This is a genomic window from Embleya sp. L77, assembly GCF_055557415.1.
The window spans coordinates 6,232,086-6,289,756 of sequence record NZ_CM145709.1 but is presented as its reverse complement, the minus strand read 5'-3'; the positions used below and the strand labels follow the sequence as shown (position 1 = coordinate 6,289,756).

The window sequence follows — 57,671 nt, the reverse complement described above, 5'->3', positions numbered from 1 at the left end:
GCGAGGCGATCTTGCGGGCGAGTTCGTACGGCTCGTTGTAGGTGGCGGTGGCGGTTGCGGCCAGTCCGATCCGGTCGGTGACCGCGGACAGCGCGGCCAGCACGGTGAGAGCGTCCGGGCGGCCGGCGACGTCCAATTCGAAGATGCGGCCGTGGTGTTCGCGCAGGCGCTGTCCCTCCGCGAGGAAGAAGAAGTCGAACCTGCCGCGCTCGGCGGTGCGCGCGAGGTGCTCGAAGGAGTCGAAGTCGATCTGGCTGCCCGAGCGTGGATCGCTCCACACGGTGGTGCTGTTGACGCCGGGGAAGTGCGCGGCGAGGTGGATGCGGGTGCGGTGCTGCCCGGGGGCACGGGATGGGGGGCTGCCGGGGTGCGGGCCGCCGGGGTGCGGGCTGCGGGACGGGTTGCCACGTCGGTGGTTGCGGGGCGGCTGGGGGTTGCCGGGTCGGGGCATCGGTGGCCTCTCCTCAGGTCCGGGCGTAGCGGTTGGCGGGCAGCGACAGGCCGAGGTGTCCGCGCAGGGTGTCGGCGGTGTACGCCTCTCGGGCCAGGCCGCGTTCGCGCAGGATCGGCACCAGGTCCTCGACGATCCGGTCGAGGTCGTAGGGCAGTACGCCCGGGATCAGCGTGAAGCCGTCCACCGCGCCGCCGACGTACCAGCCGGCCAGGCGGTCCGCGAGGGCCTCGGGGGTGCCGGTGAAGCCGAGCCCGCCGGGGACGGGCACGTCGGACTGTGCGTCCAGGAAGCTGCGTTCGCGACGCGCGTCCGAGTCGGTGCCGGCCAGGTACACGGTGATCTCGGCGAGTACCCGCAGTTCACCGGGGTCGCGGTCGTTGCCCTCGGCGATGGCGTGCGCGCGCTCGCGCAGTCGGCGGGCCTCGTCCGGCCCGGACGCGTCGACGAAGAGCACGTCGGCGAAGCGGGCGGCGATCTCCAGCGTGTCGGGGCCGTCCACGGTGATCCCGATCACCGGCCGGCCCTGCGGCGGGCGCGGCGTGATGGAGGGGCCGCGGACGTCGAAGTAGGTGCCCTCGAAGTCCACGTAGTGCAGCTTGTTCCGGTCCAGGAACCGGCTCGTGGCCACGTCGCGGATGACCGCGTCGTCTTCCCAGCTGTCCCACAGCCGGCCGACCACGTCCACGAATTCGGCCTGTTCGTCGGTGAGTTCACCGGCGGGGGCGACCGGTTTGCGGCCGAAGTGACGGGCCTCGGCGGCGGTACGGGAGGGCTGCGGCCACCAGCCGGCGCGGCCTCGGCTGACGTGGTCGAGGGTGGCGATCGAGGTGGATACGTGGAACGGCTCGGTGTGGGTGGTGGTCGCGGCCGGGATCAGGCCGATCGAGCCGGTCGCCGGGGCGAGCCGGGCGGCCACCGAGACCGCGTCGAGGCGGCCCGGTATCCGGGCGGACGGTGGGCCGAGCGAGTCGTCGAGTCGGATGAAGTCGAGCAGGCCGCGTTCGGCGGTGCGGGCCAGCTCGACCCAGTAGCGCGGATCGAACAACTGGGCGGGGCGGGCGTGCGGCGAGCGCCACGCGGCGGGGTGGCGGCCGGCGCCGTCGAGCGCGACACCGAGGTGGAGGTGGCCGGTGGTCATGCGAACTCCCTTGTCGTACGGGTGGGTCGGCCCCCGGCCCGGTCGGCGGGCGGGTGCGCCGACCGGCGCGGGTCAGGCGACGGCGGCGAGGCGACGTAGCCGGGCGGAGAACGCGTCGGCGAGTTCCTCCAGCGGCGCGATGCCTTCGGCTTCGATCCCGCCCAGGGCCTTGATGCCGACCTGGGGGTCGATCCCGCTCTGGGCTTTGATCCCGCTCTGGGCCTTGATCCCGCCCTGCGCTTCGATTCCGACCTGGGCATCGATTCCGGCCTGGGCTTCGATCCCGCCTTCGACGGAGACGAACCGCTCGTGGACGAACCAGCCCTGTGCGACGTGGTCGGCGCCGAGCGAGGTGAGCACCGGGCGCAGCGCGTAGTCGAGGGCCAGGACGTGCGCGGGGGTGCCGCCGGTGAGCACCGGCAGGATCTCCTTGCCGCGCAGCGCGAACTGCGGGAGCACGTCCAGGAATGTCTTGAGCACGCCGCTGTAGGCGGCCTTGTACACCGGGCTGGCGATCACCAGGGCGTCGGCCTCGGCGACCCGGGCCAGTGCGGCGCGCAGGTCGGGATCGGCGAAGTCGGCGTGCAGCAGCGCCTGCGCGGGCAGGTCGCGCACGGCGAGGGTGGATACGTCGTGTCCGTCGGCGGCCAACCGGGCGGCAACGTGGCGGGCGACGACGCCGGTGCGGGAGGTCGCGGAGGGGCTGCCCCATACGGTCAGGACGGTTGCCATGGGTTACCTCGGTTCGGGGGTGGCTCGGGTGGTGGTTCTGCGGGTTCTGCGGGTGGTGCGGGTGGTGCTGCGTTCTGCCGGTTCTGCGGATGCGTCGGGTTCTGCTGGGGTTCTTCGCGGGCTCTTCTGGGGTTTCGGCCGGCTCTACTGGGGTTCGTGCGGGATCTATTGGGGTTTCCGTGGGTTCGATTGGGGGTTTCGGTGAAGTGATCAGGGGTTGTTCAAGGGCTGCCTAGGGGTGGTGCCGTCGGTGACGGTCTGGTAGTGCCGAGTGGGCCGATGGCGCCGGTGGGTGGTGTGGTTTGCGTGTAGCGCGGGGTTGCCGGGGTGATCGGCCGCGAACGGAGGCGACTTCGACGGGAGGTCTCCTCCTCGCCGTCGTCGGCTCTCCTCGATCTCCTCGATCTCCTCGGTCCCGTCGATCCCGTCGATCCTTCGATCCCGTCGGCAACTTCATGCCGATGGAGGGCCGCACACGGCGATCGGGCGGTGGTGATCGGGTCGTTCGAGGGGAGCCCGTTCGACGGGAGATCGCTCCCACCGACTTCGCGGTCGGGTGCGGCAGGCAGTCGGCGAACGGTCGGTCCGGGTGCGGTGACGTACCGGGTACGCGTGGCGTGGCCGGCCGGGCTCGGTGGTTCGGCCCCGATCGAGGGAACGCCGACGGCGCGGCCTGGGCCGCGCGCTTGGGTCAGCTACAACAGGCGGCGCTGGTGACGCGGCCGAGGTCGATGTGGAGGCGGGCGGACAGCAGCCAACCGGCGGCGGACATGGCCGCCCCGTCGCTGTGTCGCGCGTGCTGCGCCACCGGGATCCCCTCGCTGGGCCGTGGCGGAGCGCCACGGCGAGATGTTCCGGAACTTAACCCGCCGGGCGGTGCTCGGTCAATTGCGCGAAGACGATCGTGTCGGTTCGACGTTGACAACTCGTCAGGCGGCTCCGTAGCGTCGTCGTCGTGAGCCCCGACCTCTTCCTCGTGTCGTGCCGCCCCATCGACCTGTGTCGTGTGGCCGGCGGGCTGTGTCGTACCCGCGGCTGACCTCGCCGCCGCGCCCCCTGGTTCCGCACGTCGATCCGGTTTTCCGCGTCGGCCCGCGCACCGGGGAATCCCGGACGTCCGTCCGGATCGCGCACCCGGCCTTGTGGCGTAAGGCCCTTTCCACCCGCTGAACCACCATCTCGGCGTATCCGTATCCGTATCCGTATCGGTATCGGTGTCCGCATGCGTTTCGTATCCGGACGCCGGGTGATCGGTTCGCGTTTTCCGCCGTACCCCCATGAGGGGAGAGCCATGCCCGACCATCCGTCCGGCCGCTTCCGCCCCGTCGCCGTCTGCATCGTCGGCGCGGGACCCGGCGGCGCGTCCGTCCTCGAACGCCTCCTGGCCAACGTGCCCGAGTTGCTCGGTGACCGTCCGCTGCACGTACACGTCGTCGACCCCTACCCGCCGGGTGCGGGTCGGGTGTGGCGGCGGGCCCAGTCGTCGCTGCTGTGGGCGAACTCCTCGGCGGCCGACATCACGCTGTTCACCGACGAGGTGTCCACGATCGAGGGGCCGATCCGGCCGGGGCCCTCGCTGGCCGAGTGGGCCGCGGCGCGCGCCGACGAGTTGCGCGAGGGTCGGGGCGACGCCGAACTGGAGCCGTTTGCGGCGGAGTTGGCTGCGTGTGGGCCGACCTCGTTCCCGTCCCGGCCGTTGCTCAGCACCTATCTGGCCTGGTTCTTCCGCACTGCCGTCGAAGGGGCGCCGGCCAACGTGCGGGTGATCGTGCATCAGACGACGGTCGTGGACATCACCGACGGGCCGCGCCGGCAGCGGGTGCAGTTGGCCGGGCGGCGGCCACCGCTCCAGGTGGACGCGGTGATTCTGGCCCAGGGGCACCTGGACGCCGAGCCGACACCGAAGGAACGCGAGCAGATCAGGTTCGCCCGCCGGCACGGGCTCGCGTACATCCCGACCGGGTACACCGCAGACCTGGATCTGGATGTGCTGCGCCCGGGCGAGCCGGTGTTGGTGCGCGGTATCGGGTTGGCGTTCGTCGACCTGATGGTGCGGTTGAGCCACGGCCGCGGTGGCACGTTCGAGCGGGACGCGGCGGGGGTGCTGCGCTATCGGGCCTCCGGGCGCGAGCCGCTGCTGCTGGCGGCCTCGCGCCGCGGGGTGCCCTACCGCTCCAAGACGGGGTACCCGTGGTCGGGGGAACGGCCGCCGCTGCCAAGGCACTTCACGGTCGAGGCGGCGCGTGCGGCGGCGGATGTCTGGCCGTTGATCGGCAAGGAGTTGGCCGGTGCCCACTATCACCGGCTGTTCACCGCGCACCGCGAGCGCACCACGATGGAATGGGCCGAGTTCGACGCGGAGTTCACGGAGGCGGCCGATCCGAGTGAGTTGGTCGCACGCGCGGTGCCGGATCCGGCCGACCGGTTCGATCGGGCGCTGTTGGACCGGCCGGTGCAGGGGCGGCCGTTCGCCGACCAGGACGCGCTCCAGGAGTGGATGCACGCCCACATCGAGGCCGACCTGACTCGCCGGCACGATCCCGCGTACAGCCAGGATCTGGCGGTGATACACGCGCTGTTGAGCGTGTACGGGGTGGTGCTTCGGCTTCAGGACGCGGGTGATCCGGTTCCGGACCCGGCCCGGCTGTTGGGCTTCTTCAGCTACCTGGCCAGTGGGCCGCCGGGGCCGCGCCTGGAGGAGTTGCTCGCGTTGGCGCGGGCCGGGGTGATCCGTTTCCTCGGTGAGGACGTCGAGATAGTCGGCGACGACGACACGGGCGACTGGCGGGCGAGCAGTCCGAGTCTGCCGGGCGTACGGGTGCGTGCCCGCGCGCTGGTGGAGGCCCGGCTGCCCGATCCGTCGCTGGAGCGCACCCGGGACGCGCTGTTGCGTCGGCTGGCCGCGCGCGGCGAGGCGGGCACGGATTCGGCGGGACGGCTGAACTCGCGTCCGGGCGACCGTCGGGTGCTGGACGTGCACGGCGCAGCGCATCCGAGCCGGTTCGCGGTCGGTCACGGTGTGGCGGGCGGCGCCGGGAGCGCGGGGTTCTCCCGGCCCCGCTTCGACGCGCCCGCGTTCCGGGTCAACGATGCGTTGGTTCGGGGCGTGTTGGATCATCTGCGGGACATGGCGCCCGCTGCCGATCGTGCTCTCGATCGGCTGGAACTTGTGACAGGAGCCACCCGGTGACCACTCAGCTCGGCTACGCGAGCCCCGTCGACGTCGACACGTACGGTCCGTATGCCGTCACCGATCCGCAGTACCCGTTCACCGGTCTGATCGGTGACCCCGAATTCCCGGAGGAGGCCGGGCGATACCACCTGTATCTGTCGCACGGCTGCCCGTGGGCGCACATCACGGCGATCGTGCGACATGCGCGCGGTCTCACCGAAATCGTCGGCGCCTCGTATGTGGACGAGGAACGCGACGCCCGGGGCTGGGCGTTCCGGGAGCGATTCGGCCCGGACCCGGTGAACGGGTTCACCCTGCTGCGGGAGGCGTACGAGGCGACGGAAGCGGGGTACGCGGGGCACATTTCGGTGCCGACCCTGTGGGATCGGTCCGGCGGTCGCATCGTGTCGAACGCGTTCGACGCCATCGCGAACAACCTGGCCACGAGCTTTGCCGAAGCGGTCGGCGAGCACGCACCGGACCTGTATCCCGAGGACCTGCGCGAGGCGATCGACATCACCGACACGGACTTCGCGACCGCCGCGCGCAAGGGCGGCCTGTGGACGTCGGAGGAGGGCGAGACGATCAATACGCTGGAGCGCTCGGATGCGCATCTGGCCGACAAGCGCTACCTGTTCGGGGATCGGCTGACCATCTCGGACATCCGGTTCTGGGTGAAGCTGCTGCGTTTCCCGCAGACCTACCGGGCCGCGATCACCCAGGACGGTCGCACCCTGGTGGACTACCCCAACCTGTGGGCGTACGCGCGAGACCTGTACTCGCGGCCGGAGTTCCGCGAGACCACCGATCTCGCGGTGCAGGCGGAGAACCGGCTGCGTCGGTTCCCCGAGTCGCCGGCCTCCCCGACCGCAGAGCAGTGGGCGGCGCCGCAGGACCGGGCGGCGCTCGGCTGATCCTCGGCCCGCCGATCCGACGCGGGGTCGGGTCGGCGTCGGTCCTGCGGGATGCGCCGCACGTTGGGACGCGTGTGCGCGCCGGGGATCCCGAGGTGCGGGACCGGATCTGGGGGTGCGCCGCCGGGCGGAGGGAGCCCGCGGCGCATCCCCGCGGGGGGCAGGGACGTACCGCCGAACACGAGCGGATGGATGGACCGACCGGGCTTTCCGGCCCGGCTTGGTGGAGTGGCCGAGAGGCGAGGCAGCGGTCCGCAAAACCGTGTACGCGGGTTCGAATCCCGCCTCCACCTCGAGGGGGGAAGTAACGCGGACCGCCGGTCGCGTCGTGCGGGGCAGGCAACGCCTCGCGGAAGCGGCCGGCGGGACGCGGCAGGACAGGGTGGAGTGGCCGAGAGGCGAGGCAACGGCCTGCAAAGCCGTTCACGCGGGTTCGAATCCCGTCTCCACCTCGAAGGGGGAAGTAACGCGGACCGCCGGTCGCGTCGTGCGGGGCAGGCAACGCCTCGCGGAAGCGGCCGGCGGGACGCGGCAGGACAGGGTGGAGTGGCCGAGAGGCGAGGCAACGGCCTGCAAAGCCGTTCACGCGGGTTCGAATCCCGTCTCCACCTCGAAGGGGGATGCGCAGCGCGAACCGTCGCCTGGCGGCTCGGAGTTCCCGACTCCGAGTCGATCGGCGGGCGGGATGCGGATGGTGGGATGCGATGGAGTGGCCGAGAGGCGAGGCAGCGGTCCGCAAAACCGTGTACGCGGGTTCGAATCCCGCCTCCATCTCCGAGTTGGTGCGGGGCGGGGTGGGCGCGTACGGCGATGCCGGCCGTACGCGCCCACCCGCTGGGGCGCTTGCGCGTGGGCGCGGGCGCGGGATACGTGGGCGCGAGATGCGTGGGCGCGGAGATACGTGGGCGCGGGATGCGTGGGCGCCGGGGAAAAGATTCGGGCGCCGGGTGAGCCTTGGCCCCCTTCGGGCCGCCCAAAGGATGGACGCCGTTCACCCGTAGTCCCGAGAATGTCCCGAACCTGTCCCTTTCGCTTTTCGGAGGCCCTGGGTGACATTCCGTCAGCAATCGTCTCGACGACGATCCGTGCCGAGTACGCGGCGGCGACGGATCGGTGTCGTGGCCACGACCGTGGCCGGCGCCCTCGCCGGCGGCGCGCTCGTCATCGCACCCTCCCGCCGTTGCGGCGCCCGCCGTGGACGTGTTGCTCGCCGAGGTGTACGGCGGCGGCGGCAACAGCGGCGCGAGCCTGACCAACGACTTCATCGAGTTGGCGAACAAGGGTTCGGCCGCCGTCGCGGTCGACGGTTGGAGCGTGCAGTACCTCCCGGCCGCACCCAAGCCGACCTCGGCCTGGCAGGTCACCGCGCTGACCGGCGCAGTGGCGCCCGGCGGCCGGTACCTCATCGGCGAGGCCAAGGGCGCCGGCGGCACCCTCGCGCTGCCCGCACCGGACGCGCAGGGTGCGATCAACATGTCCGGCACCGGCGGCACCGTCGCACTGGTCCGCGGCACCACGCCGCTCACGTGCCTGACTGCGGCGGACTGCCTGGCCGACGGCCGAGTCGTGGACGTCGCGGGTTACGGCGACGCGGTGGTCCGCGAGGGCAGCCCGGCGTCCGGCGCGTCGAACTCGGCCTCGGTGGCCCGGCCTTCGTCGCTCGCGGACACCGACGACAACGCAGCGGACTTCGCGGCGGGCGCGCCGACGCCGCTCAACGCGCGTGGACAGGGTCCGACCGACCCGGGTCCGGGCGAGCCGGAGCCGACCAACGCGCGCATCCACGAAATCCAGGGCACCACTCGGATATCACCGAAGAACGGCACCCGGGTGACCGGCGTGCCGGGCGTGGTGACCGGTGTGCGCAGCTTCGGCAGCGCCCGCGGCTTCTGGTTCCAGGACAACCGTCCGGACGATGATCCCCGCACGTCCGAGGGGCTGTTCGTGTTCACCGGCACGGTCACCCCACAGGTCGTGGTCGGCGACGCGGTCAAGGTGACCGGCAAGGTCGAGGAGTTCTACCCGGGCGGCGAGACCATCGGCGGGCAGTCGCTGACCCAGGTCACCGGCGCCACGTGGGTGATCGACGCATCCGGCCAGGCGTTGCCAGCACCGGTGTTGCTCGACGCGGCGACCCTGCCGGACGCGTACGCACCCACCGGGACGCCGTCGATCGAGGCGCTCGCGCTGGAGCCGACGAAGTATGCGCTGGACCTGTACGAGTCGCTCGAAGGCCAGTTGACGCGCGTAGGCGCATCGCGCGTGGTCGGCCCGAGCACCTCGCACGGCGAGTTGTGGGTCACCTTGGAGCCGACGCAGAACCCGACCGCGCAGGGCGGCACGCTGTACAGCGGGTACGACGCGCAAAACGGCGGCCGGCTCAAGGTCGCCTCGCTGATCCCGTTCTCCCAGGAGCCGTTCCCGCAGGCGAACGTCGGCGACACGCTCACCGGCGAGACCGTCGGCCCGCTCACGTACGACCAGTTCGGCGGGTACGCGCTGGCCGCGACCACGCTGGGCAAGGTGGCCAAGGGCTCGCTGACCCCGGAGACGACGCGGGACCAGAAGAACAGCGAACTCGCGGTCGCCACGTACAACGTGGAGAACCTCTCCCCCAAGGACACCCAGGCCAAGTTCGACCGGCTCGCGAAGGGCATCGTCACCAGCCTGTCCACGCCGGACGTGGTGGCCCTGGAGGAGATCCAGGACAACAGCGGACCGACCAACGACGGTGTGGTCGCGGCCGATCAGACGCTGGACAAGCTGGTCGCGGCGATCAAGGCAGCCGGTGGACCGGCCTATTCGTGGCGCTCGATCGAGCCGGTCGACGGCAAGGACGGCGGTCAGCCGGGCGGCAATATCCGTAACGCGTTCCTGTTCGACGCTACGCGCGTCGAGTTCGTGGACCGTCCCGGCGGCGGTTCCACCAGCGCGGTGGGTGTCCGCAAGGACTGGCTGGGGCGTACCCAACTGACCCAGTCCCCGGGCCGGGTCTCCCCCGCGGATCCGGCGTGGGAGAACAGCCGCAAGCCGCTCGCGGCGGAGTTCCGCTTCCGCGGCAAGACGGTGTTCGTGATCGCGAACCACTTCGCCTCCAAGGGCGGCGACCAGGCACTGGACAGCCGATTCCAGCCGCCGACGCGTGGTTCGGAGGTGCAGCGGGTGGCGCAGGCGAAGGTGCTGCGCGCTTTCGTGGACGAACTGCTGAAGTCCGACCCGAGGGCGAACCTGGTGGTGCTCGGCGACCTGAACGACTTCGCGTTCTCGCCGACGCTCAAGACGCTTACCGACGGCGGGGCGCTGCGCACGATGGTCGACACGCTGCCCGCGAACGAGCGTTGGGGGTACGTGTTCAACGGCAACAGCCAGATGCTCGACCACATCCTGACCAGCCCGCGGATCAGCCGTTTCGAGTACGACATCGTGCACGTGAACGCGGCCTTCGCGGACCAGGCGAGCGATCACGATCCGCAGGTGCTGCGCGTGCATCCGAGTACGGGCAACGACTTCCTGGATCTGCTGGAGCGGCTGTGGGAGGAGTTGATCGAGCGGGCCTGAGGGGGAACCTCGATCTTGGCCTTGACTTCGGTCATGGCTTGACTTCGGTCTCGGCTCGGACTCGGTTTTGACGTAGCGTCACTTCGCGCCCGGCATCGGATTCGGTGTCGGGCGCGAAGGTCGTCGGGCAGTTTGGGTGGGGTCGGGCAGGTCGGACGGGCGGGTCAGGGCGGTCGGGTCGGTCGGGGCGGGCAGGTCGGTCGGATCGATCGGGTCGGTCGGGGCGGTCGGGTGCGTCGGGGCGGTCGGGGCGGTCGGGACGGTTCTTCGCTGCGAACTACCCTTTAGTGGTGGGTGGTTCGGCCTGAGCCAGAGCCCGTGCGGCGGCCTCGGCGAGGGCGCAGGCGTCGGCGACGCAGTCGTAGTCGACGTGTTCGGGCAGGTCGGTGTGCAGGTGGTAGTGCGGGATCAGCTTCTGGGCGTCGATCGAGACCAGGGTCGCCGTCGGGTAGCCGTGCCGGTTGGGCACCACGCCGTCGGTGGAGCTGCGTGAGCGCAGTCCGGTCAGTACCGCGATGTCGTTGCGGGTGGCGCATTCGGAGAGCAGGTTGTTGAACGGAACGTCGTAGGGCTCCATGCGCAGCGGTCCCTCTGCCTCCAACAGGACCAAATTGCCGGATCCGACCGTGTCCACGTTGAGGAACCACGTGCGTTCGCGGTCGAGTTCGGGAAAGTGGCGGCGGGCGAAGCCCCGAATGCCCTCCTGGAGCGCCTCCTCGGCGCCGGCCGATACGAGCAACACCCGTACGCCGTCCACGGGTTCGTCGCGCAGGGTGGCGGCGAGCGCGACCAGCACGGCGACCCCGGACAGGTTGTCGTTGGCGCCCGGGACCGCGCGGCTGCGACCGATCTGGGTGAACGCGGCCGTACTCGCCGCGGCGAGGCCGACCCCGGCGCGGCGCACGCCCTTGGACCCGGTGGCCGCGCCGAGTGCGATCAGGGCGGGGCCGGCGACCACCGGCCACCACAGCGGCGGGTTCTCGCTCGCCTTGTCCAGCAGATGCGGGTAGCGGGTGGCCACCCAGCGCGCGGCCCGCTCGTCGAATACCGCTCCCGTGGGCGCCGCGTCGTGATGCGCCGTCACCACGAGGGTGCGCGCCGCGTCCGGGTCGCCGACGGAGGCGACCACGTTGTACGCGCTGCGCCGCCGACCGCCGAGCGCGCGGCGGGCGTACTGGCCGCGATAGGAGATGTCGTCGGCGATGCCGAGGGTGGTGGCGGCGGCAACGAGCGTTGCCGCGACCCGCGAACGCTTGGCGAGCAGGCCGGCCACCGTCGCGATCGCGGTGAGCGTACCGATCGGGCGGGCGTACGAGGCGTACGCCGGCTCCTCCTCGACCACGGCGTCCTTGGCCCCGAGTTCGCGCAACATCTCCGTGATCCGCTGCGCCGCCTCGCGCTCACCGGCCGAGGTGGGCAGCCGCTCGATCCGGGCCAACGGCTCGATCACGGCCCGCAGTTCGGCCTCGGACGGTCGGCGCGACCGCTTCGCACGGCCGCTCCCCCGATGCGCGTCATCGTGTGCGTCGTCGTGTGCGTCGTGTCCCCCGCGACTCGTCATCTCGCCACGATGCCACGCCCACCGGCACTGTGTCCGCCCTGCCGAGCACGTTTGTCACCGGCGAGTCGGGTCGGGGTGTCGGGCTTGAGTGGTGGGCTGGAGTGACGGGCTCGTGGCGGTGGGCCTGGGTGGTGGGGTCGGGGTGCGTTGGGCTCGTGGCGGTGGGCCGGGGGCGCGGTCGGGCTGCGCTGGCTTCGGGGCGCGTTGGGCTTGGCGCGTCGTGGGTTGGAGCCACGGTCGGCCCGGGGCACGGTCTGCTCGGGGCGCGCGGGGTCGGGGCGCGCTGGGCTCGGCGCGTGGCGGGCTGGGGCCGGGCGCAGCCTCTACGCCTGTCTTCAATCCGCGTCGGGCTCCGCGGTGTCCGGTGTCGTGCATCGGCGTACCGGGGGAACACCCGCATCGTGGTTCTATTCGGGTGGTTCACCCGGGACGGCGAGGTGCAGTGCCGGGCGTCGCGGTACTCGGCGCGGGATTGAAGAAATGCCTAGCAGCGCTCGGGCGCGTCGACCGTCCCCGGCAGGTCCGTGGCTTCGTCGATCACCGCGACCGGGGTCGCGTTCCTGCGCGTGGCCAGTACCGCGCCGCCCAGGATCAGCACGAACGAGGCCCCGATCGCGAGCGTGAAGTTCTCGTCCAGGATCAACACCCCCGCCGCCACCGCGACCGCCGGGTTGACGTACGTGATCACCGTCGCCCGCGCCGCACCCACCTCGCGCACCAATTCGAAGAAGATCACCATCGCGATCGCGGTGCACACCAGTGCCAGTACGCCCATCGCGCCGAGCGCCTTCCCGCCCGGCACGTGCGAAGGCCACTGCACGGCGGCCAGCGGTATGTACACCAGCGCGGTGAAGCCCAGGCACACCACCGTCATCGGCAGACTCGGCACGTCCTTGAGCCTGCGCTCCGCCACCAGCGCCGCCCCCGCGTAGCACAGGGCTGTCGCGAGCACCTCGAGCGCCGCCCACGGATCGCCGCCGCCGAGCGTGGGCCCGGCCAGTACCGCAACCCCGCCGAACCCGATCGCGAGCCCGGCCCAGCGCACCGCACCCATGCGCTCGGTACCACCGGTCAGGTACACCAGCACCGCCCCGAAGATCGGCACCGATGCGATCAACAGCCCCGTCGTCGAACTCGACAACCGCCGCTCGGCGTCCGAGAGCATCCACCACGGCCCGACGAACTCGGTCACCGCGAACACCAGCAGCGGCCATTTGTACGGCCCCAGCCCGCGCAGGCCCGCGCCCCGCAACGCGAACGGCAACAGCAGCAGGGCCCCGAGTCCGGTACGCACGAACACCAGCACGCCCGGCGAAACCTCGTCCACCGCGACCTTGATCAGCAGGTACGGGATCCCCCAGATCACACACATGCACGCGAACAACAACGCCCCACGACGACTCACGGCCGTGTCCCCTCAATCTCTTGATCGAAGAGGATGATCAACCACGCGAGGCCGATCGGTCTAGAACGTTGTTGCGCAGCACGCTGCTGCGGTAGCCGGCGGGGGTCACCCCCAGCACCCGGCGAAACCATCGCCCCAGATGCGCCTGATCCGCGAACCCGACCGCGAGCGCCGCCTCGGCCGGCGTCATCCCCGCGGCGAGCAGCACCTTGGCGCGGGCGACCCGGTACTGGGCGAGCCAGGCGTACGGGGGCAGCCCGACCGCGTCGCGGAACGCGCGCAGGGTCTGGTAGCGGGACAGCCCGATCCCGGCCGACAACTCGCTCAGCGAGGGCGGGCTCACGAGTTGGTCGGCGAGCCGTTCGCGCACCGCGCGGGCCACCCGGGCGGCGTCCGGCGAAGCGTGCCGATCGGCCCTGGCCCGTACCGCGTACCGCCCGACGAGCGCCCGCAGCACCTCCACGACCCGGGACTCGCCCTCGAACGCGTCGCCGCCGGCGGTCAGGTGCACGTGTACGGCGACCATCTCGGCGGCAAGCCCCGGGTCGGCCACAAGCAGCGACGGGAAGTGCGGGGCGGGGCCGGGCAGGTCCTCGCCGACCAGGGCGGCGGAGGGGTAGAAGACCCGGTAGGCGTACCCCTCGGGGATACCGGGCCCGCCGGTGTGCGTCTCGCCCGGCTCGGCGACCACGATGGTCCCGGGTCCGGACCGATGCACCGCGCCGCGGTAACCGATCTGCTCGACCCCCTCGACGCACACCCCGATCGCGTACTCCTCGTGCGCGTGCGGCGCATACCGATGCCGCCGAAATCGCGCGGTCATCAGATCGAGGGGCGTGTCCTCGACCCCATACACGCGCGTCCACACAGCGGACTCGCCACGCCCACCATCGGGCCGCGGCCGCACGTCGGCGCGGGGGGCTCGTGTGGCATGCGGGGCGTCGGGGGTGGTTGGTGGGGTTGGTGCGGTTGACGCGATTCGTGGGGTTAGTGGGGTTGGTCGAGTGCGTGTGGTTGACGGGGTGGGCGCACGGAGGCTGCGGGGGGCGGCGGGTCCCGCGGGATCGGCAGGGCCAGCGGGATCGGCAGGGCTGCCGGGGCTGCCGGGGCTGCCGGGGCTGCCGGGGCTGCCGGGGCTGCCGGGGCTGCCGGGGCTGCCGGGGCTGCCGGGGCTGCCGGGGCTGCCGGGGCTGCCGGGGCTGCCGGGGCTGCCGGGGCCATCCAACCCGCCACGCCCACTCGTCCCACTCAACCCACCTGAACCACTTGTGGCAGCTGCGCTACCTGCGCCACCCGTACCACCCGTGCCACCCGCCGCGCCCGTGCCACGCAACGCGCCGGTGCCACCCAACGCACCCACCGCGCCCGCGCCACCCGGCGCTATCTCACCACTCATGTCGATGCGCTCTCAAATAACCATGCACCGGCCGCCCCGGCACGATCGGCTCGAACCACTCCTCCGGCCCGGGGTCCGACAACCGCAACTCCACCGACTCCGGATCGTCCGACGCCGCATCGCTGAACGTCACGAACGCGGCCTCGACATCGTCGTCGTACAACCCGTGCCGCTCCAACAGCGATGCCGCCTGATCCACCAACAACCGCAAGGCCATCTCCTCCGCAAAGCACGCGGGCGGCGCCCACTCGTTCCCACCGAGCCGCCCGGTGACCGTGACGGCAGCCACCACGAACCGCCGGACGAACCCCTCCTCCAGAATCGGCAACGCATCCAACACGAAAAACGAGGCCCCGTCCGCCTCACGAAGATTCACCAGATCCGTGAACAGCAGATCCACGAGCACCCCCACCGAGCTCGCCACGGCCCCCGCCGCCAGCCTCGCCTTCTCCTCGGGTACGTCCGGCTGCGCGGTGTCCGGCTCACACCCGAACGCATCCAGCCCGAACGCCCGCACCCCCGCGGCCTGCCGCTCGATCCGCAACCGCTCCTCGGGCATCGGCCGCCGCGCCCGCAACGCCGGATCCCCCGCCGGAGCGTCCGGCCCGTCCGCCGCCAGCAAACTCTCGTACACCAACTCCTCATGCAACTGCACCTCGCTGCGCACCACCCGCCAATCCGCGAGCAACACGCTGGCCTCCAGCACCGCCAGCACCATCTGCCGCGCCGTCCGCTCGGCCGCCTCCAACGTCGGCGCGTCCACCGACATCAACACCGCAGCCCCATCCGACCGAGGCGTGACCCGATAGTCCACCAGGTCCACCCCGACCCCATCCGCCTCCTCGAACCCCTCCACGGACTCGAGCCCATCACTCAGCAACGCCCCGACCCCGAGCCGCTGGAGTTCATCCAGATCGGGATAGGTCTCGAGCGGCACGACATCGACATTCACCGGATAAGCCACCCCAAGATCTTCCCGGACCCACCCCCCCTCCCCACGCCCGACACCACCGAACAACCACGTGGCGGACCACCCCCCAAAGTGCGATATGGTTTCGGTGTTCGGCCAGCCGAACACCGGGACGTGGCGCAGCTTGGTAGCGCACTTGACTGGGGGTCAAGGGGTCGCAGGTTCAAATCCTGTCGTCCCGACGGTGTTCAAGAGGCGCTGACAGGGGCAAAAGCCCAGGTCAGCGCCTCTTGCTCGTTCAGACCACCTATCGGTTGGACGAGGCGTCCAAGATCGTCTGTGGACCATTTGTGGACCACGCCGGGTTCAAATGCACCTGAAGCGCCTCCGACGCGCTGGTCACCAACCGCAGTTCGGGGTGCAAATACCGCTGCCTCGTCGCGAGCGATCCGCGCCCGGCGATCTTCCGCAGTACGTGTATACGGGGACGCCCGCGTCGGCCATCCATGTCAGTCCGGTGTGCCGCGGCCCGTGCCGGAGCAGGAACTCGTAGCCCTGCGCGGCGACTACCTCGTCCCAGTGAGTCGCGTCCCGCAGGATCGCCGTCGTGATCCGCCCTCCGCGCGGCCCGGTGAACAACCGCGTCATCGGGTCGGGGTCAGGGCCGGCGAGCGCGATGCGGCGGAGCACGATCGGTCGGACCAGTGGAATGATCGGCACCCAGCGGCGACGCTTGCCCTTGGTCCCCTTGTCCACCAGCCCACCGGGCGAGGGAGTGGTCTGCCGGCACAGGTCCCACATCCACGTCGTGGTGTCGATGTCCTTGATCCGCACGCCGGACAACTCACCGATGCGCGCCGCGGTGCACCCGGCGAACCGCACCACGTCGCCCCACCCCGTGCGAGCGGGCGACCAAAGCCTTCGCCGGCCCATCGAGCGCCGCTCACTCGCACAGCGCAACCGCGCGGGGGTTGTCGAACTCGTCCTCGGCCGTGCGGTAGGAATGCTGCCGGCCGGTGACCCGGGCCGGATTCATCTCGATCAGCCCGTCCCGCTGGGCATGTTGCATCACACGCATCGAGGATCGCGATCGTGTTCTTGACGGTCGACAGCCCCGCCCCGTCCTCAGGAAGCGTTGCCTACGGCGCACGACCGGGACAACGTTCTCCGCAAGTCGTGGATAGCCCTCGAGAACAGGCCAACGTCATCCGGACGCTGGGGCGTTGCACTGCCGGCCTCGGTACTCCCCACCATCTCATCCTTCAGGACGGGCCGGTGCGTGGGGCCGAGCCGGGTGGGGGCGAGCCGGGGCGGGCAGGCTACACGTCGTTTCGCGAATGTATGTACCTGCTTCTTCCAGCAGGCCCTCGATCCCGACCATGAGGATCCGGACGTTGTGTATGTGAATCCTCATCACTCCGTCGAAATGACTGCGAATTCTTGCAGAAAGTCCAATTTCATCCCAATCGAAATAAAGGGATTATTTATAGTTTATCGGTCATACTTCCACGACTCTATTCCGAGACGTGGGACTCAACTGGTACCGTCTGGTTGTACTCGCACGATCACACATGGTAATTGCCATGGGGGTCAGACGTCGATATGGACGGACGGCGACGATGCAGATATCACTTCGATGTCGACCGAGAATCCGAAGTGTTCACTGCATACGGCAAAGAACTGCTCTAGGCCGGACCCGCCCGGTACAGCCGAGCGCAGATCTCGTACGAGAGCCGAGGCAGGCGCTTCCATCGGTACGCCGAACATTGGGTCGCATGACAACTCGATCGACCCATTTCTGGCGTAAGTAAACCACTGCATCGAGTCCCAATAGAACCCCAAGGCATCTCCATTGCGGGAAATTTCGGACATGAAAGGCTCCCTGCTCGGCTTCGCCGACAGGGCCGTCATAAAATAGGTCCAATCCCCGATCCGACCTGCCCGCAGCAGTGTCAAACCTTCTTCATAGAGATCTGCATCCATGGCCATGGCCTCACTGCGCGTCGTCATGAACGGTTCTCGCCCGGACATATTCGCAGCGTGGATCACCTCACGTGGCGTGACGCCCCTGGCGTATCCGAAGAAGCCGCATAAATACGAGTAATCGCGAATCCAGGCCCATGCGGACCATTCCATTCCCGTCCTTCCTCGTGAGCATCTCGGCGAGCCAATCCTACCGATCGCTGAACGCGCACGCGATCCCCATCCACGACGTTCGCGCATCCAGCGCCTCGCCGAGATGAAACGGCGAACCGCGTCGTTCCCAGAAAGGAGTACCGCGCGGTGCGAATAAGGAACCGGCCGAGGGCACGTTCCCTGGGCCTGGCTGTTTCGCTGGTCGTACTGATGAGCCCTACCCTCTTCCCGACGACCGCAAGCGCCGAAGGAGTCCGCCCTTCTCCCCCTCCCGCATCATCGGCCGCTGCGACGGATACGCATGCGAACAATCGCGAAGCGCCATCGACCAACACCCGGACCGCGCTGCCCGATTCGATCCGGCCCTGAAGGGTCTCACCCTCAGCATCGAGTCGGCCTGCTCGCCCGCATGTACCGCGAAGGACACGTGGAATTACCAGACGGCATTCCAAGATGCCGTTCTGATCTATGACGGAACGATGACGTGGACCGGCACGGACAGGAATACCATTTTCCCCACCTGGAAAATGCACGCGATCCTGCCCGGCACGCCCACCATCCCAGGAAACAACGGATGGGGCGGAGGCGCGCTCCAGACAGTCAGATGCGACGACACGACCATCAGGAACTCTTCCGGTTGTGTATGTGCCCAATACACCCCCACATTGGATCTGACCGATCCGAAGTTCGGCTCCTCCGCAGCCATGATTCGCTTCTATCAGGGACACACCATCGACCGATGGGGCCTGAAAACGCGCAAACGGCTCTGGAAAGCCTCTGACTCGAAGCCCGGAAAAGCCGTCGAACCTGCGGACAAGGATTGGGACGAAGTCAGTCGCAAGATCGTTTGCGATAGCCGCCCTCCAACATCCCCGCCCCCGCCGTGTCGCGCTCCGCACTCTCCGGCCGAACCCGCGTCCGATGCAGATGATGCACCATCACCACCCCTGTCCCTACGCATCGTTCCTTGCATCGGCCAGTTATCGATGCCTGTTTCCGAAGCGCACGCGCTCCGCTCCCTCGATTCGGTCGATCGCTTACGCCATCGACCGACGCGAGCTTCATGAGCCACATGGGCTCTTCGCGATGTACTCCAGCGAGCCACCTTCGGGGAAGGAGGCATCGCATCACGCCGGCAACTCCCCCGCACGGCGTATCCACCAGGGGCGCAGCCCACCGGCGCGGAGGGTAGCCCGCTCTTCCTCGGGGTGACCGTCGTAACTGCGTTGGCCTGTCGGGCCTTTCACACGCCCGGCGCCTCCGTCGCGACGCCGTCGTCGACATGAGTGAGCCCGGTGGGAAGAACGGGCGGCTCCAGCCCCCGCTCGCGCACCCGCACCCGCACCCGCACCCGCAGATCGCGCAACGCCAACGTGTCCTCGAACGCAAGCCGCTCGTACTGCGCCGCAACGTGCCCCAACCGCTCGTGCTCGGCCGGATCGAGATTGACGGTCGCCAACCGACGCCGATCCTGCGCCAACCGCCCGGACGCCAACGCCGCCTCGACCGCGACTACATGGCGCCGAAAGACCTCGAGCCGCGCACGCGGCGAGTCCCCAACAAGGCGTACTCATCCCGCTGCAACCGCCGCTACCTGCGACGACGCCAGACCAAGCACACCACCCCGAGCCGAAGAGCCGGCTGGCCAACCGCCAACGAAGGGGCAGCAAGGGCGGCCTATCTAGCCGCCGGTCGTGCCGTCGAGCATCTCACGCAGGATGTCCAGGTGGCCGTTGTGGCGGGCCGTCTCCTCGGTGAGGTGGAGGAGGATCCAGCGCAGGTCGACACGGAGACCGTCGCGGACGGCTCCCTCGGCCCGGGTGTCCAGGCTGTTCCCGGCGACCAGTTCGCGGTAGCGGGCGCTCTGTTCGGCGTATTCGTCGAGCAACTGCGTGAGCGGGAAGTCGACGGCGATACGCATCTCGCGGTCGGGGTCCTCGTCGGTCCAGGGGCCCCGGTCCTCCTCGCCGAGGAAGACCACCTGGAACCAGTGGTACTCGACCCAGCGGAGGTGGTTGATCAATCCGTTCACGGTCATCAGCGGTGAGCCCGGCAGGAGCGCCTTGCGGGCGTTCTCCGCGGAGATGCCATCGCACTTGGCGCGGGCGGTGGCACGTGCGTAGTCGAGAAATGTGGTGAGCTGCGTGCGCTCGTCCCACGCGGGCGGCGTGTCGTCGATTCTGGTCATCGCGCGAAGCGTCCCCGATCACCGCGACCGATGTCGAGGTATTTAACGGCGGACCCCACCTGCTCCCGCCGGACAGGCCCCAGCCCAGCCACGCGGGGCATGGACTCCACGGTGTCTGCGAGAAGGGGGCAGCGGAGGGGATCGGCCTCCGCACGGCACAGGTGGATCAGGTGGGCCACCGGGTCGATCTCCCCAGGCGTGGCGGGCAGGAATCGCGGTGGGTGGGCGGGCGGTTGCGGGGTGAGTCCGGTGTCCGAGGCGATGATCGGGCGCCCGATGGAGCGGCTGAGCGCCCGGGAGGCCAGGTTCGGTACCCCCGCCGGGGCGGTCCGGGTGAGGCCTGGCCCGGCGATTTGGCGTCGTGCCGCAAGTTCGCGCCGACCGCCGCGCGCAGTCGCGGTGCGGTGGCCAGGTCCAGCTCGCCGGCCACGGCCACCTCGCACTCGCTTTCGTGCGCCCGCACGTGGACGTGGTGTACATCGACGCCCCCGGAAGGGCTGGGTAAGGTTTCGGCGTCCCCAGCATGACCCTGCGGTGCCCCATCGGCGATCAACGGCCCGGTCGGAACCGGCCCGGGTCCGCTCCTCGCGCGCCGGCATGCGGACTATCGCAGGTGCCGCCGGCAGGGGGCTCCACGCCCCGGACGTCGCCACGCCGTACCGGCTGGGACAACGCCGGGTCTCGCTTGTGCGGGTCCCTGATGGGATCCGCCGGGACGGGCCGTCCCCGCCGGAGTCACCCGTGCCGAGAGCGGGCGTTGTGCCGATGGCACGCCGGTGTTCGGGCGGCGTGGGTCCGTTCGAGACCACGCATCACAGCGTCTCACGGGTGGAGTCCCATCTCATGAGCGGTGTTCTCGCGACGCCGTGTCCTCAGTTCGAGGGACGTCGAGCGTCGTTGCATCTGTCATCCGTGGTCTCGCGTTGGGGCAGGCGCTCCGAAGTACGCGTGTTGCACTCGGGGGTCCGCGGTCAGTTCCGCGGCCGTGCCCGACAGCGCCACCCGGCCACGATCGAGGACCCAGCCGTGGTCGGCGTGTGCGAGGGCTACCCTGGCCTGTTGCTCGACCAGGAGTACGGTCATGCCCTGTTCGCGGTTCAGTCGGGAGAGGTAGTGGAACATCTCCGCGGCGCGAAGCGGGTCGAGTCCAAGGCTTGGCTCGTCGAGCATGAGAAGTCGGGGTCGTCCCATCAACGCCCTTGCAACGGCGAGGGCTTGGGCTTCACCACCGGAGAGGGAGCCCGCAGGCTGGGTGCGTCGTTCCCCGAGCCGCGGAAAGAGACTGTACATCTCGTGGAGTGAGGTGCGCACTGCCGGTTTGTCGCGTCGGTGTCCGAACGCCCCGAGGAGAAGGTTCTCCTCGACGGTGTGTTCCGACAGTATGCGTCGCCCCTCGGGGACGTGCCCGATGCCGCGTTTGGTACGCAGCGCTGCCCCGGTCCTGGTGATGTCGATGCCGTCGAGTTCGATGCGGCCCGACGACGGCCGTACGAGTCCGGAAACGGCCCGCAGGGTCGTGGTCTTTCCCGCGCCGTTGGCACCGAGCAGCACGGCGAACTCGCCTTGGCGCACCGCGATGGACAGGCCCGCACACGCTGTTACGGCGCCGTATCTGACGGTCAGGGATTCGATGAGCAACACGGGGTCGTTCATGCCGGCTTCTCTGTGATTTCGGTCCCGGACGACGAGGTCGGACCTTCGCATTCGGCTTCCTGAGTTGCGGGCCCGGGCCCGCCGGTGGGTGTGTCGCCGAGGTAGGCGCGCAGCACACCCGGGTCCGTGCGGATGCGGTCGGGGTCGCCTTCGGCGATCACTCGGCCCCCGTCGAGGACGGTGATGGTGTCGCAGACGCGCATGACGAATTCGACGTTGTGCTCGATCAGGACCACGGCAAGGCCCCGGTCGCGCAGGGCTCTGACCAGGCGGGCCAGCGCGTCGACTTCGGTGTTCGTCAGACCGGTGGCGGGTTCGTCCAGGATCAGCACCCGGGGTCGGGTGGCGACGGCCCTCGCGACTTCCAGGAGTCGCTTCTGTCCGTGGGAGAGGGAGTCGGCGGGCCAGTCCGCGCGTCCCCCGAGCCCGACGAAGGCGAGCAGTTCGCGTGCCTCGTCTCGCTCGGCGCGGTCCTCGCGTCGGTATCCGGGAGTACGCAGGACCGCGGAGAACCAGGTCTGGCGCTCGCGCAGGTGCATGCCGGTCAGGACGTTGTCCAGGGCCGAGACCTGTTCGAACAGATGAGGTGTTTGGAAGACTCTCGTGACGCCTGACGCGGACACGGCCGCCGGCGTGCGCGGCGCCGGTCGGTCTCCGATGAGTATCTCGCCTCCGTCCGCGTGTAGGTGCCGGGTGAGGCAGGACATGAGGGTGGATTTTCCGGAGCCGTTGGGTCCCATCACCCCGTGGACCGTGCCGGCGCGAATGGCCAGGTCTACGCCCGCCAGGGCAGTGAGCCCGCCGAATCTCTTGACCACGGCGCGCGCGACGAGGACCGGCTCCTCCGGCGCCCGCGAGGCGAGGACGTCGCCGATTGCGGCCGGCACCTCTTTCGGTACCGGCACGTCGGCGGGATCGCCGATGACCTGGCGTCCGAGTCTGGACACTCGCCAGGTGCCGACGATGCCGCGTGGCATGATCATCATGGCCGCCAGGAGCACGCACCCGAGGATGAGGGTGCGATAGGTTCCCTGGTCCCGGGTGTAGTAGTCGAGGGTCTGCGCGATCGCGACCCCCAGGATGGGACCGGTGAGCGTGCCGATGCCGCCGAGCATCAGGCCCACGAACAGGACCAGTCCGTTGTCCATCGCGCCCACGCCGGGGCTGACGAACGTGTTCTGGACCGCGTAGAGGCCCCCGGCGAGGCCGCCGAGCGCGCCGGCGAGGGTGAAGATGCGGAGTTTCGCCGCCCAGGGGCGGATGCCGAGCGCGGAGGCCGTCTCGGAGGATTCGCGAACCGCCATGGTGGCTCGGCCGGTTCCGCTGCGCACCAGGTTGCGCTGCACGACGTATGCGAGGGCCAGCGCGGCAAGGGTCACGTAGTAGAACGCATCGGTGCTCATGCCCGACGGTGCGGGAATGTCGGTGAGACCGTTGACTCCCCCGGTGACGGAATCCCACTGTCCGGCAATCTCGACCAGCAGGAGGTTGGCGGACAGGGTGATCATCCCGAAGTACAGCGCTGTGGCGCGCAGGCTCACCAGGACGACGACCGCCGCTGCGGCGGCTCCGGCGCCGACCGCGAGAAGCATCCCCAGCCAGGGGCTCCAGCCCGCCTTCAACGTGGCCGAGCCCACCGAGTAGGCGCCGACGGCCAGGAGGCCGGTGTGGAGCATCGACATGAGCCCGCCGTAGCCCATGCACAGGTTGAGGGACACGACGAGGATCGCGCTCACGGCTGCGGCGCTGAACAGCTTGACGTAGTACTCGGACTGCCACGAGTAGAACGCGATGATGTCCGGCCAGGCGAGCAGGAGGGCCACGCCGACTGCGGTGAGCACGGTCAACGCCAGGGGACGGGCCCGATACCAGGCGGCCAACGTGCCCGCGCCGGGCTGGAGTGGGGTATCCATCAGTGTCCCTCCATCGGCTTGCCGAACAGGCCGGTCGGGAACGCGACCAGGATCGCGCCGAGTGCGATGTAGACGACGATGCTTCCCGTGGAGGCGCTGACATGGGCGGCGACGAGCGAGTCGAGCAGACCTACCGTGAGTCCGCCGATCAGGGCGCCGCGCGGGGAACCGATGCCGCCGATGACCGCCGCGATGAAGCCCTTGACCGCGAAGAGCAGTCCGTCGGCCGGGCCGACGAAGAGCACGGGCGCGGCCAGGAGGCCCGCGACGGTGGTGATGCAGCACGAGAGGGCGAAGCTCACGACGACCACGCCGCGGACCGGAATCGCCAACAGGGTCGCGGTTTCGGGATCGTGGGCGGCCGCCCGGATGGCGCGCCCGTACCACGTGCGGTGCAGGAAGAGGTCGTACCCTCCGATGACCAGCAGAGCGGCCGCGAGGACGAGCAGCTTCTGCCAGGCGACGCCGTGCACGGAGCCGTCGATCATCGGGGCGGGCCGCAGCACGTCGCCCGAGAAGTTGATCAGGTACAGCGACTGGGCGATCATCGCGACCGCGAGGGTGGCGATGATCCAGGCGAACCGGGAGCCGGACAGCCGCACCGGAAGCATGATCATGCGTTCCTGCGCGATGCCCATGCCGAGGCCGGCGATCACGGCCACGGTGAGCGCCGCAGCCCAGCCCCAGCCCTGGACGGACAAAACCTGGTAGCCGATGACGGCGCCGAGGACCAAGGCTTCGCCTTGGGCGAAGTTCACCACCCGGGTGGGCTGGTGGATGATCGCCAGGCCCAGGGCGATCAGAGCGTAGACGGACCCCGCGTACAGTCCGTCGGTCCACGTCGTCAGGTCCATGCGGCGCCTCCCGCCGTCGGGATGCGGGTGCTCATTTCTGGTCCTGGGTGACGTCGGTGGTGTACCAGCCTTGCGCGTCCTTGTTCCAGCGGTAGAGGTGCACGTCCTCGGGCCGGTACATGTCGTGGGCCGGGGTGACCGCGATGCGGTTGCCGGAGGGGGTCTGTTGGGCGGGCGCGTCCAGCGTGGACCATGCCGCGGCGACCGCGTCCGGGTCCACGCTGTGCGCCTGTTCGGCGGCCCTGGTGTACGCGAAGACGCAGTCGGCGGCCAGTGCCGTGCCCTTGGGGGAGGAGGCGCCGGCGGCTCGCTGGCCGGTGTTGCGGCCGTACTTCCTGACGACCTCGTCGATGTGGGCCCGGTATCCCGGCTGCCATCCGCTCGGGTCGGTGCGGCTGGGGAACGGGTAGTACATGTTGGCGAAGACCGCACCGTCGGCGGCGGTGTCGCTGGCTTCGAGGAACCCGATGTTCTGGAGGCCGGAGCCGGAGACGATTTTGCCGGTATAGCCGGCTTCCTTGACCGCCGCCAGGCTTTTCGGACCGCCGGGTACGTTGCTGGAGATCCACAGGGCGCCGGCGCCCTTGATGTTGTTCACGTAGGGCAGGTGGGTCTGGTCGTCGGCGCGGGTGAACTGCACGCCTTGGTATTGGATGCCGTATTCGGGTGTGAGTCGCTTGAGGATGGCGTCCAGCGATTTGCCGGTGTCGTCCTGCTCGTACACCGTCGCGATGGATGTCACGCCCTGCTTGCGCAGCCAACCCAGGTTGGCTCGGGCATCGGCTTCGTAGGAGTCCTGCCCGCGGAAGGCGTACTTCTGGTCGGCGAAGCTGCCTCCGGCGACACCGGGTTGGCAGTTGAGCTTCTTGTTGTTCTCGAGTGTCTTCTTGGCCGCGTCCCAGAACGCGGTGAGGGAGGGGCCCACCACCAGGCGCACGGCCGGGTCGGTGGCGAGTTCCTGGGTCGCCTGGACGGCCTTGGCCGGGTCCAGGGCGGAGTCGCGGGCGAGGAGTTCGAGCTTGGCTCCGCCCAGGCCGCCGGCCGCGTTGACCCGGTCGACCTCCACTTGGAGCGAGTTCTGCTGGGATTGTCCCAGGACCGCGAAGGGGCCGGTGAGCGGGGCGATCAGACCGACCTTGATCTTGCCGGTGCCGGCGCTCCAGGCTCCCCCGGGGCCGGAGGCGGCCGGCGAGGACGGTCGGGCGCCCTTGCCGGAGCAGCCGGAGACGGCGGCGAGGATCAGGAGCGAGGTTCCGGCGGCGGCAACGGCTCGTCGGGCGTTGGTGTGCACAGCGCCTCCTTGGCTTCGGTGGGGGGAGGGAGGAAAACTCGCCGATCGAGGGGGCAGGCTCGGCCTCTGCGAGGTGGGTTTCGAGGTGCGGTGGCCTCGACGCGCCGGCGGGTTGTGACGGTCACACGCGCTGCCGTAGCGGAACTGGCTTTGTTGGTTCCGTTTTCGGGATGTGGCGCTGCGCCCGGGCCGTCGGGGCGATGAAGGCCAAGTACGCGCCTATTTCGGCAGGTTCCGCGCCATCACGATGCGCTGGACCTGGTTCGTGCCCTCGTAGATCTGGGTGATCTTGGCATCGCGCATCATCCGCTCCAGCGGGTAGTCGCGCGTGTAGCCGTATCCGCCCAGGAGTTGCACCGCGTCGACGGTGATCTCCATCGCCGCGTCGGACGCGAAGCACTTGGCCGCCGCGCCGTGGAAGGTCAGATCCGCGTCGCCGCGCTCCGACTTGGCCGCCGCCGCGTAGGTCAGCTGTCGGGCCGCCTCCAGCTTCATCGCCATGTCGGCGAGCATGAACTGGATGCCCTGGAAGTCGCCGATCGGCTTGCCGAACTGCCTGCGCTCCTGCACATAGCCCTTCGCGTAGTCGAGCGCACCCTGCGCGATGCCCAGCGCCTGCGCCGCGATCGTCACGCGCGTGTGGTCGAGCGTCCTCATCGCGGTGGCGAAGCCCGTACCCTCCTCGCCGATGATCCGGTCGGCCGGGATCCGCACGTTGTCGAGGTAGACCTCGCGCGTCGGCGAGCCCTTGATCCCGAGCTTCTTCTCCGGCGCGCCGAACGAGACGCCCTCGTCCGACTTCTCCACCACGAACGCCGAGATGCCCTTGCTGCGCTTGTCCGGGTCGGTCACCGCCATCACCGTGTAGAACTCGGACACCCCCGCGTTGGTGATCCAGCGCTTGACCCCGTCGAGCACCCACGAGTCGCCGTCGCGCACCGCGCGGGTCCTCATCGCCGCCGCGTCCGAACCCGCCTCGGGCTCGGACAGGCAGTACGAGAACATCCCATCACCGCGCGCCACCGCGCCCAGGTAGCGCCGCTTGAGGTCCTCCGAGCCGGACAGGACCAGCGGCATCGTGCCGAGCTTGTTGACCGCCGGGATCAGCGACGAGGACGCACACACGCGCGCGATCTCCTCGATCACTATCACGGTGGCCAGCGCGTCGGCGCCGCCACCACCGTACTCCTCCGGGATGTGCACCGCATGGAGATCGTTGGCGCTGAGCGCGTCCAGCGCCTCCTGCGGGAACCGGGACTGCTCGTCGACCTCGGCGGCGAACGGGGCGATCTTCGCCTCCGCGAGAGCGCGGACCGACTCGCGGAGCATGTCGTGCTCCTCGGAGACGCGGAACAGATCGAAGTCGCCTGGTCCTGCCACGGGCGTCAACCTTTCTCGGGTGCTTGTGGGCCGGGGTGGTGCGAGTGGGGGTCAATAGACGTGGAATCCGCGGGCGGACTTGCGGCCCAGGAGTCCGGCATCCACCATCCGCAGCAGCAGGGGCGGGGGTGCGTGCAAGGGTTCCTTGAACTCGGCGTACATGGACTGGGCGATGGCGGTGAGGGTGTCGAGGCCGATGAGGTCGCAAAGCCGCAGGGGTCCCAGTGGGTGGGCGCAGCCGAGGACCATGCCGTTGTCGATGTCGTCCGCGGACGCGAAGCCGGATTCGAGCATGCGGATCGCCGACAGCAGGTAGGGCACCAGGAGGGCGTTGACGACGAAGCCGGCGCGGTCCTGGGAACGGATGACCGACTTGCGCAAGGTGCCCGTGGCGAAGTCCGCCGCCCGTCCGACGGTCTCCTCGGAGGTGACCAGGGATGGGATCACCTCGACGAGGCGCTGCACGGGCACGGGGTTGAAGAAGTGCAGTCCTACGACGCGCTCGGGTCGGCTTGTGGCGGTGCCGAGTTTCATGATCGGGATCGACGAGGTGTTGGAGGTGAGGACGGCGTCGTCGTTCGCCACGACGGCGTCGAGGGCGGCGAAGATGGCCAGTTTCGTGCTCTCGTCCTCGGAGGCGGCTTCGATGACGAGGTCGCGGTCGGCGAGATCGGCGATGTCGGTGGTGTAGCCGACGGCGTCCGCGGCGCGGTCTCGATGGGCGTCGTCGATCCTGCCTGCGCGGTGGGCGCGGTCCAGGGACGCGTCGACGCGTCGACGCGCGGCGTCGACGGTCTCCTTGTTCGCCTCGCAGACGAGGACGCCCAGGCCCGCGCGGGCGCATACGTCGGCGATTCCGGCTCCCATCCGGCCGCCGCCGACGACGCCGACTCTGCGTATGGGGGTCATGGCTGTGTTCCTTGCTCCGGAGGTGATGGCCGGGTTGATGGCACGGCGCAGGGCGATTCGGTGGAGGGCACGAGGGCGGTTGTGCCCCTCGTCCCGGGCGCAGGCGTCTGGTCTCCCGGGGTCCGCCACCCCCGACTCCCCGTCCGTTGCGGGGCGCGGCGGGTCGGGGCACCGCCGTGGGACCGGTGCCGGCCTAGCCGGTGTGCGGGGTGGTTCGGGCGCGGTTCAGTTGCTTCAGTGCCTGATCGAGGTCGATCACGTCGGCGTACTTCGCCTCCATGTCCAGGAGGTTGGCCTCGTGCACCTGGGCGTTGCGGTCGCCGCAGGCGTCGGCGACCACCATGGGCCGGAAGCCGTGCTGGAGTGCGTCGGTGGCGGATGCGCGGACGCATCCGCTGGTGGTGAGTCCGCAGATGTAGAGGGTGTCGATGGTCATGCTGCGCAGGGTGGAGGCCAGGGAGGTGCCGAAGAACCCGCTGGCGTATTGCTTGACCACCACGATGTCGCCCTCGCGAGGAGCCGGGTCGGCGGCGAACGCGCCGAGCGGATTGCTCCCTTCGAAGGCGACGAGCGCCGGCACCTTGCGGCGGAACAGTCCCCCGTCCGCGCCGCCGGGCGCGAGGAGCACCGTGGTGAACAGCACCGGGACGCGTGCCCTGCGCGCGGCGGCGACGAGCTGTGCGGCGGCCGCGACGGCGTTGTTGACCGGTGCCCGCAGGGGGGATGCGTCGTCCAGGTAGGCGCGCACGACGTCGATGACCAGGACCGCGGGGGTGGTGCCGGGGCCCAGTCGTGCGCCGAACCCTATCGAGCGGTATTCGTCGCGCAGGTCGTTCACGTGAGTGTCTCCCGGACGTGGGCGGGGCTTTTGGGGGCGGGGAGGCCGGTCTCGGCCTGACAGCGTTCGAGGATCGTCGCCAGGGGCGGGCCCATGTCGAAGACGGGGGCCTCCCCGCGTTCGGCCGCCAGTCGTGGCCGCAACGCGGCGGTCGCGGCTTCGTCGACGAGGCCGTCGGGGTCGCACACCACGCCGTAGCCGTCGCGGGCGCCGGCGGCGGTGACCAGGCCGCGGCGAACCTCGAGGCCGACGATGGCGGGGTCGCGCCGGTAGGGGTCTCCCCATCCTCCGCCGCCCCAGGTGACGAAGTGCAGGACGTCACCCGGTCGCACGGGCACGTCATGGCACTTGCTCGGCAGCACCTCGGTGGTGCCGTCGGCGCGCTCGATCCATTTGCGCCCGCGAGCACCGGGTCGCCCGCCGTTGACGCCCCAGGGGTAGGTGAGCCACCGGTCGTCGTGGATGGCGATCGTGCCCGGTTCGCCGAAGCGGTACGCCACATCGACCGCGTTGCCGCCCCGGTGCAGGCCGGGTCCGCCGGAGTCGGCGACGGTCTCCCAGCGCTCGATGCGCATCGGGTAGTACGCCTCGAGGTATTCGCAGGGGATGTTGACGAAGGACGGCCACAGCGAGTGTCCGTCGGGTCCGTCGCCGACGGGGCGTCCGGGGATGCCGCCGAAGCCGATGGAGTAGAGCTGGAACCACTCCCCCGCCTGGTCTCCCGCGGTGCGGTATCCGGAGTACATGAAGTGTGGCGAGGAGGAGAATCCGGCGGCGTTGAGGATGTCGGGGTTCTTCTGGCCGAGCAGTCCTCCGAACAGGTCGAAGACGCGGCCGATGCCGTGGTTGCGGGCGTTGAGCGCAGCCGGGCGGCGCGGTTTCCAGAAGGAGTCTTCGGGGATGGTGACGTCGATCAGGGGGTAGAAGCCGTCGTTCCACAGGATTTGGGGGTCCGCGACGGTGATGACGTAGATGCCGAAGAACATCCTGACGAGGTTCTCGTTGATGTAGTAGTTGATCGGCCCGATGGCCTGGGGGGCGGCCTTGCCGAAGTCGAGGTGGATCTTCTCGCCGTGACGGGTGAGCGCGATGGTCAGCTCGTAGGGGCCGTATCCGCAGCCGTCGTCGCAGATCCAGTCGGTGAACTCCAGGGTCTCGCCGTCTTCGAACAGGGTCGCCAGCAGGGTCTTCATCGCCTGGAAGTTGCGTTCCAGCAGCGCGTCGAGGGCGGAGAGGTATACGGACGCGCCGAATCGGTCGCACAGTTCGCCGATGCGGCGCGCCGCGGTGGTGCATGCGGCGACCAGGCCGTTGAGGTCGGCGCGGTTCCAATCGGGCATGCGGACCTGGTTGAGGATGATGCCGAGCGCGTCCTCGTTCAGCCGCCCGCCGTCGTACAGCTTGAAGGGCGGGATGACGACGCCTTCTTCGTAGATGGTGCGGGCGTCGGAGGGCATCGAGGACGGTGTCTTGCCGCCGACGTCGGACATGTGGCCGAACATCGACGCCCATCCGACCAGGCGGCCCGTGTGGAAGATCGGAAGCACGATCAGCCAGTCGTTGGCGTGGCTGATCGCCGCGCCGCACGCGTACGGGTCGGAGGTCAAAAGGATGTCGCCCTCGCCGATCGTGCCGTCGAAACCGGCGAGGAAGTCCGGTACGGACAGGCCGAATTGGCCGACGACCATCTTGCCGTCCGGGTCCGTGATCAGCGGAAACTCGTCGTGTTGTTCGCGGATCCCCGGCGACAGTGCGCTGCGCAGGAGCACTTCGTCCATCTCCCGGCGCGCGTTGCGCAGCGCGTTCTCGATGATGTCGAGGGTGACCGGGTCCACGGACACCTTGGCGACGGGCGTGGTGTCGCTCTGCTGGATGCGGGCCATGCGACTACTCCGTGCTCTCGGCGGGGTCGGTGGGGTCCAGGAGGCCCGGAGCGGGTGCGTGCGGGCGAATCAGCAGGCAGCCGGTGCGGTCGACGGTGGCCGCGTGTCCGGGCAGGACGAGGGTGGTCGAGTCCATCTCGGTGACGACGGCCGGGCCGACGACGACGTTGCCGGCGAGGAGCTTGTCGCGGTCGTAGATGCGGGCACGCCTGTGGCTGCCGTCGACCCACACCTCGGTCCCACCGATCAGGGCGTCGCAGGGATCCGTGCCGCCGTCGGGCAGGGAGCGGCCCGCCACCTCGGGTCGGGGTCCCCTGACGGTCACCCGCAGGTTGATGACTTCCCTCTCGTTCGCGAGCAGGAACGAGAACAGCCGTTGGTGCTCGGCGTCGAACGCGCGCCCCAGTGCGGCGAGCAGGTCGTCCGCGGCCAGGACGTCCGGGGTGAGCGTGATCGGGATCTCGAAGCCCTGGCCGTGGTATCGCACGTCGACCTCGCACACCACCTGCTGCCACGCGTGGGCCACGCCCTCGGCGGCCGGCCGCTCGCCCGCCGCGGCGGCGAGTTCGGCGAGCATGCCGCGCAGTTCGGCGGCGTCGAGGGTGGAGAAGCGGCGCACGAGGGTGCGCGCGCTCTCGGCGCGCGGACAGGTGGTGGCGTCGCCGAATGCGCACAGGACACCGGGCGAGGGGGGCACGATGACCGGCCAGGCGTCGGTCAGTCGGCCGAGGGCGTTGGCGTGCAGGGGTCCCGCGCCGCCGAACGCGACGAGCGCGAAGTCCCGCGGGTCGTAGCCTTGTTGGACGCTGACCAGGCGCAGCGCGCCGAACATGTTCTCGTTGACGATGTCGACGATGCCCGCGGCGGCGGTTTCGGGGCCGTCCAGGGCCATGGCGTCCGCGACGGTGGCGACCGCGGTCCGGGCGGCTTCGCGGTCCAGTGTGATCGCGCCGCCGGCGAGTTGGTCGGGCAGGTAGCCGAGCACGACGTTGGCGTCGGTGACGGTGGGTGCCGAGCCGCCGTGGCCGTAGGCGGCGGGCCCGGGGCGGGCGCCCGCGGATTGCGGTCCCACGCGCAGCGCCTTGGTCAGTTCCGGGACGTGGGCGATGGATCCGCCGCCGGCGCCGACGGTGCGCACGTCCACGCTGGACGCACGTACGGTCAGGTCCCCGACGGTGGTCTCGCGGCCGATGCGGGGGACGCCGCCCAGGACGAGCGCGACGTCGGTGGAGGTGCCGCCCATGTCGAAGGTGAGCAGGTCGGTGTAGCCGGCCTGGCCCGCGAACCACACCGCGCCGGTCACGCCGCCGGCGGGTCCCGAGAGCAGCAGGGAGACGGGGTCCTGGGCGGCCTTGTCGGCGGAGGTGAGTCCGCCGTCGCTGCGCAGGATCGACAGGGGGGCGTTGATGTGGTGGGCACGCAGGTTGTCGTCGAGGTTGCGGACGTAGCGGGCGACCTCCGGTTGCACGTAGCTGTTGGCGACGGTGGTGACGGTGCGTTCGTATTCGCGCATCTCGGGCAGGACCCGGCTGGACAACGACACCGGGATTCCGGGCAGTTCCTCGGCCGCCAGTCGGGCGAGGGCCTGCTCGTGGCGGTCGTCGGCGTAGGAGTTGATCAGGGCGATGGTGAGCGCCTCGATGTCGTTGCCCGCCAGGCGGCGCAGCGCGGCGCGGGCGCCGTCCAGGTCGAGTTCGTCGACTTCGCTGCCGTCGGCGGCGATGCACCCGCGTACTTCGACGGTGTTCTCCAGGGCGGCGAGTGGTTCCGGTTTGGGCCAGATGATCCAGCCTGCGAGGCCGCCGGGGACGTAGGAGCGGGCGATTTGCAGGACCTGTCGGAACCCCGTGGTGGTGACCAGGCCGACCCGGGCCCCCCGGCCCTCCAGGATGGCGTTGGTGGCGACGGTGGTGCCGTGCAGGACCTGGTTGATCGCCGCGAGGTCGATCCCCGCCTCGCGGCATGCCTTGGTCACCCCGGCGAGGACGCCGACGGACTGGTCGTGCGGCGTCGAGGGGGTCTTGGCGCGGTGGGTGGTGCCGGTGTCCTGGTCGACGAGGAGCACGTCGGTGAACGTGCCGCCGACGTCGACGCCGAGGCGGTATCCCATCGGGGTCCTCCGGGGGAGATGGGGCGGGTCCGTGCCCGTCGTGTGGATCGTGGAACGCGATGGTGGAGCTGGTGGTGGTCGGTCGGCGGGGTTCACACCACGCCGCGCGCGGCGAGGTCGCTCACTTGGTGTGGGGTGAGTCCGAGGAGGTCTTCGTAGACGGCGGTGTTGTGCTCACCGAGGTCGGGGCCCAGGTGGCGTACCGCGCCGGGGGTGGCGCTGAGTTTGGGGAAGACGTTGTGCATCGGGAACTCGCCCAGTTCGGGGTGCGCCAGTTTGACGATCGCCTCGCGGGCGGCGAAGTGCGGGTCGGCGAACATGTCCCGAGCGGTGAAGATCCGGCCGGCGGGGACGCCGGCGTCGTTGAGGACGGCGAGAAGTTCCGCGGCCGGCAGTGTCCGGGTCCACGCCGCGATCAGCTCGTCGAGTTCCTCCATGTGTGCGCCTCGGGTGGCGTGGGTGGAGTACCGCTCGTCCTGGGCGAGTTCCGGGGTTCCCATGGCTGTGGCGAGGCGGTTGAAGACGGTGTCCTGGTTGGCGGCGATGAGCACCATGTCGCCGTCCTTGGTCGGGTACACGTTGCTCGGCGAGACGTTGGGCAGGACCGGGCCGGTGCGTTCGCGTTGGTAGCCGCCGATCGCCCATTCCGGGAGCAGGGATTCCGTCATGGCCAGGACCGCCTCGTAGATCGCGGAGTCGACGACCTGGCCGTGGCCGGTGCGTTCGCGGTGGTGCAGCGCGGACAGCGCGCCGATGGTGGCGAACACCGCGGCGAGGGAGTCGCCGATGGAGATCCCGGTCCGTGAGGGGTTCTTGTCGGGGTCGCCGGTGATGTGGCGCAGGCCCCCCATCGCCTCGCCGATCGAGCCGTATCCGGCCTGGGGGGCGTACGGACCGGTCTGGCCGAAGCCGGTGACGCGCACGACGATCAGACCGGGGTTGGTTTTCGCGAGTTCCTGCGGTGCCAGGCCCCAGCGTTCGAGGGTTCCCGGGCGGAAGTTCTCCACCAGGATGTCCGCCCGGTCGATGATCCGGCGGGCCAGCCGTTGTCCTTCGGGGGTGCGCAGGTTGCACGTGACCGATTTCTTGTTGCGCGCGACGACGGGCCACCACAGCGATTTGCCGTAGGGCCGCTCGCGGCCCCATTGGCGCATCGGGTCGCCCGTGCCCGGCGGCTCCAGCTTGATGATCTCGGCGCCGAAGTCGCCCAGCAGTTGTCCGCAGAACGGGCCGGCGAGGAGTTGGCCCATCTCGACCACGCGCAACCCGGCGAGAGGACCCTGTGGTCCGGTGCCGTCGTTGGGTGTGGGGTGGGGGGTGTTCATGGGCGCTCCCGGATTGGGCTACGTGTCGGGTTGTGTGCGGGTGGTGGGGTTCGCGACGAGTACGGACTTGGCCGCCGCGATGTGGGATGCCATGACGGCGCGGGCCCAGGCCCCGTCGCGGGCGCGGAACGCGTCGACCAGTTCACGGTGGTGGGCGGCGCTGCGAGCCGGGTCGGCCGGTCGGTAGCGGTGGTAGGTGCTCATCACCAGTGGCATCCGCGTCACGGAGGTGAACAGCGCCGCGAGTCGGGGGGCCGGTCGCGGCGTCGCGCACATGTTTGTGAAACCGGGCGTTGAGCCGGGCCACATCCGCCGTGCCGGGTGCCGTCGAGGATGCCTGTTCGCAGGGCCTCGTACACGCGGTCCGCTGTACGAGCCATGCACGATCCCTCACCAAGTTGTATGCAATCTAGGACGATCTTTCGCCTTGACACAAGACTATCCAGGGGAAATTCTCGACACGAACCCTTGAATGAAACGCTATTGCATACGATCTGGAGAAGCAGTGATGGAAATCCTCGAGGTGGGACCCCGGGACGGGCTGCAGAACGAGACTGCGGTGTTGACGGCGCACGACAAGGTGGAGTTGATCGGCCGTGCCGTCGCCGCGGGCGCCCGACGGGTCGAGGCGGTCAGCTTCGTCAATCCCCGCGTCGTGCCCCGGATGGCGGACGCCGAGGAGGTCATGGCCGCGCTCCCGCGCCTGGACCACGTCTCCTACGGCGGACTCGTGCTCAACCCCCGGGGGCTGGACCGGGCCGTGGCATGTGGCGTGGACGAGGTGAACGTCGTGGTCGTGGCCACCGAGACCTTCAGCAGGCGCAACCAGAATCGCGGCGTGGACGAGATGCTGCACGTTTGGTCGGAGATCGCCGAAGGTGCCCGTGCGGCAGGGCTGCGGACCACGGTCACGATCGCGGCGGCGTTCGGCTGTCCCTTCGAGGGTGAGGTCCCGGCCGAGCGCGTCCTCGACATCGCCCGGCACGCGGCGGCGTCGGGACCCGACGAGATCGCCCTGGCCGACACCATCGGCGTCGGCACGCCGAACCAGGTCCGGGCGTTGCTGGACGGGCTGGCGGACGCGGCGCCGGGCGTGCGCCGGCGTTGCCACTTCCACAACACCCGCAACACCGGGTATGCCAACGCGATCGCCGCGGTGGAATCCGGCGTCGACACCCTGGACGCGAGCATCGGCGGCATCGGGGGCTGCCCGTTCGCGCCTGCCGCGACCGGCAACATCGCGACGGAGGACCTCGTCTACGCGCTGGAACGGATGGGCGTGGAGACCGGCATCGAGTTGCACTCCGTCATGGAGACGGCGCAGTGGCTGGGCGGGCGACTCGGCAAGCCGGTGCCCGCGCTCCTGGGCCGTGCCGGCGGCTTCCCACCGGCGTCCTGACTCTTTGGCGCGGGGCCGGTCATCGTCGTCCGGCTCCGCGCCGCCGGGCATCGGGCCGAGGGTGGCGCGAGGGTCAACCGGACCCGGTCGCGGCGTCGGGCTCGATCCCCGCGTCGGGCAGGGAGGCCAGCAGGACGGCCTTGGCGGCGGCGACGTGCGAACGCATGACCGCCTGCGCCCAATCCCCGTCGCGTGCCCGCAACGCGTCGACGAGTTCGCGGTGGTGACCGGCGCTGCGGGCCAGGTCCTGCGGCGCGTAGCGGTGGAACGTGGTGAGCACCAACGGCATCTGCACCACGGCGTTCAGCATCGTCAACAGGCGCGAACTCGCCGAGGCGGCACGAATGATGCCGTGGAACTCGTTGTTCGACGCGGCCAACCGCTCCAGATCCCGCCCCCCTCCCGGCGCGGCCGCGTGCTCCATGTCCGCGCACAGGTCGGCCAACCGGTCGATGTCGGCGTCGGAGATCCTGTGCGCGGCGCGCAGGGCCGCGAACGACTCCAGGACCAGCCGCAGGTCGTAGATCTCCTCGACGGCCTCCCGAGACCATCGCGCCACCCTCGCCCCGCGATGCGGCGCGACCTCGACGAGCCCTTCGACCTCGAGGCGGCGCAGGGCCTCACGCACGGGTGTGCGGCTCCCACCCGTCGCCTCCGCGAGTTCGGCCTCGCCCAGCCGGGCCCCCGGTCGGTAGCTCCCGTCGAGAATGCCGCCGCGCAGCATCTCGTACGCCCGGTCTGCGGCACGAGCCATCGGTCGATCACCTCCACCGGGCATCCTACGGACCCGACCCATGCCGCCGTTGCGACCTTCGGCCCGGAGGGCACAGCGCCGATCCGGCCGTCCCCGGGTCGCGCGCGCACGCTCCACGACGCGCGTCGCCCGCCCGTGACGATGTCACGGGCGGGCGACGTGTACGGGGCGTCTATTGGTAGGTGGGGTTCTCCCAGGGGCCCATGCTGCGGGAGCGGACCGGTTCGATCAGGCGCGGGCCCACCGTCTGCGGATACTCCGGGCCCCAGTTGGTCGCGTCGCCCTCCATGACCACGCGCGCGTTGTCGGTGTACCAGTCGACCAGGTCGGCGTCGGAGCGCAGGATCCAGGTGCAGCCCTTCTCGGCGTCGGCGGTGAAGTCGCCGTGCCGGATCAGCGCGGGTCGCCAGAAGTAGGTGCCGGGCCACATCTTGCCGAAGTTGTAGTCGAAGGCCCCCTCGAGGCAGTAGGCCTCCTCGCTGCAGGGGTGGTGGGCGAGGGGAGTCTCGCGCCAGCCCGGCTTGGCCTTGATGAGCCGGGTGTAGAAGCCGGTCTTCTCGTCGCGGTGCAACAGCTTGATGTACAGGCCCGGGACGGGTGTGCCGCCGAGGTCGAAGCGCATGGGGCTGCCGTCCTTGACGTCGATCCACGGCATCGCGGCGGTGTCGCGAACGATCAGCTTCTGGTCCTCGCGTACACCCGGTCGGTCGTGGTCCGCCGGTTCGAAGGTCCAGTCGCCGTATTCGCGGAACAGGAGGATCTCCGTGCCGGCGGCGACCTCCAGGCCCGGGGTGTGGACACCGGCCGGGGCGTGCCAGTAGCCCTCCGGGCCGAGCACCGTGTCGCCGACGACGACCCGTCCGGACAGGACGTACCACTCGGTCTCGGCGGCGTGGACGCCGGCCGGCCGGGACCAGTCGGTGGTGAAGCGGACCTTGAGCGAGGCCGAGCCGTCCTCCTCGTCGTAGCTGAGGTTGAGTTGCTCGGCGTCGCCGGTGGCGTGCCGGAACTCCGCCGGGTGCCGGATCAGGTCACGCTCGTCGACGATCTCCACGTGCGGTCGCAAGATGTTCCTCCTCGCTAGGTTTTCGGTACAGAACGTATTGCTAACTAGTTCCCGAGGCAAGATGTATCGTTAATCTGTGACCAGACCTGGACGGCCCGCGGGGCCCACCGACGACACCACGACGGTCGTGCTGACCGCCGCCCTCGAACTCCTGTTGACCGAAGGAGCGGCGGCGCTGACTCCCCAGCGTCTGTACGCCGCGACCGGGGTCTCCCGCTCCACCGTGTACCGGCACTGGCCCACACCGCGCGACGTGCTGGCCGGCCTCATCGAGGTGGCGCCGCTGCGGTCGCAGCAGCCGACCGGCGATCCGGCCCGCGATCTGCACACCGAGGTGGACCTGTTGTGCAATCGGCTGCGCGACAAGCCGGTGGGCGGCTTCCTGCAGGCGCTGGTCGCGGCCGCGTCCCTCGATCCCTCCACCGCCGAACTGCGGCGCCGCTACGTGGGCGACCTCCTGGCGCCGTTCCACGACACGCTGCGCGCCGCGGGCGTGCGACACACCGACCGCGAGGACGCGGTCGCGGCCATCGCCTCCCCGTTGCTCGTCGACGCCCTGCTCCTCGACCGCCCCACCGCCCGCGCCCGGGCACACCGCACCGTGGACGAGGTCCTGGCAAGGCTGGTGCGCGCATGACCAACGCCGTCGGACCCAGGGCCCTGTTCGGAGTCGTCGTCCCCAGCACGAACACCGTCGTCGAGCATGACTACTGGTCGGCACGCATCCCCGGAGTCGCGTACCGCGCCGGATCGATGTACATCCCCGACCCCACCATCGACGGCGACCGCGGCTTCGAGGCCCTGCTGGGCCAGATCCGGGCATCGATGAACACCGCTCTGCGGGACGTGCTCACCGCCGAACCCGAGCGCCTGGTCATGGGCATGTCCGCCGAGACGTTCTGGGGCGGCGTCGAGGGAAACGCGGCCTTCGAGCAGCGCGTTCGCGACCGCACGGGCCTGCCCGTCACCACCGGCGCGAGCTCCTGCCGCGCGGCCCTGCACCAGTTGGGGTGCCGACGGATCGCCGTGTTCTCGCCCTACCAACCGGTCGCCGACCGCGAGGTGGGCCGGTTCTTCAGCGAAGCCGGGTTCGACGTCGCCGCGGTCACCGGACTTCGTTGCCCCACGGCCATGGACATCGCGCGCGTGCCGGACGAGCGGCTGCGCGAGGTCGTGGCCGCATTGGACGCACCCGATGTCGACGCCATCGTCCAGGTCGGCACGAACCTGTCGTTCGTGGCCTTGGCCGACGTCCTGGAAGGCGAACTCGGAAAGCCGGTGGTGGCCATCAACAGCGCGACGCTGTGGCACGCGCTGCGCGAACACGGCTTCGCCGACCGCATCACGGGTGCAGGCACTCTGCTGCGCGAGCACTGAGCACCTGCCGGGCGCGATCGGACCGAGCCCCCCGCGGGACGGACGTCGACGGATCCGCGGTCGATCGGTACGACGCCGGTGCGCGACCTCGCCCGGAACGTGGCACGGACACCCCTCGTTCGGGACCCGGATCGACACCCACCACCGAGCGAAACCGGGAGGGAAGCGGCCGACGCCGGCCGTCTCGTGCGGACACCCCGCGCGGGCGGCCCGTCCGCCCGGCCTTGGTCGTATGCGACGACGTGGCGGCAGGGTCGGTCGACGTCCCCCTGTCGTCACCCCTGGCAGACACGCCGCCGATACGTCGGGACTGACGCGTTCGGCAAGACCGCAGCCGGTCCCGGTGTTCCACGAAGTGGAACCTCGTTGACACTGAAGGAACGTGGGCCCGACCCTGCGGCGACGGCGCACCCGCCGACAGCTCGGATCCGCCCCTGGAGGGACCCACACAATGGCGCGCAGACCCCGTTCCCGTACCTTCCGTGCCGTGGCCGCGACGGCCGCGGCCCTGGCCGTCGCGGCCACGATCCAAGGCTCGGCGGAAGCCGGCCCCGCTCCCGACCCGACCGACCCCGGAGCCCTGTTCAAGACGCTCGAGGACCCCAACGCCCGGCTCTTCCTGCAGACCCTCGGCCGCCCGGACGGCAAGGACATGGTGTACCGCATCAGCGGCTCCGTGTTGAACCAGGTCAGCGGCAACGCGTACGGCGCCGCCATGCCACACGGCAAGACACTGTTCGGTTTCGAGGGCTACAACATCCGCCGGCTCCACCGTGTGCCCGGCACGAACGAGGTGTACCAACTCTCCCGCGAGATCGTCTTCTACACCGATCCGGCGACCGGGCGGCGCATCGACCGGTGGACCAACCCGCTCGACGGCAAGACCCGCCCGCTACCACCGGTCGACAACGAGCACGTCGACAGCCACTACCGCATCAAGGACGGCAAACTCTTCTCGATCCTCGGCAACGCCGAGGTCCCGATGGACGCCGCCGTCCGGCCGAAGACGATCCACGACCAGCTCGTCTGGACCACGGACGTCCCGCCGTTGTACAGCCTCCAACAGCGCTACCGGATCCCCGAGCCGTTCGGACTGGTGAACAACACCTACGCCTCGTGGGAGATGTTCGACTTCCTCGTCGACCGCGACGAGGCGCGCCACCGGGACGACGCCCGCCAGGTTCCGCGGGGCGCGATGGAGGTCGTCAACTCCTGGACCCGCAACGGCCCGTACATCCCCGCCATGTGCATCCCCGAGAGCGGCACCCTCGGCAACCTGGTGTACCACGCGCGCAGTTGGTCGTTGGACTCCTTCGATCGGCTGGAGCCGTGGATCAAGGACGCCGTGCGCGCCGAATACCCGATCTACCAACACTCCCCCGACGGGGTGAACCCCACCCCGAACGACACCACCTGGACCACGTTCTACAAGCAGGAGCTCGCGCCCAAGAACCTCACGTGGAAGCAGTGGTGCGACACGAGCGGCGGCTGAGCCGCCCGCGCGGCCCGGCGGGCCGTGCACCGAAGCCGGCGGCGCCCCGCGATCCGGCGGGGCGCCGCCGGCTTCGGCATGTCCGGGTGTCGGGATCGCAGCCGGCCGGGTGGACCGACTCGTCAGGGCGCGGGACGCAGCGCCACAGGGTCCGACCGGGCGCAACGCGCCCAGGCGGACCCTGTGGACTGGATTCGACCGGCATCGACCGGTCAGCCGAAGGTCACTTCCCGGAGGTCGCCGAGACTTCCATTGGCTGCGGTGGTGTGGCCCTTGACTTTCGCGCTCACGGCCTCGAGGTAGTGGCGGGTGACCACGGGCACCACGTACGCGGTCTCGGTGTCGTACTCCTGCACCGCCTTCCAGCCGGCCCTCGCCGCCGCGGGGTCGGTCGTGCCCACGGCGGCGTTCAGCAGTTCCTGCATGCGCGGGTCGGACACCTTGTTGAAGTTGGTCGTCGACTTGTCCGCGTAGATGCCGAACCCGGAGTGGTTGGGGTTGTTCCCGGTCGGCAGGGTGGTGAGAAGCAGGTCGCCGAAGTTGTTGGCCAGCATCCTGCCGAAGTAGACGTTCTCCTCCTGTACCTCCAGGCGAACCTTGATCCCGACGGCCTGAAGGCTTTGTTGGATGATCGTCGCCGCGTCCTTGGTGTAGGACTCGGGGGACAGTGCGAGCGCGAGTTCCTCGCCCTTGTACGGCGATTGGGCGAGTTCGGCCTTGGCTTGTTCGACGTGCGGGGTGCCGCCGTACTTGTGCCCGACGTTCGGGTCGAACGAGGGTGCCCCTTGCGGGAGTCCGGTATTGACGGGCACGGCGGTGCCCTTGAACACGTCGTCGACGATCTTTTGGCGGTCCAGGGCGAGGGCCATCGCCTTGCGGAAATGGACGTCGGCCGTGGGGCCGCCCTTGAGGTTGGGATAGAGGAACATCTGGATCGCGCTCGCCTGGGGTTCGCGGACGACGATGCCGTTCTTTCCCTGGAGCTGGGGAACCTGTGCCGGCGGCAGGTCGGCGGAGATGTGGGTGGTGCCGTTGACCAGATTGGTCAGGCGTGTGGTGTCGTCCTTGACGGTGGCGACGACGACCTTGTTCAGCTTGGGGGCGCCGAGGAAGTAGCCGTCGTTGCGGGTCAGGGTGATCTGCCGACCGCGATCCCACTTCTCCAGGCGGAAGGGGCCGGAGCCGTTCTCCGAGGTGGCGTAGGTGGTGCGTGGCTCGTACGGCGTCTGGGAGCTGGTGATCGGTATGAGGGAGAAGTTCGCGGTCATCGGCTCGTAGGGCGTCTTGAGCCGGAAGACGACGGTGAGCGGGTCGGGTGCCTCGACGGACGCCAGGGCCGTGACCACGGAGCGCCAGATCGACCCGGCCTTGGGGTCCTTGGGGTTGAGGATCGTGTCGTAGGTGGACTTCACGTCGGCGGACGTCAGGTCCTGCCCTTGGTGGAACTTGACGCCGCTGCGCAGCTTGAAGGTGTACATGAGCCCGTCCGGTGTCACCGTGGGCACGTCGGCGAGTCTGGGCCCGACCTGTCCTCCGCCTCGGTTCTCCAGCAGGGTGTCGTAGAGCGCGTAGGTCAGGCGCAGTTGCGTCGAGGTGTTGTAGGCCAACGGATCCAGGTCCTGCGGTTCGGACGCGGAGTCGACGCGCAAGACGCCGGGTCCGGCGCCTGAGCCGGCGGAGTCGCCCCCGCATCCGGTCAGCGCCGGCGCCGCGGTCAGCACCGCGACCAGGGCGAGGGTCGTGGCTCGTGCGCTGGGTCTTGTCATCTGCGGTTCCTCTTCCGGTGGTGGGCATGCCTGATGGATCTCGGTACGGGTGACGGTCGAGCCGTCATGGGGTGCGCTACCTCGCCAAGGCCGGACCTTTGCGGTCGGTCGGCCCGGTGCCTGATCGCTCAGCCGGTCGTTGGGGTCGACGCGACCGCGTGACAGGCGACGAGTCGGCCGTCGCCGGCCGCGTGAGGTGCGGGGACCTGTTCGGCGCACACGGGCATGGCGAGGGGGCAGCGGGTGCGGAAGGCGCATCCGCTGGGTCGGTGGGCGGCGTCGGGGACTTCTCCGCGGGTGGGGGCCGTCCGCCGCCGACGCGGGTCGAGCCGTGGCACCGATGCGAGGAGGATGCGGGTGTAGGGGTGCAGCGGCTCGTCGATGAGTGCCCGGGCGGGTGCCGATTCGACGATCCGGCCGAGGTACATCACCGCGATGCGATCGGCCAGGTGGGCGACGGTGGGCAGGTCGTGGCTGATGTAGAGGACGGCGAGTCCGAACCGGTCGCGCATGTCGGCGAAGAGGTTGACGATCTGCGCGCCCACGCTGATGTCCAGGCTGGCGGTGGGTTCGTCGGCCACGAGGAATTGCGGTTCCGGCGCGAGTGCCCTGGCGATGACCACGCGTTGCAGTTGGCCGCCCGACAACTCGTGCGGGTATCGGGACATGTGGCCGACGGACAGGCCGACGATCTCCGCGAGTTCGCACGCGCGGGCGGCGCGCTCGTCGGGTGTCCCGATGCGGTGGTATCGCAGGGGTTCGGTGATCACGTCGCGGACCAGGCGGCGACGGTTGATGGCGGCGTACGGGTTCTGGAAGACCAGTTGTCGGCTGCGGCGCAGGTCCCGCAGTTCCTCCCCCGAGGCGTTGGTGACGTCGGCGCCGTGGAATCGCAGGCGTCCGGCGGCCGGTTCCTCCAGGTGGAGGAGGGCGCGTCCGAACGTCGACTTGCCGGATCCCGACTCGCCGATGAGGGCGACGGTTTCGGAGGGGTGCACGGCGAGGCTGACGCCGTCGACGGCGTGGAGGTAGCGGCGGCCGCGGCGGAGTCGGTCCCAGGGTCCGGTGTTGGCGGGGAAGCGTACGGACAGGTCCTCGGCCTCGATGACGGCGTTCGCGGGCGCGGGGGGTGGCTTCATGCGGGCGCTCCTGTGTCGAGAACGCGGTCGGTGGCGTGCCGGGGGTCGTGGCGGTGGCAGCGGGCGGCGCCCTCGCGCTCTGCCAGGGGGATGAGTGGGGGGAGTTCGTGGTCGCAGGGGCCGCCCAGGTGCTCTTCGCAGCGGGGTGCGAAGGGGCAGCCGGGCGGGGGCGCGGCCAGGTCGGGCACGCCGCCGCGCATGGTGTGCAGGCGGGCGTCGCGATCTCGGGCGCGTTCCAGGTCCGGGGCGGAGCGTAGGAGTGCCCGGGTGTACGGGTGGGCCGGGGTGTCGAACAGGTCCTGGGTGTCGGTGTTTTCGACGAAGCGTCCCGCGTACATGACTTGGACGCGGTCGCACAGGTCCGCGACCAGGCCCAGGTTGTGGGTGACCAGGACCATGCTCATGTCCAGTTCGTCGCGCAGTTCGCGGACGAGTTCGACGATCTGGGCTTCGATGGTCACGTCGAGGCTGGTGGTGGGCTCGTCCGCGAGGACGAGTGAGGGGCGGCCGGCCAGGAAGGCGGCCGCGATCATGCAGCGTTGGAGTTGGCCCTGGCTGAACTCGAAGGGGTGGTTGCGGGTGCGGTGGCCGGGGATGCCGACGCGGTCGAGCATGGCTTTGACGTGGGTTCGTCGCGCGTGACGGCCCAGTTCCGGCCGGTGCAGTTTGACCAGCCGCTCGAGTTGCCGGCCGATGGTGTAGGCGGGGTTGAAGGCGTTGACCGGGTCTTGGAAGACCATGGCCACACGGCCGCCGCGTGCGCTGCGCATCGCGTTCGGGTCGTCGGCGAGTTCGGTTCCTTCCAGGCGGATGCTGCCGGTGACGTGCGCGGCGGCTCCGTGCAGACCCAGGAGGGCGCGCAGCAGGGTGCTCTTGCCGGATCCGGATTCGCCGACGATGCCGACGGATTCGCCTCGCCGCACGGTGAGGTCGGCGTCGACGACGGCGTTGATCGGTGTGGTGGGGTCGCCGTAGCCGACGGTCAGGCCGGTGACGGCGAGGAGAGGGGTGCCGGGCGCCGCGTCGGGTGCGTGTGTCATGGGCCGACCTCGTGTTCGGCGGGGGCGGACGGCACGTGTGCCGGATGGGGGGTCTCGGCGGGCGCCGGGCGCTTGGCAGGCCGGTCGAAGGAGCGGCGGATGCGGGGGTCGAGGATGTCGCGCAGTTCGTCCCCGAGGAGGGTCAGGGCCAGGACCGCGGTGGCGATCCCGAGGGTGGGGAAGAGGATCAGCCACCAGGCGCCCAGCAGGAGTTGGCTGCGCGCGTCGGTCAGCAGAGTTCCCCAACTGGCGTCGGGCGGTTGGATGCCCAGTCCGAGGAAGGAGACGGATGCCTCGACGATGATCGCGACGGCCACGGAGAATGCGGCCTGCACGACGATGGGGGTGGCGATGTTCGGCAGCAGGTTGCCGAAGAGCAGGTCCCGGCGTCGCGCGCCGAGGCTGCGAGCGGCGGTCATGTAGTCCTTGCGGACCTCTGCAAGCGCGGATGCCCGGGCCAGGCGGATGAATACCGGGGTCAGCGCGACGCCGATCGCGATACCCATCACGGCGACGTTGTCCAGCGCGACCGGGCCGACTTCGATGCCTTTTTGAGTGAAGACGCCGGAGAGGACCGGGACCAGGACCAGGAGCGGGAACGCCATGACGACGTCGGTCAGGCGCATGGTGAGGGTGTCGAACCAGGAGCCGGCACGCAGGGCCGCGGCCATGCCGACGACCGTGCCGATGACCGTGGCTGCGGCGGTACACGCGAGGGCGACGACCAGCGAGACGCGGGCTCCTGCGACGAATCTGGCCAGGAGGTCGCGGCCGGTGTTGTCGGTGCCCATCCAGTGGTCGGCGCCCGGCCCGGACAGGGTCGGGTACGCCTGGGAGTTGGGGTCGGGGGTCAGCCAGGGACCGACGACGGCGATCGCGGCGAGCAGGAGCGCCAGGACGGTCGCGGCGATGCCGGCGGGCCTGCGGGTCAGGAGCCGGGCGGTGTGCAGCGCGGGGCGGGCGAGGGAGACCGCCTTGGCGGTCGCGCTCCCCCACGCCGGCCGGGCCGGGTGTGTCGGTGGTGTCCGGGTGGGAATCACGCCTGCCCCTTGCGGTAGCCCGCGCGGATGCGTGGATCGATCGCGCCGTACAGCAGGTCGACGACGAGGTTGACGAGCACGAACGCGAGGGCGATCACCAGCATCACGCCGACGGTGACGGAGTAGTTGCGCTCGCCGAAGGAGGTGACGAGCAGGCTGCCCGTGCCGGTGATGCCGAAGACGTTCTCGACGATCACGGAACCCCCGAGCAGGAGTCCGGTGACGACACCGAGTTGGGTGACGACGGGCAGGAGCGCGTTGCGCAGCGCGTCGGCCGCGATCACGCGCCGTTCGGGGATCCCGAAAGCTCTCGCGGTGGTGATGTACTCCTGTGCGAGGACGTCGAGCATGCCGCTTCGGGTGGTCCTGGCGACGACACCGATCTGCGGGAACGCCAGGGCCAGACCGGGCAGCAGGAGATGGCGGAACGCCTCGAGGGGATCGGTGTCGTAGGCGACGAAGCCCTGGTAGGGCCAGACGCCGGTGACGTACCAGCCGAAGAGGAGGACGAATCCCATGCCGAGGACGAAGCTGGGAACGGCGAGCCCGCCGAGGGAGAGTACGCGTACCAGGTGGTCGGCGATCCCGCCGCGGCGCAGTGCGGCCAGGACGCCGAGCGGTACCGCGACGACCACGACGAGGACGAGCGCGGTCAGAGCGAGTTGCAGCGTCGCGGGGAAGCGCTGGGCGAGCAGGTCCGTGACCGGTTCGCGGGTGGTGTAGGAGGCTCCGAGGTCGCCGTCGAGCGCGTTCGCGAGCCAGTGGAGGTACTGCTCCGGGATGGAGCGGTCGAGGTGGAGGTCGTGGCGGATGGCGTCGACCTGGGCGTCGGGGGCGCCGATGCCTGCGAGTGTCACCGCAGGGTCGCCGGGTGCGGTGCGCAGGAGTGCGAAGGCGATCAGGGAGACCGCGAAGAGGACCGGGATGGCCTGCAGCAGGCGGCCGAGGGTCATTCGGATCATGAGGTGGCCTCGGTTTCCTCGGCCGTGGTCGAGGTGGTCGGGCCTTCGGCGTGCGGCGGGGCGAGCGGTCGGCGTGCGCGGGCGGGGGCGGGTTGGGCGGCGGCCGGGGCGAAGGCCTCCCGCGGCGACGGGTCGGTCGGCGAGGGGGTGTCGGATCCGGCTCGGTGGGCGTGTCCTGCGCGCGTGGCGGGCGCCTGCGGGCCGCGGCGGCCGCCGGAGCGCGGGGCGTGGTTCACCATGGGGGCGAAGCGGGCGGGAGCGCCGGTCTCGTGCACGAGGTGCCTTCCTGCGGGGCGGGGCGGCGGGCGTGCGACGCGCGCCGGCCGGTTTCCGGGTGTCGCGCCGCGTCGCCGGGGGCGGGGAAGTTTCCACAGTCGGAAACGCTGTTCCGAATTGCCAAGAGCGTAGGTGGGCGTTCGGGCGCAGACATTGGCCGCACACGACGGATACGTTGCCGAACGCGACAAGAGCCCTGTTGGGGTGTCAAACTCGCCGAACCTCGGTCGAATCACCGGGGAGAAGCCGCCCGCATCCGCGGGGTCCGGCCGTGGAAGAGGAGGGACGCCCGTGTCGGTCGCAGTGGTGCTGGCTCCGCCGAGGGCTTTGGCGTCGAGTGTGGTCACGGCGCGCGATCTGCTGTGGGCCGCGGCTCGTGGCGGCCGCGGGGGCATCGGGCAAAGGGTCCTGACCGTCAGCGTGGACGGTCGACCCGTCGCGTGTCAGGGCGGCACGGTGGTGGCCGCCGACGCCGCGCTCGCGGACGTGCGGCAGTGCGCCCTGGTCTTCGTCGCCGCGTTCACCGGCGACGTCGACGAGGCGATCGCGGCGTCGGCGCCGCTGCTGCGCTGGGTGAACGAGCGGCACGGGGAGGGGGTGCATCTGGCGGCGGGCGGGACCGGTTCGCTGCTGTTGGCCGCGGCCGGTGTCCTGGACGGCGGTGAGGCGACGACGTTCCCTCCGTATGTCGTGCAGTTCCGCCGGCTGTTCCCCCGGGTCAGGCTCCGGCCATCCCGGGCCATCGTGCGATCCGGGCGGGTGGCGACGGCCCACGGACTGGTCTCCAGCATGGAGTTGTTGGCCCAGATGTCCGGGCAGGTCTACGGGAAGGCTTCCGCGGCCCGTGTCGCGAGCCGCTTCGTCTTCGACGTGCCCGAGGAACTGCGGTCCGTCGTCCCGCCGGCGACCGGGGACAAGGACCCGGTACCGGTGCGCAGGCCGGCCGTGCCGCCGCAGCGATCCGCCGATCCCGTGGTGGTCGCCGCCCAGTTCTGGTTGGAGGAACATCTGGGGGACACGGTGACCGTGGCCGAGCTTTCCCGGCACCTGGACATGACCCCACGCACCGTGGAGCGCCGGTTCCTCGCCGCGTTGGGCACCGGCCCCCGGCAGTACCTGCGCCAGGTCCGCATGGCCCAGGCCGAACTGCTGCTCGCCGAGTCGACGGTGAACATCTCCGAGATCGCCCGGCGGGTCGGCTACCAGGACGTGTCCGCGTTCTACCGGGCGTTCTCCAAGGAGACCGGCAGGCGCCCCGGGGACCTGCGCCGCCAACCGGTCTGAGCGGCGCGGGCGCCGCGCCGCCCTCTCGCGGCGCCCGACCGTCCCCCGCGGTCAGCCCCGGCGGATGTACCGACCCGAGGGCTCCCCGACGACGGCGCCGTCGCGGTAGGCGACGCGACCGCCGACGATGGTGGTCTGCGGCCAGCCGCGCAGGTCCACGCCGTCGAACGGACAGTGGTCCTGTCCGGACAGCAGCAGTTCGGCGGACACCCGCTGTTGCCTGTCCAGGTCGACGATCACCAGGTCGGCGTCCGCGCCCACGAGCAGCGACCCCTTGCCGGTGAGACCGTACGCCCGCGCCGGGTTGGCGGAGACCAGCTCCGCCACGCGGTGCAGGGGCAGTCCGCGCCGGTGGTGTCCCTCGGACAAGAGCACCGGGTACAGCAGCGCGGTCCCGCCGAAGCCGGGCAGCGCGGGCCACAGTTCGTCGCCCTTGTGTTCCTCCATGCAGCAGGCGTGGTCGGAGGCGACCCAGTCGACCGTGCCGTCGAGCACGCCCTCCCACAGCGCCCGGTTGTCCTCACCGGTGCGGATCGGGGGGTTCACCTTCGCCCCCAGGCCGACTCCGGTGGCGTCCAGCGACGCGTGGTCCAGGCACAGGTGGTGGAGGGTGACCTCGGCGCGGACGTCGAGCTCGGGATGGTTGCGTCGTGCGATGCGCGCGGCGTCGAGCGCGTCGGCGCTGGACAGGTGCAGGAGGTTCACCGCGCAGTGCGCCGCCTGGGCCAGGGTGGTCGCCTCGCCGATGGCCACCCGTTCGGTGAGTGGGGGGCGGCCCCGGTGGTACGCCTCGAGCGTCTGCGGGTCGCCGTTCTTGCGCACCCGGTCGATGAACAGCCGCATGAGTTCCGACTGTTCGCAGTGCAGCGAGAGCGAGACGCGACTGCCCGAGGCGGTCGCGCCGGCGGCGGCGACGCCCTCCATCAGCTCGAAGAGGTGGCCCAGGTCGTACTCCTGGCCGTCTTCCGCCATCCGGAAGGACTTGGTGTCGCGGGAGCTGGAGGCGAGGTTGAAGCCCTTGTAGAACATGTAGTACTTGAACGACGTGACCCCGTGTTCGGCGATCAGGCGTGGGATCTCGCCTATCTGGTCGCTGGTCATCGGCGCGAGGTGGAACCCGTAGTCGGTGAAGGACCGGCCCTGCACGGCCTTGAGGACCTCCGGGAAGATGTCCTCGTACGAGCCGGTCCGGTTCAGGTAGTGCTCGCCGGTGCGGAAGTACGACAGCACCGTGGTGGCGCCGCCGACCAGCGAGGAGCGTGTCTCCTCGTGGGCGTCGAGGGCCAGGTCGCGGTAGATGCCCAGATGGAAGTGCGCGTCGACGGCGCCGGGGAGGACGATCCGGCCGGTCGCGTCGATGACCTCGTCGGCCTCGGCGGGGCTCAGGTCGTCGCCGAGGGCCGCGACGACGCCGTCCTTGACGGCCAGGTCGGCGCGGATCTCCCCGACGTGGGGTTGGACGAGCGTGCCGTTCTTGATGATCAGGTCGTAGCGTGCCATGAGTGAAGCCGCCCGCGGGGCGGCCTCCACCCCCTTCGATGGTGTGGGACCGGCGCGATCACGCGTCGGTCACGGCTGTTGGGTCAAGCGCGCCGTCGGCGCGCCCAGGCGTTGTGAGAGCCTGCGGGTGGCTCGCAACAGGTGTGCCAGGCAGTGGTCGGCGCCTTGCGCGAATCGCTCGGCGGGACCGCACACGCTGACCACCGCCGCCGGTGCGCCGTGATGGTCGAAGACCGGGGCGGCCACGGATGCCGCGCCGGCCTGGCGCTCCCCCGCCGAGCCTGCCCAGCCCCGGGCACGGATGTCGGCCAACTCCCGGGCGAGGTGATGCAGCGCGGCGCCCGACGTCGCCGCGGTCCCCCCGACGTCACCGCGCCCGCGCCCGGCGGAACGCGTCGCGTGCAGGGGTGCCTGTCGTACCAGGCGGGCGAGTTCGCGGGCGTCCCGCGCCTCCGGCAGGTACGCAAGGAGCGCCTTCGAGGAGGCGCCCAGGCAGAGCGGGTACGGGGCGCCCAGGGTGACCGACATGATCACCTCGCGGTCGGGGGTCACCTGGTCGATGTAGATGCGGGTGTCGCCGACACGCACGGACAGCGTGGCGGTCTCCCCGGTGTCCAGGGACAACGCGCGCAGCTCGGGTGCCGCGGCGGAGCGCACGTCGAGCCGGTCCAGGTAGGCCAGCCCCAGTCGCATGACCGCGGGGCCGAGCGAGTAGCGGCGGGTGTCCGGGTCCAGGGCGATCAAGCCCCTGCTGCGGAGCGAGCCCAGGAGGCGGTGGACCGCCGCCTTGGACATCGCCAGCGCCTCGGCGATCTCGGTGATCCCCAGGTCCGGGGTCCGGGCGTCGCAGAAGTGCATCAGCACGTCGGCGGCCCGTTCGACGGTGACGACCGTCTGACCGGCGGGGGCCGTCGCGGCGGCGGGGCCGCGGTCGGGAAACTCGGTGTCAGTCGCCACGACGGAAGCCGACCCGCACCGGCGGATCGGTGACGATCCGGGTGTCGAGGAACTCCCACCAGTCGTCCTGCGAGACCCGTTGGTGCTCCCAGTCCCGGTCGTGCTTGAGACCGGACAGCGCCTTGCGGTACGCCCCCCAGGCCGCCTCGTCGTCGAACGCGGCCCAATTCTCCAACGCGTACACGTCGCCGACGACGCTGTAGTACCAGCGCACTTCCCGCACCATCGGCAGGTCACGGTAGAACCAGCTCTCGCGATCCTCCAGCCACGACCAAAAGGCCTTCTGGTCGCGGCGCGAACGCTCCTTGAGCTTCATCCGGTAGACGAGGTAGATCACGCGAATCCTCTCGGGGACGCAGTGTCGAATGCCAGGTCAAAGGCTCCAGTCGCCATATAAGTTTCGCGTTGGCGAACCCTGTTCCACTTCCGACCCGGCGATGCCTCATGCTAGCTTCCTGGAAACCTGTTCCACAATGAGGAACAGTGTTGCCGTTTGCGACAACTTACGAGGTGAATGCGATGCCCGACGGACCCCTGCGCGGGGTCACCGTGCTGGACTGCGCCACGCTCTTCGCCGGTCCCCTGGCGGCCACGATCCTCGGCGACTTCGGTGCCGACGTGATCAAGGTCGAGCACCCGCGCAAACCGGACCCCGCGCGCACCCACGGCCCCGACAAGGACGGCGTGGGCCTGTGGTGGAAGATGCTCGGCCGCAACAAACACACGGTGACGATCGACCTCGGCCGCCAGGGCGGCGCCGCCCTGCTGCGCCGCCTGGCGGCCCAAGCAGACGTACTCGTCGAGAACTTCCGGCCGGGCACCCTGGAACGCTGGGGTCTGGGACCCGACGTCCTGCACGCGGACAACCCGCGCCTGGTGATCGCACGCGTCACCGGCTTCGGGCAGTTCGGCCCGTACGCCTCCCGCCCCGGCTTCGGCACGTTGGCCGAGTCGATGAGCGGATTCGCCGCCGTGACCGGCGAACCCGACGGCCCCCCGACCCTGCCGCCCTTCGGTCTCGCCGACGGCGTCGCCGCGCTCACCCTGGTCGGCGCGGTGCAGACCGCGCTCTACCACCGCGACGTCCACGACGCCCCGGGCCAGGTGGTCGACCTCGCCATCATCGAACCGCTGTTGACGCTCCTGGGCCCGCAGGCGACGGCCTTCGACCAGCTGGGGCTCATCCCGCAGCGCACCGGCAACCGCTCCGTGAACAACGCCCCTCGCAACACCTATCGCACCCGCGACGACAAGTGGCTCGCGGTCAGCACCTCCGCCCAGTCGGTGGCCGAGCGCGTCATGACCCTGGTCGGCCACGGCGAGGTCATCGCACAACCGTGGTTCGCCTCCGGCTCGGGACGGGCCGCGCACGCGGACCTCCTCGACGGGTACGTGGGCGGCTGGATAGCCGCCCGGGACCTGGCCGAGGTGGTCGAAGAGTTCGAGAAGGCCCAGGCCGCCATCGCACCCGTCTACGACATCCGCGACATCTTCGAGGACCCCCAGTACCGCGCCCTCGACACCATCACCACCGTCGCGGACGACGACCTGGGGCCCCTGCGCATGCAGAACGTCCTGTACCGCCTGTCGCGGTCCCCCGGCTCCATCCGATGGACCGGACGCGCCCCGGGCGCGGACAACGACACGATCTTCTCCGGCCGCCTCGGCCTGACCGCCGAGGACCTGGCCGCACTCCGCGAGGAAGGTGCCATTTGACCGCCACCCTGTGGGAACTGGCCTCCAACGCCCATGTGTTCGACCTGGCGCAGCCCATGCGCCGAGGCATGCCGCAGTCCCCGAACCACCCCCCGTTCCGGATGCACCTCGAGCGACGCCACGGCGACATGGTCCGCGCGGACGGCGGGTCGGCGGCCAACGAACTCATCGTCACCGGCGGCCACGTCGGCACGCACGTCGACGCGCTGGCGCACGTCTCCCACGAGGGCTACGTCTTCGGTGGGCTGCCCGCCGCTTCCCTGCAGAGCCACGACGGGTTCAGCAACCTGGGCATCGAGGAGTTCGTGCCGTTCGTCGGACGGGCCGTACACCTGGACATCGCGCGCCTGCACGGCACGAAGACGCTGCCGCCCGGCCACGAGATCACCGCCGCCGAACTCGCCGACGCCGAACGCGAAGCGGCCCCCATCGGCCCGGGGGACGCCGTCCTGGTCGGGACCGGCTGGTCACGCCTGTGGGACACCGGAGACCGGTTCGTCGGCCTGACCGGCGGAGTCCCGGGACCGGGCCTTGACGCCGCGCACTGGCTCGCCGACCGGAACGTCCGCCTGGTGGGAGGCGAAACCATCGCGTTCGAACGCATCGCCCCGGGCAAGGGCCACGCCACGCTTCCCGTACACCGCATCCTGTTGGTCGAGAAGGGCATCCACATCGTCGAGACGATGCGACTGCACGAACTCGCCGACGCCGGGGTCACCGAGTTCCTGCTCGTACTGGCCCCGCTGCCGGTGGTCGGCGCCACCGGTGCCCCGGCCCGGCCACTCGCGGTGGTGCCCCGTGGCTGAGCCACGCGAGGCGCCCGAGCCCTATGCCCGGCTCCTGGCCGGCCTCGCCGTCGACGCGCGGGAGAAATCCCTGCCCACGGCCGTCACCGACGACGTGGTCGGACGCATCCTCGACACTCTCGGCAACTGCCTCGCCGCGCTCGAACTCACCGACCCCGCCGAACCGCACATGGCGGTGCTCAGACACGCGCGACGCGCCGGAGGCGTTCCGGAGGCATCGGTCGTGGGTCTGCCCGACCGGATGCCCGCCGACCGGGCGGCGCTGCTCACCGGCACACTGGCGCACGCGCTGGACTTCGACGACACCCACCTGCCCTCGGTCCTCCACCCCTCCGCGTCGGTGGTCCCGGCCGCCCTCGCGGCCGCCGGAACCGCAGGCGCGACCGGCGCCGAACTGATCGCCGCGGTCGCCGCGGGCAACGAGGTCTGCGTCCGCCTCGGCGCCGCCTCGTACGACTCCGCCCTGCGCAACTCGGTGTTCTTCGAGAAGGGTTTCCACGCGACGTCCATCTGCGGGACGGTCGGCGCGGCCGTCGCCGCCGGTGTCGCCTACGGCCTGGACCGTGCGGGCATCGCAGACGCCATCGGAATCGCCTGCTCCATGGGCTCAGGGGTGATCGAAGCCAACCGCACCGGGGGCACCGTCAAGCGCATCCACTGCGGATGGGCCGCGCATGCGGGAATCACCGCCGCGCAACTCGCCCTCGAAGGTGTCACCGGGCCGCCCACCGTCCTCGAAGGGCGGTTCGGCTTCCTGCGCGCCTACCTCGACGACGCATGGGACCCCGCGCCACTGCTGGCGGGCCTGGACCGCATGGACGAGCCGAACTCCTGGGAACTGCTCCGCACCGTCTACAAGCCCTATCCTTCCAACCACTTCACCCACCCCGGGATCGACTGCGCGCTCGCACTGCGTGCCCAAGGGCTTGCGGCGGACGACGTGGAATGGGCCGAACTGGGTGTCGCGGCCGCACCGTTGCGCACCATCGGAGAGCCTCGCGAACAAAAGGTCCGGCCCACCACGCCCTACCACGCGAAGTTCTCCGGCCCGTACACGGTCGCCTCCGCGTTCATCGGAGGAGGCGGACTCGGCCTGCACCTGGACGACTTCTCCCCCGAGGCCTTCGCCGACCCCCGACGGTTGGCACTCGCCGAACGCGTCACGGTGGTCGCCGATCCCGAGTGTGACAACGAGTTCCCCATGGCCTTCAGCGCGATACTGCGCGTCCGTACCCACGACGGCCGTCACTGGGAGCACCGCGTCCACTCCTCACGGGGCGGACCGGGAACACCACTGACCCTGGACGAACTGGAGACCAAGTATCGACTCAACGCCTCCCGAGTCCTGCCTCCGGAGGAGGTGACCGCACTGGCGGCGCGCGTCCGCGCACTCCCCCTCAGCTCGACCCTGACCGGACTCCTGCCCGTGCTCGGGGGACCCGACGCGCGAACCTTGGGAATCGACCCCGGCACGGTGTGACGCGCGGGCGCACTCCACTCAGTCGGGCGGGTCGTCGAAGGCCACATCGACACGTTCGAAAGACTTGTACGTCTCGGTGACGGCATATGACTCGTAAGCGCGGCGATCCGCGGTGCTCAGCTGTGCGTGATCGGTGAACGGAGCCAGGAGGCTGCGCGGCCACAGCCGGTTCACCCGTACCGATACGGCCTCGGCCGCCCAAACGAACACCAGTGCCCCAAGATATATCCAGGTGATCAACCCCAACACGATGCCGAACAGTCCATAGGTCGCGGTGCTGCCGCGCAGGAGATGATCAACGTAGTACGTGGCTGCCCAGAGCAGCCCCTGCCACGCACATGCGGCGGCGATCGCCGCGTACGCCAACGCTCCCAAGGCAATCGAGCGATCGGAGAGCAGCCGGTAGGCGGTCAGGATCATCACCGCGTTCAAGGCCGTCGATGCCACAGCCGCTGCCACGCTCGGCACGATCCCCGACACCACGACCGCGTCGGGGCTGTTCCCGGTGGCCGCGCCCGTCAACGCGGTGCTCAGTGTCACCCCCACCGCGAGAGCGAAGATGAGGAGGAGACTGTACAAGCGGGCGCGGATCGGGTTGGGCCGGCGGTGGCGAGGTACCGCCCAGATCTTGTCGAGGGCGTTACGCGCCGCCTGCGCGACCCCCAGCGCGCCGTAGAGGCTCCCGACGAGGCCGATGGCCACCCCCCAGCCGCTCCCACGGAGCGAGTGGATGTTGGTACCGATCTGATCCCCGATCACCGGGAATTGACGCAGTGCCGAGTGGAGCACCCGCTGCTGGAGGTCCGGGTTGTCACGCAGAGCGAAGCCGAGGGCGGTGACCAGCAGGAGGAGCAGCGGAAACAGTGACACGAACGCGTAGTACGTGATCAGCGCGGCCAGATACGTTCCCTGGTCGTCGACGAACTTGTAGATCACCGCGAGTGGGAAAGCAGCCCATTTGCGCCGACGTTGGAACGCATCGAGACGACGCGAAAGACCCGCCTGACGTGTGTGCTGTGCCTCGCCGTCCGTCTTCATCACGAAGAGCCTGCCCCGCCGGAGAAGTTCCAGCACAGCGGCTCACATCGCGTTGGCGGCGAGCACGACCACGGCCCCCACAAGCGAATCCGCCCGGGGGCACCCCGGCCATCGGGTCGTCCCTCAGGGGGCCTCCCCGATGGCCAGGGTGCGCCGCGCGCTGCGGACCACTGCCTCGTCGATCATGCGGCCCTCGTCGTCGACGAGGACCGCATCGCCCGCGCGCAGTGCCGCGTCGAAGCGGGCCACCAACGCGGCGGCCCTGTCCAGTTGGCCCGGCGTCGGGGTGAAGATCTCGTTGACGACGGCGATCTGGTCGGGATGGATACAGGCCCGGGACCGGTACCCCATGCGGCGCAGAGCCTCGGTCGTGCGGCGCAGCCGCTCATGGTCGCGGTAGACGGTCGAGACGGGGCCGACGGGGGGTTCGATGCCCGCCGCCGCGGACGCCAGCAACACCTGGGTGCGTATGGCGAGCAGTTCTCGCTCGTCCTCGCCGGGCTCGATGCCGAGTTCGGCACACAGGTCGGCTTCGCCGATCTGCAGCCGGACCACTCTGGGTGCGCGGGCAAGGGCGGGGGCGGCAAGGACGGCCGACGCGTCCTCCAGGAGAGGGGCCACCTTGATGCGGCCGACCTCGCTGCCGAGTTCGCGTTCGCGTTCGGTGAGGACGGCGTCTACCGAGGCGACGTCGTCCACGCCGGCGCACTTGGCGAGGCAGACGCCCCGCAGTGCCGGGGCGACCACGGCGCGGGCGTCGTCGAGACCGGGTGGGCCGGGGTTGAGGCGGACCCAGATGGCGCACCGCGCCGCCGGATCCTGGCCGGCCAGCCATCGGGCGACCGCGCTGCGCGCGGATGCCTTGCCGGATGCCGGGACGGCGTCCTCGAGGTCGACGATGACGGCGTCGGCGCCGCGGTCGAGGGCCTTGTCGAGCATGGCGGGTCGGTCTCCCGGGACGTACAACCAGGATCGGGCGCTCATGTTGTCTTCTCCTTCTGCCGCGCCTCGGATGGATTTCGCTGTGCGTACCAGCGTTTCATTATCGTCGGGTCGGCGTGCGCCGAAGTGTGGCCGGGACCGACACGGAACCGCCCAACGTGTCGCGTTCGGCAGGTTCCGGGAGGGGATACCGGGTGTTAGCTTTCCACTGGCCGAAACGCTGTTCCGGCAACCAGTGGAGGATGGATGAACCAGCGCGAGGACGAACTCGCCTACTGCGCACTGGCGTTGCAGTCCCGATGCGAAGCGGTCAATGCCCTCGGGGACGACGACGCGCGCCTGCTGATTCGCGCGTCCATCGCGCGCATCGACGCCCAGATCGCCGCCGGCATCGCGTTCCTGGGTCCCGAGGTTCGACTCGTCGTCCTGCCCGAGTACGTGCTGACCGGGTTCCCGATGGGAGAGGCCGTCCAAGCCTGGGCCCACAAGGCCGCGCTGGCGCCCGGCGGCGGGGAATACGACGCGATCGCCGCCGTGGCCGTGCGCCACGGCATATTCCTCGCCATGAGCGCGTACGAGACCGACGAGCACTTCCCCGGCCTGTACTTCCAGGCCAGCACCGTGCACGATCCCGCGGGCAACTGCGTGCTGCGGTACCGGAGACTGCATTCCCTGTACTCGCCCACGCCGTACGACGTGTGGCAGGAGTACCTCGACGTGTACGGGATCGATGCCGTGCTGCCGGTGGCGCGCACGTCGATCGGTGTGCTGGGGGCCATCGCCTCGGAGGAGATCCTGTACCCCGAGTTGGCCCGGAGCCTGGCTCTGCGGGGTGCCGAGGTGTTCGTGCACTCCTCCGCCGAGGCAGGCAGTCCGTTGCAGACCCCGAAGGACGTGGCCAAGGTGGCCCGCGCCGTCGAGAACCTCGCCTACGTGGTGTCCGCCAACACCGGCGGCCACACCGGGACCGCGATCCCCCAGGCCTCCACCGACGGCCTCTCCAAGATCGTGGACTACACCGGGCGGGTCCTCGTCGAGGCCGGACCCGGCGAATCGATGGTCGCGAACGCCGAACTCGACCTGGTCGCGCTGCGCCGTCACCGCCGTCGTCCGGGCATGGGCAACCTCCTCGGCCGGGTCAAGACCGGCCTGTGGGCCGCGGAATACGCCCGCCACGACGTCGAACGGCCCGAGTCGCTCGCGGGCGCGATCCCCGATCGCGGCTATTTCGCCGCACGCCATCGCGCATCGCTGGAGCGTCTCCACGAGGCAGGGGTGGTGATCTGATGCCGACCACGCCCGCAGGCGGTACGTCTCGTACGCGCGACACCGACGGGATCGACCCGGCGGCCGATCCCCCACTCGACGCCAGGACACCGGTGCCCGATCCGCGGACCGGCCGCCCCACCCACGTACTCGCCGCGCCGACCCACAGGGAACTGACCGCGCTGTGCGGCAGTCTCCGCGCCGCCCAACCGGCTTGGGAACACCTCTCCGCGCAAGACCGAGGCGAGGTCCTGCGGCGGTTCGCCGACCGGATGGAGCACCACCGCGAACAGCTCGTCGCCGCGCTGTCCGCGGACACCGGCCGAACCGTCGAGTCACGCCTCGAACTCGACATCACCGCAGCCGCGTTGCGCCGCTGGGCGGACGAGGCCCCCGCGCTGCTTCGCCCCCGCGCGGAGCGCGACTCGGCGATCCCCTGGGTCGGCATCCGCACCGGCGACCGCCCGTACCGACTCGCCGGCGTGATCAGTCCCTGGAACTTCCCGCTGCTGCTCAGCCTCATCGACACGATCCCGGCCCTGGCCGCGGGCTGCGCCGTGGTGGTCAAGCCCAGTGAGGTCACACCCCGCTTCGTGGATGTCCTGAACGAGGTCGTGGCCCAGGACCCGGAGCTGTCGCGCGTGTTGGCCT

General features: G+C 70.2%; 48 protein-coding genes and 5 tRNA genes (2 of these 53 cut by a window edge). 18 read left to right on the top strand and 35 right to left on the bottom strand.

What is annotated here, in order from left to right:
- From ACZOOI_RS26695 to ssuE, 3 genes are all read right to left on the bottom strand, one after another.
- Positions 1-451, bottom strand: partial view of an NtaA/DmoA family FMN-dependent monooxygenase gene (locus ACZOOI_RS26695; RefSeq protein WP_465278230.1) — the 5' end (the start) only. The gene continues 1,031 nt to the left of window position 1, outside the view; 451 of the gene's 1,482 nt are visible here — the first part of the coding sequence; it begins with the start codon at positions 449-451; its stop codon lies beyond the left edge, outside the window.
- A 13-nt stretch (positions 452-464) separates the two neighbouring features.
- Positions 465-1,592, bottom strand: coding sequence for an LLM class flavin-dependent oxidoreductase (locus tag ACZOOI_RS26690; protein ID WP_465278229.1), 1,128 nt, complete (start codon positions 1,590-1,592; stop codon positions 465-467).
- A 72-nt stretch (positions 1,593-1,664) separates the two neighbouring features.
- Positions 1,665-2,324 (bottom strand): NADPH-dependent FMN reductase, encoded by a 660-nt coding sequence (ssuE, locus tag ACZOOI_RS26685; protein ID WP_465278228.1) that lies wholly within the window; start codon positions 2,322-2,324, stop codon positions 1,665-1,667.
- A gap of 1,291 nt (positions 2,325-3,615) precedes the next feature.
- Between ssuE and ACZOOI_RS26680 the strand changes: the two genes are divergently transcribed.
- The 7 genes from ACZOOI_RS26680 (at position 3,616) to ACZOOI_RS26650 (ending at position 9,968) form a co-directional block, all read left to right on the top strand.
- Positions 3,616-5,514 (top strand): FAD/NAD(P)-binding protein, encoded by a 1,899-nt coding sequence (locus ACZOOI_RS26680; protein ID WP_465278227.1) that lies wholly within the window; start codon positions 3,616-3,618, stop codon positions 5,512-5,514.
- Entirely contained in the window at positions 5,511-6,410 is a 900-nt protein-coding gene (locus tag ACZOOI_RS26675; protein WP_465278226.1) for a glutathione S-transferase C-terminal domain-containing protein, read from the top strand. Before ACZOOI_RS26680 ends, ACZOOI_RS26675 begins: the two co-directional genes overlap by 4 nt.
- Positions 6,411-6,632: 222 nt before the next feature.
- Positions 6,633-6,703 (top strand) — tRNA-Cys (locus tag ACZOOI_RS26670).
- Positions 6,704-6,791: 88 nt separating this feature from the next.
- A tRNA-Cys gene (locus ACZOOI_RS26665) sits at positions 6,792-6,862 on the top strand.
- 88 nt (positions 6,863-6,950) lie between these two features.
- Positions 6,951-7,021: transfer RNA gene (locus tag ACZOOI_RS26660), tRNA-Cys, on the top strand.
- Between the two features lie 92 nt (positions 7,022-7,113).
- Positions 7,114-7,184 (top strand) — tRNA-Cys (locus ACZOOI_RS26655).
- Between the two features lie 420 nt (positions 7,185-7,604).
- Positions 7,605-9,968, top strand: coding sequence for an endonuclease/exonuclease/phosphatase family protein (locus ACZOOI_RS26650; RefSeq protein WP_465278225.1), 2,364 nt, complete (start codon positions 7,605-7,607; stop codon positions 9,966-9,968).
- 277 nt (positions 9,969-10,245) lie between these two features.
- On the opposite strand, the gene ACZOOI_RS26645 is transcribed toward ACZOOI_RS26650, so the two are convergent.
- From ACZOOI_RS26645 to ACZOOI_RS26630, 4 genes are all read right to left on the bottom strand, one after another.
- The gene (locus tag ACZOOI_RS26645) at positions 10,246-11,529 is read right to left on the bottom strand and encodes a M28 family peptidase (RefSeq protein ID WP_465278224.1); all 1,284 of its coding nucleotides are present in this window, start codon (positions 11,527-11,529) and stop codon (positions 10,246-10,248) included.
- A gap of 484 nt (positions 11,530-12,013) precedes the next feature.
- Entirely contained in the window at positions 12,014-12,934 is a 921-nt protein-coding gene (locus tag ACZOOI_RS26640) for a DMT family transporter (protein ID WP_465278223.1), read from the bottom strand.
- Between the two features lie 37 nt (positions 12,935-12,971).
- Positions 12,972-13,757 (bottom strand): helix-turn-helix domain-containing protein, encoded by a 786-nt coding sequence (locus tag ACZOOI_RS26635; RefSeq protein ID WP_465278222.1) that lies wholly within the window; start codon positions 13,755-13,757, stop codon positions 12,972-12,974.
- Positions 13,758-14,319: 562 nt separating this feature from the next.
- On the bottom strand, positions 14,320-15,294 hold the full coding sequence (locus tag ACZOOI_RS26630) for a hypothetical protein (RefSeq protein ID WP_465278221.1): 975 nt from the start codon (positions 15,292-15,294) through the stop codon (positions 14,320-14,322).
- Between the two features lie 114 nt (positions 15,295-15,408).
- On the opposite strand from ACZOOI_RS26630, the gene ACZOOI_RS26625 reads away from it, so the two are divergent.
- A tRNA-Pro gene (locus tag ACZOOI_RS26625) sits at positions 15,409-15,482 on the top strand.
- Positions 15,483-15,639: 157 nt separating this feature from the next.
- On the opposite strand, the gene ACZOOI_RS26620 is transcribed toward ACZOOI_RS26625, so the two are convergent.
- The 16 genes from ACZOOI_RS26620 to ACZOOI_RS26545 form a co-directional block, all read right to left on the bottom strand.
- Positions 15,640-16,125: a hypothetical protein gene (locus ACZOOI_RS26620; protein ID WP_465278220.1), complete on the bottom strand. Its 486-nt coding sequence runs from the start codon at positions 16,123-16,125 to the stop codon at positions 15,640-15,642.
- 58 nt (positions 16,126-16,183) lie between these two features.
- Complete coding sequence (locus ACZOOI_RS26615) at positions 16,184-16,309, bottom strand: hypothetical protein (protein ID WP_465278219.1); 126 nt, start codon at positions 16,307-16,309, stop codon at positions 16,184-16,186.
- Between the two features lie 521 nt (positions 16,310-16,830).
- Positions 16,831-17,376, bottom strand: a complete 546-nt coding sequence (locus ACZOOI_RS26610) for a hypothetical protein (RefSeq protein WP_465278218.1) — start codon at positions 17,374-17,376, stop codon at positions 16,831-16,833.
- A gap of 1,243 nt (positions 17,377-18,619) precedes the next feature.
- Complete coding sequence (locus tag ACZOOI_RS26605) at positions 18,620-18,835, bottom strand: hypothetical protein (protein WP_465278217.1); 216 nt, start codon at positions 18,833-18,835, stop codon at positions 18,620-18,622.
- Positions 18,836-19,057: 222 nt separating this feature from the next.
- Positions 19,058-19,564 (bottom strand): DinB family protein, encoded by a 507-nt coding sequence (locus tag ACZOOI_RS26600; protein ID WP_465278216.1) that lies wholly within the window; start codon positions 19,562-19,564, stop codon positions 19,058-19,060.
- A gap of 906 nt (positions 19,565-20,470) precedes the next feature.
- A complete protein-coding gene (locus ACZOOI_RS26595) occupies positions 20,471-21,217 on the bottom strand; it encodes an ABC transporter ATP-binding protein (protein WP_465278215.1) in 747 nt (248 codons plus the stop codon).
- The gene (locus ACZOOI_RS26590; protein ID WP_465278214.1) at positions 21,214-23,130 is read right to left on the bottom strand and encodes a branched-chain amino acid ABC transporter ATP-binding protein/permease; all 1,917 of its coding nucleotides are present in this window, start codon (positions 23,128-23,130) and stop codon (positions 21,214-21,216) included. The genes ACZOOI_RS26595 and ACZOOI_RS26590 overlap by 4 nt, the downstream gene beginning before the upstream one ends.
- Positions 23,130-23,984: a branched-chain amino acid ABC transporter permease gene (locus ACZOOI_RS26585; protein ID WP_465278213.1), complete on the bottom strand. Its 855-nt coding sequence runs from the start codon at positions 23,982-23,984 to the stop codon at positions 23,130-23,132. Before ACZOOI_RS26585 ends, ACZOOI_RS26590 begins: the two co-directional genes overlap by 1 nt.
- Before the next feature lie 31 nt (positions 23,985-24,015).
- Positions 24,016-25,275, bottom strand: coding sequence for an ABC transporter substrate-binding protein (locus ACZOOI_RS26580; protein ID WP_465278212.1), 1,260 nt, complete (start codon positions 25,273-25,275; stop codon positions 24,016-24,018).
- Positions 25,276-25,494: 219 nt separating this feature from the next.
- On the bottom strand, positions 25,495-26,655 hold the full coding sequence (locus ACZOOI_RS26575) for an acyl-CoA dehydrogenase (protein WP_465278211.1): 1,161 nt from the start codon (positions 26,653-26,655) through the stop codon (positions 25,495-25,497).
- A 51-nt stretch (positions 26,656-26,706) separates the two neighbouring features.
- Positions 26,707-27,564 (bottom strand): 3-hydroxybutyryl-CoA dehydrogenase, encoded by an 858-nt coding sequence (locus ACZOOI_RS26570; protein WP_465278210.1) that lies wholly within the window; start codon positions 27,562-27,564, stop codon positions 26,707-26,709.
- Between the two features lie 193 nt (positions 27,565-27,757).
- Positions 27,758-28,402: an isochorismatase family protein gene (locus tag ACZOOI_RS26565; protein ID WP_465278209.1), complete on the bottom strand. Its 645-nt coding sequence runs from the start codon at positions 28,400-28,402 to the stop codon at positions 27,758-27,760.
- Entirely contained in the window at positions 28,399-30,285 is a 1,887-nt protein-coding gene (locus ACZOOI_RS26560; protein WP_465278208.1) for a hydantoinase B/oxoprolinase family protein, read from the bottom strand. Before ACZOOI_RS26560 ends, ACZOOI_RS26565 begins: the two co-directional genes overlap by 4 nt.
- Positions 30,286-30,289: 4 nt before the next feature.
- A complete protein-coding gene (locus tag ACZOOI_RS26555; RefSeq protein WP_465278207.1) occupies positions 30,290-32,395 on the bottom strand; it encodes a hydantoinase/oxoprolinase family protein in 2,106 nt (701 codons plus the stop codon).
- A gap of 92 nt (positions 32,396-32,487) precedes the next feature.
- Positions 32,488-33,720, bottom strand: coding sequence for a CaiB/BaiF CoA transferase family protein (locus tag ACZOOI_RS26550; RefSeq protein ID WP_465278206.1), 1,233 nt, complete (start codon positions 33,718-33,720; stop codon positions 32,488-32,490).
- A gap of 18 nt (positions 33,721-33,738) precedes the next feature.
- Complete coding sequence (locus ACZOOI_RS26545) at positions 33,739-33,996, bottom strand: FCD domain-containing protein (RefSeq protein WP_465278205.1); 258 nt, start codon at positions 33,994-33,996, stop codon at positions 33,739-33,741.
- 232 nt (positions 33,997-34,228) lie between these two features.
- Here ACZOOI_RS26545 and ACZOOI_RS26540 point away from each other — a divergent pair, with 232 nt between their 5' ends.
- Positions 34,229-35,119: a hydroxymethylglutaryl-CoA lyase gene (locus ACZOOI_RS26540; protein ID WP_465278204.1), complete on the top strand. Its 891-nt coding sequence runs from the start codon at positions 34,229-34,231 to the stop codon at positions 35,117-35,119.
- Positions 35,120-35,192: 73 nt separating this feature from the next.
- Here the strand turns inward: ACZOOI_RS26540 and ACZOOI_RS26535 are convergent, their stop codons facing one another.
- Both ACZOOI_RS26535 and ACZOOI_RS26530 read right to left on the bottom strand, forming a co-directional pair.
- Positions 35,193-35,873 carry a GntR family transcriptional regulator gene (locus tag ACZOOI_RS26535; RefSeq protein ID WP_465278203.1) on the bottom strand — a complete coding sequence of 227 codons (681 nt, stop codon included), beginning with the start codon at positions 35,871-35,873 and terminating at the stop codon, positions 35,193-35,195.
- A gap of 172 nt (positions 35,874-36,045) precedes the next feature.
- Positions 36,046-36,939: a DUF4437 domain-containing protein gene (locus ACZOOI_RS26530; protein WP_465278202.1), complete on the bottom strand. Its 894-nt coding sequence runs from the start codon at positions 36,937-36,939 to the stop codon at positions 36,046-36,048.
- A gap of 76 nt (positions 36,940-37,015) precedes the next feature.
- On the opposite strand from ACZOOI_RS26530, the gene ACZOOI_RS26525 reads away from it, so the two are divergent.
- The 3 genes from ACZOOI_RS26525 to ACZOOI_RS26515 all read left to right on the top strand — a co-directional run bounded on the left by ACZOOI_RS26525 (position 37,016) and on the right by ACZOOI_RS26515 (position 39,808).
- Positions 37,016-37,576: a TetR-like C-terminal domain-containing protein gene (locus ACZOOI_RS26525; protein WP_465278201.1), complete on the top strand. Its 561-nt coding sequence runs from the start codon at positions 37,016-37,018 to the stop codon at positions 37,574-37,576.
- Entirely contained in the window at positions 37,573-38,316 is a 744-nt protein-coding gene (locus ACZOOI_RS26520) for a maleate cis-trans isomerase family protein (RefSeq protein ID WP_465278200.1), read from the top strand. The genes ACZOOI_RS26525 and ACZOOI_RS26520 overlap by 4 nt, the downstream gene beginning before the upstream one ends.
- 487 nt (positions 38,317-38,803) lie before the next feature.
- Positions 38,804-39,808: a DUF1838 family protein gene (locus ACZOOI_RS26515; RefSeq protein WP_465278199.1), complete on the top strand. Its 1,005-nt coding sequence runs from the start codon at positions 38,804-38,806 to the stop codon at positions 39,806-39,808.
- A gap of 212 nt (positions 39,809-40,020) precedes the next feature.
- On the opposite strand, the gene ACZOOI_RS26510 is transcribed toward ACZOOI_RS26515, so the two are convergent.
- The 5 genes from ACZOOI_RS26510 to ACZOOI_RS26490 form a co-directional block, all read right to left on the bottom strand.
- Positions 40,021-41,574, bottom strand: coding sequence for an ABC transporter substrate-binding protein (locus ACZOOI_RS26510; protein ID WP_465278198.1), 1,554 nt, complete (start codon positions 41,572-41,574; stop codon positions 40,021-40,023).
- 128 nt (positions 41,575-41,702) lie between these two features.
- Complete coding sequence (locus ACZOOI_RS26505; protein WP_465278197.1) at positions 41,703-42,713, bottom strand: ABC transporter ATP-binding protein; 1,011 nt, start codon at positions 42,711-42,713, stop codon at positions 41,703-41,705.
- Positions 42,710-43,753 carry an ABC transporter ATP-binding protein gene (locus tag ACZOOI_RS26500; protein ID WP_465278196.1) on the bottom strand — a complete coding sequence of 348 codons (1,044 nt, stop codon included), beginning with the start codon at positions 43,751-43,753 and terminating at the stop codon, positions 42,710-42,712. The genes ACZOOI_RS26505 and ACZOOI_RS26500 overlap by 4 nt, the downstream gene beginning before the upstream one ends.
- A complete protein-coding gene (locus tag ACZOOI_RS26495) occupies positions 43,750-44,793 on the bottom strand; it encodes an ABC transporter permease (protein ID WP_465278195.1) in 1,044 nt (347 codons plus the stop codon). Before ACZOOI_RS26495 ends, ACZOOI_RS26500 begins: the two co-directional genes overlap by 4 nt.
- Entirely contained in the window at positions 44,790-45,755 is a 966-nt protein-coding gene (locus ACZOOI_RS26490) for an ABC transporter permease (protein WP_465278194.1), read from the bottom strand. The genes ACZOOI_RS26495 and ACZOOI_RS26490 overlap by 4 nt, the downstream gene beginning before the upstream one ends.
- 567 nt (positions 45,756-46,322) lie before the next feature.
- Between ACZOOI_RS26490 and ACZOOI_RS26485 the strand changes: the two genes are divergently transcribed.
- Complete coding sequence (locus tag ACZOOI_RS26485; protein ID WP_465278193.1) at positions 46,323-47,315, top strand: GlxA family transcriptional regulator; 993 nt, start codon at positions 46,323-46,325, stop codon at positions 47,313-47,315.
- A gap of 51 nt (positions 47,316-47,366) precedes the next feature.
- On the opposite strand, the gene ACZOOI_RS26480 is transcribed toward ACZOOI_RS26485, so the two are convergent.
- The 3 genes from ACZOOI_RS26480 to ACZOOI_RS26470 all read right to left on the bottom strand — a co-directional run bounded on the left by ACZOOI_RS26480 (position 47,367) and on the right by ACZOOI_RS26470 (position 50,109).
- Positions 47,367-48,815 carry a dihydroorotase gene (locus ACZOOI_RS26480; protein WP_465278192.1) on the bottom strand — a complete coding sequence of 483 codons (1,449 nt, stop codon included), beginning with the start codon at positions 48,813-48,815 and terminating at the stop codon, positions 47,367-47,369.
- A 69-nt stretch (positions 48,816-48,884) separates the two neighbouring features.
- Positions 48,885-49,772, bottom strand: coding sequence for an IclR family transcriptional regulator (locus ACZOOI_RS26475; protein WP_465278191.1), 888 nt, complete (start codon positions 49,770-49,772; stop codon positions 48,885-48,887).
- A complete protein-coding gene (locus ACZOOI_RS26470) occupies positions 49,762-50,109 on the bottom strand; it encodes a hypothetical protein (protein ID WP_465278190.1) in 348 nt (115 codons plus the stop codon). Before ACZOOI_RS26470 ends, ACZOOI_RS26475 begins: the two co-directional genes overlap by 11 nt.
- Positions 50,110-50,291: 182 nt before the next feature.
- Here ACZOOI_RS26470 and ACZOOI_RS26465 point away from each other — a divergent pair, with 182 nt between their 5' ends.
- The 3 genes from ACZOOI_RS26465 to ACZOOI_RS26455 are packed head-to-tail and all read left to right on the top strand — an operon-like array spanning position 50,292 to position 53,774.
- Positions 50,292-51,488: a CaiB/BaiF CoA transferase family protein gene (locus tag ACZOOI_RS26465; protein ID WP_465278189.1), complete on the top strand. Its 1,197-nt coding sequence runs from the start codon at positions 50,292-50,294 to the stop codon at positions 51,486-51,488.
- A complete protein-coding gene (locus ACZOOI_RS26460; RefSeq protein WP_465278188.1) occupies positions 51,485-52,294 on the top strand; it encodes a cyclase family protein in 810 nt (269 codons plus the stop codon). Before ACZOOI_RS26465 ends, ACZOOI_RS26460 begins: the two co-directional genes overlap by 4 nt.
- Positions 52,287-53,774 (top strand): MmgE/PrpD family protein, encoded by a 1,488-nt coding sequence (locus ACZOOI_RS26455; protein ID WP_465278187.1) that lies wholly within the window; start codon positions 52,287-52,289, stop codon positions 53,772-53,774. Before ACZOOI_RS26460 ends, ACZOOI_RS26455 begins: the two co-directional genes overlap by 8 nt.
- A gap of 18 nt (positions 53,775-53,792) precedes the next feature.
- On the opposite strand, the gene ACZOOI_RS26450 is transcribed toward ACZOOI_RS26455, so the two are convergent.
- Both ACZOOI_RS26450 and ACZOOI_RS26445 read right to left on the bottom strand, forming a co-directional pair.
- Positions 53,793-54,812 carry a YihY/virulence factor BrkB family protein gene (locus ACZOOI_RS26450; protein WP_465278186.1) on the bottom strand — a complete coding sequence of 340 codons (1,020 nt, stop codon included), beginning with the start codon at positions 54,810-54,812 and terminating at the stop codon, positions 53,793-53,795.
- 123 nt (positions 54,813-54,935) lie between these two features.
- Entirely contained in the window at positions 54,936-55,796 is an 861-nt protein-coding gene (locus ACZOOI_RS26445) for an HpcH/HpaI aldolase/citrate lyase family protein (RefSeq protein WP_465278185.1), read from the bottom strand.
- Between the two features lie 204 nt (positions 55,797-56,000).
- On the opposite strand from ACZOOI_RS26445, the gene ACZOOI_RS26440 reads away from it, so the two are divergent.
- Both ACZOOI_RS26440 and ACZOOI_RS26435 read left to right on the top strand, forming a co-directional pair.
- A complete protein-coding gene (locus tag ACZOOI_RS26440) occupies positions 56,001-57,041 on the top strand; it encodes a nitrilase-related carbon-nitrogen hydrolase (RefSeq protein WP_465278184.1) in 1,041 nt (346 codons plus the stop codon).
- Positions 57,041-57,671 carry the start of an aldehyde dehydrogenase family protein gene (locus ACZOOI_RS26435; protein ID WP_465278183.1) on the top strand. It continues 863 nt past the right edge of the window, so the window shows 631 of its 1,494 coding nt (coding positions 1-631); its start codon is at positions 57,041-57,043; its stop codon lies off the right edge, out of view. Before ACZOOI_RS26440 ends, ACZOOI_RS26435 begins: the two co-directional genes overlap by 1 nt.

What these genes read in the sequence shown, in the direction of transcription:
- ACZOOI_RS26690 (WP_465278229.1), bottom strand. Translation starts at nt 1,592, where the DNA reads ATGACCACCGGCCACCTCCACCTCGGTGTCGCGCTCGACGGCGCCGGC.
- ssuE (WP_465278228.1), bottom strand. Translation starts at nt 2,324, where the DNA reads ATGGCAACCGTCCTGACCGTATGGGGCAGCCCCTCCGCGACCTCCCGC.
- ACZOOI_RS26680 (WP_465278227.1), top strand. Translation starts at nt 3,616, where the DNA reads ATGCCCGACCATCCGTCCGGCCGCTTCCGCCCCGTCGCCGTCTGCATC.
- ACZOOI_RS26645 (WP_465278224.1), bottom strand. Translation starts at nt 11,529, where the DNA reads ATGACGAGTCGCGGGGGACACGACGCACACGACGACGCACACGATGAC.
- ACZOOI_RS26635 (WP_465278222.1), bottom strand. Translation starts at nt 13,757, where the DNA reads ATGACCGCGCGATTTCGGCGGCATCGGTATGCGCCGCACGCGCACGAG.
- ACZOOI_RS26615 (WP_465278219.1), bottom strand. Translation starts at nt 16,309, where the DNA reads ATGCAACATGCCCAGCGGGACGGGCTGATCGAGATGAATCCGGCCCGG.
- ACZOOI_RS26610 (WP_465278218.1), bottom strand. Translation starts at nt 17,376, where the DNA reads ATGGAATGGTCCGCATGGGCCTGGATTCGCGATTACTCGTATTTATGC.
- ACZOOI_RS26600 (WP_465278216.1), bottom strand. Translation starts at nt 19,564, where the DNA reads ATGACCAGAATCGACGACACGCCGCCCGCGTGGGACGAGCGCACGCAG.
- ACZOOI_RS26595 (WP_465278215.1), bottom strand. Translation starts at nt 21,217, where the DNA reads ATGAACGACCCCGTGTTGCTCATCGAATCCCTGACCGTCAGATACGGC.
- ACZOOI_RS26590 (WP_465278214.1), bottom strand. Translation starts at nt 23,130, where the DNA reads ATGGATACCCCACTCCAGCCCGGCGCGGGCACGTTGGCCGCCTGGTAT.
- ACZOOI_RS26585 (WP_465278213.1), bottom strand. Translation starts at nt 23,984, where the DNA reads ATGGACCTGACGACGTGGACCGACGGACTGTACGCGGGGTCCGTCTAC.
- ACZOOI_RS26570 (WP_465278210.1), bottom strand. Translation starts at nt 27,564, where the DNA reads ATGACCCCCATACGCAGAGTCGGCGTCGTCGGCGGCGGCCGGATGGGA.
- ACZOOI_RS26560 (WP_465278208.1), bottom strand. Translation starts at nt 30,285, where the DNA reads ATGGCCCGCATCCAGCAGAGCGACACCACGCCCGTCGCCAAGGTGTCC.
- ACZOOI_RS26555 (WP_465278207.1), bottom strand. Translation starts at nt 32,395, where the DNA reads ATGGGATACCGCCTCGGCGTCGACGTCGGCGGCACGTTCACCGACGTG.
- ACZOOI_RS26550 (WP_465278206.1), bottom strand. Translation starts at nt 33,720, where the DNA reads ATGAACACCCCCCACCCCACACCCAACGACGGCACCGGACCACAGGGT.
- ACZOOI_RS26545 (WP_465278205.1), bottom strand. Translation starts at nt 33,996, where the DNA reads ATGTGCGCGACGCCGCGACCGGCCCCCCGACTCGCGGCGCTGTTCACC.
- ACZOOI_RS26540 (WP_465278204.1), top strand. Translation starts at nt 34,229, where the DNA reads ATGGAAATCCTCGAGGTGGGACCCCGGGACGGGCTGCAGAACGAGACT.
- ACZOOI_RS26535 (WP_465278203.1), bottom strand. Translation starts at nt 35,873, where the DNA reads ATGGCTCGTGCCGCAGACCGGGCGTACGAGATGCTGCGCGGCGGCATT.
- ACZOOI_RS26520 (WP_465278200.1), top strand. Translation starts at nt 37,573, where the DNA reads ATGACCAACGCCGTCGGACCCAGGGCCCTGTTCGGAGTCGTCGTCCCC.
- ACZOOI_RS26510 (WP_465278198.1), bottom strand. Translation starts at nt 41,574, where the DNA reads ATGACAAGACCCAGCGCACGAGCCACGACCCTCGCCCTGGTCGCGGTG.
- ACZOOI_RS26505 (WP_465278197.1), bottom strand. Translation starts at nt 42,713, where the DNA reads ATGAAGCCACCCCCCGCGCCCGCGAACGCCGTCATCGAGGCCGAGGAC.
- ACZOOI_RS26500 (WP_465278196.1), bottom strand. Translation starts at nt 43,753, where the DNA reads ATGACACACGCACCCGACGCGGCGCCCGGCACCCCTCTCCTCGCCGTC.
- ACZOOI_RS26490 (WP_465278194.1), bottom strand. Translation starts at nt 45,755, where the DNA reads ATGATCCGAATGACCCTCGGCCGCCTGCTGCAGGCCATCCCGGTCCTC.
- ACZOOI_RS26480 (WP_465278192.1), bottom strand. Translation starts at nt 48,815, where the DNA reads ATGGCACGCTACGACCTGATCATCAAGAACGGCACGCTCGTCCAACCC.
- ACZOOI_RS26465 (WP_465278189.1), top strand. Translation starts at nt 50,292, where the DNA reads ATGCCCGACGGACCCCTGCGCGGGGTCACCGTGCTGGACTGCGCCACG.
- ACZOOI_RS26450 (WP_465278186.1), bottom strand. Translation starts at nt 54,812, where the DNA reads ATGAAGACGGACGGCGAGGCACAGCACACACGTCAGGCGGGTCTTTCG.
- ACZOOI_RS26445 (WP_465278185.1), bottom strand. Translation starts at nt 55,796, where the DNA reads ATGAGCGCCCGATCCTGGTTGTACGTCCCGGGAGACCGACCCGCCATG.
- ACZOOI_RS26440 (WP_465278184.1), top strand. Translation starts at nt 56,001, where the DNA reads ATGAACCAGCGCGAGGACGAACTCGCCTACTGCGCACTGGCGTTGCAG.